Origin of the sequence: Enterococcus sp. DIV0724b (genome assembly GCF_050531475.1) — a bacterium.
In the GTDB taxonomy this organism is placed as follows: Bacteria; Bacillota; Bacilli; order Lactobacillales; family Enterococcaceae; genus Enterococcus_L; species Enterococcus_L haemoperoxidus.
Genome location: NZ_CP172890.1, coordinates 2595212 through 2652882, shown reverse-complemented (window position 1 = coordinate 2652882; position 57671 = coordinate 2595212). Strand labels below are relative to the sequence as shown.

The 57671-nt window shown below is 34.7% G+C and carries 46 protein-coding genes (1 of these 46 cut by a window edge); 40 read left to right on the top strand and 6 right to left on the bottom strand.

Annotation, left to right across the window (positions count from 1 at the left end):
• On the bottom strand, window positions 1-407 hold the 5' end (the start) of the coding sequence (locus IGJ02_RS12210; RefSeq protein ID WP_430602164.1) for an aminopeptidase. Its footprint begins 832 nt before the window's first position; the window shows 407 of its 1239 coding nt (coding positions 1-407); it begins with the start codon at window positions 405-407; the stop codon falls past the left edge of the window.
• A 255-nt stretch (window positions 408-662) separates the two neighbouring features.
• Here IGJ02_RS12210 and IGJ02_RS12205 point away from each other — a divergent pair, with 255 nt between their 5' ends.
• Complete coding sequence (locus IGJ02_RS12205) at window positions 663-1235, top strand: TetR/AcrR family transcriptional regulator (protein WP_010762918.1); 573 nt, start codon at window positions 663-665, stop codon at window positions 1233-1235.
• Window positions 1236-1318: 83 nt separating this feature from the next.
• Here IGJ02_RS12205 and IGJ02_RS12200 read toward each other — a convergent pair whose 3' ends face one another.
• Entirely contained in the window at window positions 1319-1762 is a 444-nt protein-coding gene (locus tag IGJ02_RS12200; RefSeq protein WP_010762919.1) for a flavodoxin, read from the bottom strand.
• 501 nt (window positions 1763-2263) lie between these two features.
• On the opposite strand from IGJ02_RS12200, the gene map reads away from it, so the two are divergent.
• The 23 genes from map (at window position 2264) to IGJ02_RS12085 (ending at window position 30139) form a co-directional block, all read left to right on the top strand.
• A complete protein-coding gene (map, locus tag IGJ02_RS12195; protein WP_430602163.1) occupies window positions 2264-3028 on the top strand; it encodes a type I methionyl aminopeptidase in 765 nt (254 codons plus the stop codon).
• Between the two features lie 19 nt (window positions 3029-3047).
• Window positions 3048-3962, top strand: a complete 915-nt coding sequence (locus IGJ02_RS12190) for a YihY/virulence factor BrkB family protein (RefSeq protein WP_010762921.1) — start codon at window positions 3048-3050, stop codon at window positions 3960-3962.
• Window positions 3963-4093: 131 nt separating this feature from the next.
• On the top strand, window positions 4094-5230 hold the full coding sequence (locus IGJ02_RS12185) for a glycosyltransferase family 4 protein (RefSeq protein ID WP_430602162.1): 1137 nt from the start codon (window positions 4094-4096) through the stop codon (window positions 5228-5230).
• A gap of 307 nt (window positions 5231-5537) precedes the next feature.
• Complete coding sequence (locus IGJ02_RS12180; protein WP_430602161.1) at window positions 5538-6320, top strand: glycosyltransferase family 2 protein; 783 nt, start codon at window positions 5538-5540, stop codon at window positions 6318-6320.
• Window positions 6320-7153 (top strand): glycosyltransferase, encoded by an 834-nt coding sequence (locus IGJ02_RS12175; protein ID WP_430602160.1) that lies wholly within the window; start codon window positions 6320-6322, stop codon window positions 7151-7153. The genes IGJ02_RS12180 and IGJ02_RS12175 overlap by 1 nt, the downstream gene beginning before the upstream one ends.
• Entirely contained in the window at window positions 7154-7870 is a 717-nt protein-coding gene (locus IGJ02_RS12170; RefSeq protein WP_430602159.1) for a glycosyltransferase family 2 protein, read from the top strand. It begins immediately after the preceding gene.
• A gap of 119 nt (window positions 7871-7989) precedes the next feature.
• Window positions 7990-8859, top strand: coding sequence for a glucose-1-phosphate thymidylyltransferase RfbA (gene rfbA / locus IGJ02_RS12165; RefSeq protein WP_430602158.1), 870 nt, complete (start codon window positions 7990-7992; stop codon window positions 8857-8859).
• Window positions 8860-8872: 13 nt separating this feature from the next.
• A complete protein-coding gene (rfbC, locus tag IGJ02_RS12160) occupies window positions 8873-9445 on the top strand; it encodes a dTDP-4-dehydrorhamnose 3,5-epimerase (protein ID WP_430602157.1) in 573 nt (190 codons plus the stop codon).
• Between the two features lie 21 nt (window positions 9446-9466).
• Window positions 9467-10495 (top strand): dTDP-glucose 4,6-dehydratase, encoded by a 1029-nt coding sequence (gene rfbB, locus IGJ02_RS12155; RefSeq protein WP_430602156.1) that lies wholly within the window; start codon window positions 9467-9469, stop codon window positions 10493-10495.
• Between the two features lie 77 nt (window positions 10496-10572).
• Entirely contained in the window at window positions 10573-11406 is an 834-nt protein-coding gene (gene rfbD / locus IGJ02_RS12150) for a dTDP-4-dehydrorhamnose reductase (RefSeq protein ID WP_430602155.1), read from the top strand.
• A gap of 581 nt (window positions 11407-11987) precedes the next feature.
• The gene (locus IGJ02_RS12145; protein WP_430602154.1) at window positions 11988-13157 is read left to right on the top strand and encodes a nucleotide sugar dehydrogenase; all 1170 of its coding nucleotides are present in this window, start codon (window positions 11988-11990) and stop codon (window positions 13155-13157) included.
• Between the two features lie 299 nt (window positions 13158-13456).
• On the top strand, window positions 13457-14257 hold the full coding sequence (locus tag IGJ02_RS12140) for an ABC transporter permease (protein ID WP_430602153.1): 801 nt from the start codon (window positions 13457-13459) through the stop codon (window positions 14255-14257).
• Between the two features lies 1 nt (window position 14258).
• Window positions 14259-15491 (top strand): ABC transporter ATP-binding protein, encoded by a 1233-nt coding sequence (locus IGJ02_RS12135; RefSeq protein WP_430602152.1) that lies wholly within the window; start codon window positions 14259-14261, stop codon window positions 15489-15491.
• Between the two features lie 74 nt (window positions 15492-15565).
• Window positions 15566-18664 (top strand): rhamnan synthesis F family protein, encoded by a 3099-nt coding sequence (locus tag IGJ02_RS12130; protein WP_430602151.1) that lies wholly within the window; start codon window positions 15566-15568, stop codon window positions 18662-18664.
• Entirely contained in the window at window positions 18648-20000 is a 1353-nt protein-coding gene (locus IGJ02_RS12125; protein ID WP_430602150.1) for a DUF2142 domain-containing protein, read from the top strand. Before IGJ02_RS12130 ends, IGJ02_RS12125 begins: the two co-directional genes overlap by 17 nt.
• Window positions 20001-20002: 2 nt before the next feature.
• Window positions 20003-21256, top strand: coding sequence for a glycosyltransferase family 4 protein (locus IGJ02_RS12120; RefSeq protein ID WP_430604112.1), 1254 nt, complete (start codon window positions 20003-20005; stop codon window positions 21254-21256).
• A gap of 220 nt (window positions 21257-21476) precedes the next feature.
• Entirely contained in the window at window positions 21477-22271 is a 795-nt protein-coding gene (locus IGJ02_RS12115) for a glycosyltransferase family 2 protein (protein ID WP_430602149.1), read from the top strand.
• 22 nt (window positions 22272-22293) lie between these two features.
• Complete coding sequence (locus IGJ02_RS12110; protein ID WP_430602148.1) at window positions 22294-23022, top strand: glycosyltransferase family 2 protein; 729 nt, start codon at window positions 22294-22296, stop codon at window positions 23020-23022.
• On the top strand, window positions 23022-23372 hold the full coding sequence (locus IGJ02_RS12105; RefSeq protein ID WP_430602147.1) for a DUF2304 domain-containing protein: 351 nt from the start codon (window positions 23022-23024) through the stop codon (window positions 23370-23372). The genes IGJ02_RS12110 and IGJ02_RS12105 overlap by 1 nt, the downstream gene beginning before the upstream one ends.
• 3 nt (window positions 23373-23375) lie before the next feature.
• The gene (locus IGJ02_RS12100; protein ID WP_430602146.1) at window positions 23376-24476 is read left to right on the top strand and encodes a glycosyltransferase; all 1101 of its coding nucleotides are present in this window, start codon (window positions 23376-23378) and stop codon (window positions 24474-24476) included.
• Window positions 24469-25470 (top strand): glycosyltransferase family 2 protein, encoded by a 1002-nt coding sequence (locus IGJ02_RS12095; protein WP_430602145.1) that lies wholly within the window; start codon window positions 24469-24471, stop codon window positions 25468-25470. The genes IGJ02_RS12100 and IGJ02_RS12095 overlap by 8 nt, the downstream gene beginning before the upstream one ends.
• A 130-nt stretch (window positions 25471-25600) precedes the next feature.
• Window positions 25601-27040, top strand: coding sequence for a lipopolysaccharide biosynthesis protein (locus tag IGJ02_RS12090; protein ID WP_430602144.1), 1440 nt, complete (start codon window positions 25601-25603; stop codon window positions 27038-27040).
• Between the two features lie 285 nt (window positions 27041-27325).
• Window positions 27326-30139 carry a GBS Bsp-like repeat-containing protein gene (locus IGJ02_RS12085; protein ID WP_430602143.1) on the top strand — a complete coding sequence of 938 codons (2814 nt, stop codon included), beginning with the start codon at window positions 27326-27328 and terminating at the stop codon, window positions 30137-30139.
• A gap of 106 nt (window positions 30140-30245) precedes the next feature.
• Here the strand turns inward: IGJ02_RS12085 and IGJ02_RS12080 are convergent, their stop codons facing one another.
• The gene (locus IGJ02_RS12080; protein ID WP_430602142.1) at window positions 30246-31550 is read right to left on the bottom strand and encodes an ISL3 family transposase; all 1305 of its coding nucleotides are present in this window, start codon (window positions 31548-31550) and stop codon (window positions 30246-30248) included.
• A 195-nt stretch (window positions 31551-31745) separates the two neighbouring features.
• Here IGJ02_RS12080 and IGJ02_RS12075 point away from each other — a divergent pair, with 195 nt between their 5' ends.
• The 5 genes from IGJ02_RS12075 to glnA all read left to right on the top strand — a co-directional run bounded on the left by IGJ02_RS12075 (window position 31746) and on the right by glnA (window position 37000).
• A complete protein-coding gene (locus IGJ02_RS12075; protein WP_430602141.1) occupies window positions 31746-32486 on the top strand; it encodes a glycerophosphodiester phosphodiesterase in 741 nt (246 codons plus the stop codon).
• A 5-nt stretch (window positions 32487-32491) separates the two neighbouring features.
• Entirely contained in the window at window positions 32492-33403 is a 912-nt protein-coding gene (miaA, locus tag IGJ02_RS12070; protein WP_430602140.1) for a tRNA (adenosine(37)-N6)-dimethylallyltransferase MiaA, read from the top strand.
• A gap of 12 nt (window positions 33404-33415) precedes the next feature.
• Window positions 33416-34657 (top strand): GTPase HflX, encoded by a 1242-nt coding sequence (hflX, locus tag IGJ02_RS12065; protein ID WP_430602139.1) that lies wholly within the window; start codon window positions 33416-33418, stop codon window positions 34655-34657.
• Between the two features lie 576 nt (window positions 34658-35233).
• Window positions 35234-35617 (top strand): MerR family transcriptional regulator, encoded by a 384-nt coding sequence (locus IGJ02_RS12060; protein ID WP_010762956.1) that lies wholly within the window; start codon window positions 35234-35236, stop codon window positions 35615-35617.
• A gap of 42 nt (window positions 35618-35659) precedes the next feature.
• Window positions 35660-37000: a type I glutamate--ammonia ligase gene (glnA, locus tag IGJ02_RS12055; RefSeq protein WP_010762957.1), complete on the top strand. Its 1341-nt coding sequence runs from the start codon at window positions 35660-35662 to the stop codon at window positions 36998-37000.
• Here the strand turns inward: glnA and IGJ02_RS12050 are convergent.
• On the bottom strand, window positions 36997-38685 hold the full coding sequence (locus tag IGJ02_RS12050) for an IS1182 family transposase (RefSeq protein WP_430602138.1): 1689 nt from the start codon (window positions 38683-38685) through the stop codon (window positions 36997-36999). The two genes, glnA and IGJ02_RS12050, sit on opposite strands and share 4 nt — an antisense overlap.
• Before the next feature lie 230 nt (window positions 38686-38915).
• Between IGJ02_RS12050 and IGJ02_RS12045 the strand changes: the two genes are divergently transcribed.
• From IGJ02_RS12045 to glmS, 11 genes are all read left to right on the top strand, one after another.
• A complete protein-coding gene (locus IGJ02_RS12045; RefSeq protein ID WP_010762958.1) occupies window positions 38916-39224 on the top strand; it encodes an antibiotic biosynthesis monooxygenase family protein in 309 nt (102 codons plus the stop codon).
• A 138-nt stretch (window positions 39225-39362) separates the two neighbouring features.
• On the top strand, window positions 39363-40367 hold the full coding sequence (locus tag IGJ02_RS12040) for a DUF3114 domain-containing protein (protein WP_430602137.1): 1005 nt from the start codon (window positions 39363-39365) through the stop codon (window positions 40365-40367).
• 209 nt (window positions 40368-40576) lie between these two features.
• On the top strand, window positions 40577-44254 hold the full coding sequence (gene nifJ / locus IGJ02_RS12035; protein ID WP_430602136.1) for a pyruvate:ferredoxin (flavodoxin) oxidoreductase: 3678 nt from the start codon (window positions 40577-40579) through the stop codon (window positions 44252-44254).
• A gap of 158 nt (window positions 44255-44412) precedes the next feature.
• Entirely contained in the window at window positions 44413-45300 is an 888-nt protein-coding gene (gene cdaA, locus IGJ02_RS12030) for a diadenylate cyclase CdaA (protein WP_430604111.1), read from the top strand.
• Window positions 45297-46445 (top strand): CdaR family protein, encoded by a 1149-nt coding sequence (locus IGJ02_RS12025; protein WP_010762962.1) that lies wholly within the window; start codon window positions 45297-45299, stop codon window positions 46443-46445. Before cdaA ends, IGJ02_RS12025 begins: the two co-directional genes overlap by 4 nt.
• A 90-nt stretch (window positions 46446-46535) precedes the next feature.
• A complete protein-coding gene (gene glmM, locus IGJ02_RS12020) occupies window positions 46536-47891 on the top strand; it encodes a phosphoglucosamine mutase (protein WP_010762963.1) in 1356 nt (451 codons plus the stop codon).
• 229 nt (window positions 47892-48120) lie between these two features.
• The gene (locus tag IGJ02_RS12015; protein WP_010762964.1) at window positions 48121-48978 is read left to right on the top strand and encodes an SAM hydrolase/SAM-dependent halogenase family protein; all 858 of its coding nucleotides are present in this window, start codon (window positions 48121-48123) and stop codon (window positions 48976-48978) included.
• A gap of 11 nt (window positions 48979-48989) precedes the next feature.
• Window positions 48990-49541, top strand: coding sequence for an ECF-type riboflavin transporter substrate-binding protein (locus tag IGJ02_RS12010; protein ID WP_010762965.1), 552 nt, complete (start codon window positions 48990-48992; stop codon window positions 49539-49541).
• A gap of 133 nt (window positions 49542-49674) precedes the next feature.
• Window positions 49675-51384: an ABC transporter ATP-binding protein gene (locus IGJ02_RS12005; protein ID WP_430602135.1), complete on the top strand. Its 1710-nt coding sequence runs from the start codon at window positions 49675-49677 to the stop codon at window positions 51382-51384.
• Complete coding sequence (locus tag IGJ02_RS12000) at window positions 51381-52214, top strand: energy-coupling factor transporter transmembrane component T family protein (protein ID WP_430602134.1); 834 nt, start codon at window positions 51381-51383, stop codon at window positions 52212-52214. The genes IGJ02_RS12005 and IGJ02_RS12000 overlap by 4 nt, the downstream gene beginning before the upstream one ends.
• Before the next feature lie 533 nt (window positions 52215-52747).
• Window positions 52748-54559, top strand: a complete 1812-nt coding sequence (glmS, locus tag IGJ02_RS11995; protein WP_430604110.1) for a glutamine--fructose-6-phosphate transaminase (isomerizing) — start codon at window positions 52748-52750, stop codon at window positions 54557-54559.
• Window positions 54560-54614: 55 nt separating this feature from the next.
• On the opposite strand, the gene IGJ02_RS11990 is transcribed toward glmS, so the two are convergent.
• Together IGJ02_RS11990 and IGJ02_RS11985 are read right to left on the bottom strand one after the other, a co-directional pair.
• On the bottom strand, window positions 54615-56108 hold the full coding sequence (locus IGJ02_RS11990) for a HAMP domain-containing sensor histidine kinase (protein WP_010762969.1): 1494 nt from the start codon (window positions 56106-56108) through the stop codon (window positions 54615-54617).
• On the bottom strand, window positions 56098-56796 hold the full coding sequence (locus IGJ02_RS11985) for a response regulator transcription factor (RefSeq protein WP_430602133.1): 699 nt from the start codon (window positions 56794-56796) through the stop codon (window positions 56098-56100). The genes IGJ02_RS11990 and IGJ02_RS11985 overlap by 11 nt, the downstream gene beginning before the upstream one ends.
• Window positions 56797-57671: the final 875 nt, after the last annotated feature.

Genomic DNA, 57671 nt, shown 5'->3' with positions numbered 1-57671 from the left:
GCTTTTCTTAAGTTGACTAGAGCTTTACCAGAAGCAGATTGGAAAATAGCTACGCGATCGGTGTCTACACCTGCAAGTGCATCAGGATTAGCTGAAACAACACTGATGCGGCTAGCCCCTTTATTGACCCAGTCATCGGTTTGGTCTATTTTATATTGAGGAATATTTTCTAAATGTTGTTCATCTGCATGGAGTAAAAATTCACGTTGAACAATATCATCAGTCCATTGAACAATCACTTCACCAGCGCCTAATTTATATGCTTCTTGTGTAATCAAACGAGCCAAAGGTGCTTGATCAACACTGATTTGTAAAACAATGCTTTGACCTTTTTGAACATTGACACCTGTTTCAACAATCAGTCTAGCGTATTTTTTTAATGTTTCATTAAAATTTGGTAATGTCATAGAATAACCTCCTAGTTTTTCATTCATGTAACCGTTCATATCATAACACGTACAGTGTGCGAACTCAAACAAACGAGCAGGTTCAGTACCTTATTTAATTCTGAAAAAAAGCTCTTGAAAGTCCCGTATAATCAAATAAATAAAATACTATAATTCGAAGGACTAGTATTTTGCAGAATAAACAAATCGTGTTACAATAACTATAGTATTTATATGGAAGCGTTGTAAAGGATAGGTAGAGGGGATTGAAAGATTATGGCAAGAAAAAAAACAATTACTAAAGATCAGATTTTAAATGCTGCATACGAAGTAGTGGCCACTGAAGGCTTTTCGAAATTCACCGCACGAAACATTGCAACCAAAATGAAATGCTCAACACAACCTATTTACTTAGAATTTAAAAATATGGATGATTTAAAAGAAGAGTTATTTGAAAAGATTCATCAATATTTGGCGAAAGAAGTATTTCCTGTCACACATACAGGCAATACCATTGTGGATCTAGCGTTAAATTATATTCACTTTGCTAAAAATGAAAGTAAGTTATATCGCGCGTTATATTTAGAAGAATACGGCGGCGGAAAAAGAATGCAGGAATTTTCATACAGTTACTTTTCTAATTCGGTTAAACAAGATTCTGAATATGAAAAACTGAATGATACAGAAATCAACTCTCTTCATATGGGAACCTGGATTGTTGCAACGGGAATTGCAGCATTGATGACTTCTGGTATCATTCATCCAAGTGATCAACAAATCGAACGTTTGATGAGAGAAGCAATCGATCAGATATTAGAGCGGGATGAACCAATCGATATCGATAGTTAATGTCAATTAAAAGAGGAGGCGATAAGAAAACGTTTTTGGTTTTCTTATCGCCTCCATTTGTTTAAATTTTTTGGTTCTAATTACTATTTTGTAGCTTCTGCTAATTTCTTAGCAAAGGCTTCGAGATTTTGAATATCTTCTTCTTCAGCAGCTAGATCGACTTTTACACTATCTGCTCCTTTTGTAGCACCGATTTTTGTGAAAACAGCATCAAAGTCATCCACTGATTTACAGAATTCATCATAAAAAGTATCGCCAGAACCACAAACACCATACGTTTTTCCAGATAAATCGATTTCTTGTAATTCTTCATAAAAGTCTACGATTTCATCAGGCAATTCACCATCACCATATGTATATGTCGCAACAACACAGATGTCAGCATCTTCAAAATCTTCTGGATCAACTTGTGTGCACTCATTGATTTCAACTTCAATATTTAAATTTTCAAAAGTTTCAGCAACGATATCTGCGATTTCTTCTGTATTTCCAGTCATACTTGCATAAACGATTTTAGCCAAGGTCATTAGATTTCCTCCTTCAAATAATACAACCTTGATTATATCAGAAGAATGAAGGTTGTGTAAATTACAAAATGGCGAGTAGATTCTAAGAAGTTGCTTCTATAACGCTGTTTATAAGAGGTAAGTGGCTGTTAAAAAAGTGAAATCTATTTTTAACAACTACTTTTCAGTGAAATTTTCATAAATTATGATAAAATACTCTTATATAAAGATTATCTAGCTTTCTGGGTTAGTCCCAATGAAAGATAAAATAGGCTCATTAAAAAGTATCGCAAACCGAGTAACTTATTTATCTATGAGACTAAACGAGCCAGCTGTGCTTTTATATTATTTAGCTTCAAGAGCTAGCCACTGATCCCGTTGATTCCTAAGAGTTAAAGTTCTAAGGAGTGAAGGATTCGTGAAAAAAGATAAAAATAATTGTGGTAAAGAGCACCGCATTTATTTTTCTGTCAAGGCTGACCAAGCTCTTTCAGCTTTTAAATTTTAGGAGGACGATATTAAATGATTACACTAAAATCACCAAGAGAAATTGAAATGATGGATGAATCTGGAGAATTACTGGCTGATGTTCATCGTCATTTACGAACGTTTATCAAACCAGGTGTTACGAGCTGGGATATTGAAGTATTCGTTAGAGACTTTATTGAAAGCCACGGTGGAATTGCCGCACAAATTGGGTTTGAAGATTATAAATATGCAACATGCTGCAGTATCAATGATGAAATTTGTCATGGCTTTCCTCGTAAAAAATCATTAAAAGATGGCGATTTGATCAAAGTAGATATGTGTATCGATTTAAAAGGTGCGGTATCTGATTCTTGCTGGGCTTATGTAGTAGGTAAATCAACGCCTGAATTGGACCATTTAATGGAAGTTACGAAAAAAGCATTATATCTAGGAATCGAACAAGCACAAGTCGGTAATCGTATTGGCGACATTGGACATGCGATCCAAACATATGTTGAAAGTGAAAATTTATCTGTCGTAAGGGACTTTGTAGGGCATGGCATTGGTCCAACTATTCATGAAAGTCCGGTTATTCCTCATTATGGTGAGCCTGGCAAAGGGTTACGTTTAAAAGAAGGAATGGTTATTACGATCGAACCTATGGTCAATACAGGAACTTGGCGTATGAAAATGGATCCAAATGGCTGGACAGCATATACTTTAGACGGCGGCATCAGCTGCCAGTTTGAACATACATTGGCTATTACGAAAGAAGGACCAAAGATCTTGACTTCTCAAGGAGAAGAATTGACCTATTAATCAATTAGAGGAGAATTTTATGAAACTGGTGGACAAGGTAAAGAACAATGAAAAGTTAATGCGTTTCATTGAAACAACACAACATCGTATGATTGATTCAGAGATTGGAAATACGTCGGTCGTTGTGGCGTACTATTTACTTTTGTCCCTGTTTCCTCTATTGATTGCGGTGGGAAATCTCCTGCCGTATTTACATATTGATCCAAACGAAGTGCTACCATATATTGCTGAAGCAATTCCAAAGGCCATTTTTGATGACTTAAAACCCGCAATCCAATCCCTGTTGACACAACGTTCTGGCGGCTTGCTTTCGATCTCTGCATTGGCAGCTTTATGGAGTGCTAGTCAAAGTATCAACGCACTGCAGACAGCAATGAATAAAGCCTTTGGTGTTGAGCAACGTAAAAACTTTATTATTGTCCGCATAATGTCTTTGCTTGTTATTCTATTGTTCATGATAGCAATCGTCGGTGTTGTCGGTGTTTTAGGTTTAGGCAAAACGATTTTAGATTTATTACAACCAATATTCCATTTTTCAACTGATTTTATTGATACCTTTCAAGCGTTGAAGTGGCCGGTCACGTCATTGGTCTTACTTGTTATTATGTGTTTGATTTATCGTGTCGTTCCTAATGCGAAGCTGAATTTTCGTTCGATTATCCCAGGTGCTGTGTTCGCGACTGTGGGCTGGATGTTATTGTCACAAGCATTTGGTTTGTATATTAAATACTTCAGCTCAAAAATCGCCAGCTATCAAATTATAGGAAGTTTTATTATATTGATGTTGTGGCTGAATTTTGCGGCAACGATCATTATTTTAGGTGGTATCATCAATGCCGTGGTCAAAGAATATATATCGAATGAAAAAATTCAGCACCGCTATGGTTTGATTAACCGACTAGTGGATAAAATAAAAGAAAAATTAAAGAAATAGATCGAATACTTTTGATTCAATAACCGAGTCTTAGGTTTAGTTTTCATATCTAGTGGAAACACCTGTTCCAACTTGTAAATGTGGAATGATTCGGTATAATATACGATGTACATTAAGAAAGTAGGTTCATCATGTCGATGTTTATTTATGAAATTGTTATCCGTCTATTTCTGACGTTTATTTTATCGTTGATTACAACGCCAATCGTTAAATTGCTGGCGTTTAGAATAGGAGCATATGATGCTCCAGGTGAAAGAAGGATAAATACTAAAAATATGCCAACGGCTGGCGGGTTAGGGATTTATTTTGTTTTTTCATTTTCTTGCTTGGTTATGTTTCAGTCGATTATACCGTTCAATTATATCTGGCCGATCATTTTAGGGGCAGGAATCGTTGTTGCAACGGGGTTGATAGATGATATTTATGAATTGTCTCCGAAGAAAAAAACGCTGGGGATTTTGCTTGGTGCATTAGTCATCTATTTTGTGGCTGAGATTCGAATTGACGCTGTCACATTACCTTTATTAGGGCACATAGATTTGCGTTGGTTTAGTTTACCTTTGACGTTGTTTTGGATATTTGCCATTACAAATGCGGTTAATTTGATTGATGGTTTAGATGGACTCGCTTCAGGGGTTTCGATTATTAGTTTAACAACAATCGGAGTTATCGGTTACTTTTTTCTTCATGCTAAAACTGTCTATATTCCTATTGTGATTTTTGTTTTGGTTGCAAGTATTGCAGGATTTTTTCCGTATAATTTTTATCCAGCTAAAGTTTTTCTAGGAGATACGGGCGCTTTATTTTTAGGGTTTATGATTGCAGTTATGTCTTTGCAAGGGTTAAAAAATGCAACGTTTATCACGGTAATCACCCCCATGATTATTTTAGGTGTACCAATCACAGATACTGTTTATGCGATTATTCGCCGCTTAATGAATAAGCGACCGATTTCATCAGCAGATAAAATGCACTTACATCATCGTTTGTTGTCACTTGGTTTTACTCATAAAGGTGCTGTGATGACAATTTATGGTTTAGCATTGGTCTTTTCGTTCGTAGCGTTGCTATTTAGCTATGCAAGTAATGTTGCGTCGATTTTATTGATTGTTTTTAGCGCGATTGGGTTAGAGTTATTTATAGAAATGATTGGACTGGTGGGTGAAAACCATCAACCGCTGATGTATATCTTACGTATATTTGGAAATCGCGAATTTCGACAACAGCAACTAGAAAAAAGATTAGGGAAACATTCTAAGAAAAAGTAAAAAATTGATAGGCATCTTTGCTGAGATTTTAAGCTGTGGTATAATTTGTTGATTGAGTGATATGTTGGAGGCTATGACGACAGTGTTTAGCTTCGAGAAAAGTAAGAAGAAATTCACGAAAATTGCTTTCTAATTTTTGTGAATTTCAGCTTAGTTCCAAGAGATTGTTACTTTTTTACCGCACATTGCTAAATTTTAATGAAATAATGAGTATAGTTACATAAAAAACAGAAGCAGTTTCTATTTCGACTTATAGAAAGATGGGTTGAGTTAGAAAATTATTGGCTTATAAACGAGGTGCAAAAATATGGATGATCGAATAACGATTTCCATTGTTACTCACAATAGCCGTCATATTTTTGATGTGCTTGATAATTTAAAAAAAGAATTAGGTTTGGAATCAAGCTATGATGTACATATATTTGACAATGCTTCTGACCAAAGTTATATAGATAAACTTCAAAGCTATGGCACCTTTATTTCCTTACATAAGGCTGAGTCAAACAAAGGTTTTGGATATGGACATAACGAAGTACTAAAAAAAGTTACTACCCGTTATGCCGTCATATTTAATCCTGACGTTTTACTTAAAAAGCATGCATTAGATGAGATGATTCAACGTATGAAAGAAAACGATCAATTAGCAGCCGTTTGTCCTAAGGTATTGAATTCAGACGGAACGACCCAATATTTGGTTCGTCAAAAATTAGATGTATTTGATTATATGTTACGCTTTGTTCCTTTTCAGGCAATCAAAAAGTTGTTTGATAAACGTTTGAGCTATTATGAATGCCGAGACTTACCAGATGATCAAACATCATATATCAAAATGGGATCGGGCTGTTTTATGATTATCGATGTTGATAAATTTAAGCAAGTTGGCGGTTTTGATGAGCGATTCTTCATGTATTTTGAAGATAATGATCTTTGCTTAGAATTTGGACAAGCTGGCTATAAAATTTTATACACACCTTTTGAAACGGTCATTCATTTATATGAAAAAGGGGCACATAAGAACAAGGAACTATTTAAAATATTTTTACAATCAATGTTCAAATTTTTTAATAAATGGGGTTGGAGGTTTTTCTAGTGGAAAATAAGATGGTGATCACTATCGTTTTATATCAAACTGAATTCTCGAAAACACCAAGTTATGACTATCTAAAAAAAATGCTAATAGAAAAAAAAACGGTTTATCTATTTGTTTATGATAATAGTGAAAATGCCCAAGAAGATGAAGTGTTTTATCTAGAAAATGTGTGTTATATCCATGATGAAAAGAACCCTGGATTGGCTAAGGCGTATAACGCTGGGGCTGAATATCTTAAGAAAATCGAGGGAGATTTGCTATTGCTCTTAGATCAAGATACCCAGCTGGATAAGATGTATTTGGACACTGTTTTGGACTTAAAACTAGAAGAAAAAATTGGCGCATATGTTCCGATTATTAGTTCACACGGCAGACAAATATCACCATTGTATTCTGATGAATACGTTGGCCGAAAATCTAAATTTCCTGAAGTCGGAATTTATTCTGATCGGATCATGAGTATTAATTCTGGAACAATTTTACCAAAGACTACATTAACCAACATTGGCTCTTTTAATGATGATTTTCCTTTAGATTTTTTAGATCATTGGCTTTTTTGGAAAATCCATGAATTAAATAAAAATATTAATGTTCTAGATCATCACCTAATACACGATTTATCCGTATTGGACTACAAAACAGTCAGCAGTAGACGATACGAATCGATTATTCGAAGCGAAACGTTGTTTTATCAAAAATACGATCAAGATAAATTTTATAGTCACAGAAAACATCTGCTGTTAAGAACGGTCAAACAATTTTTACGAGTCAAAGATCGTAAGATTTGGCGGCGGACATTTTCAGAGTATCGATCGCTAATGAAAGGAAAATGAATGATCTCAGTTTGTATTGCTACATATAATGGAGAAAAATTTATAGAAGAGCAACTTGATAGTATTTTGCCGCAATTAGCTGTTTCTGACGAGTTGATTATATCAGACGACGGATCTAAAGATACGACATTAGCTATAATCAAACGTTATGCTGAGCAAGATCGGCGAATAAGATTTTTTCAAGGTCCCGGTAAAGGTGTGATTGCTAATTTTGAATTTGCTATCAATCAAAGTCAAGGCGATTTTATTTTTTTAGCAGATCAAGATGACGTTTGGTTGCCGGAGAAAGTTCAAACGACGCTAAAGTTTTTTCAAAATCATCCTGAGAAGTATTTGGTGATTAGTGATTTAGTCATCGTGGATGAACATTTGAAAGAGATTGAACCGTCTTATTTTGAGTATCGAAATGTTAAACTGGGTCTTTTTCATAATATCGTGAAAAATAAATATATCGGTGCTGGAATGGCCTTTCGTTCAGTTTTGAAGAATGATATATTACCGATACCAGCCCAAATTCCCATGCACGACATGTGGTTTGGACTGATTGCTGAGACTAAGAATAAGAGTGGGCTGATTCCGCAAAAGCTTACGCTGTATCGTAGGCACGCTAGTAATGCAAGTGAAATTGATACAAAGGCTAGTCGCTTTCAACAGTTAAAGTGGCGAATAGCGCTAATTAGAGCTCTCATACGACGAAAAATACTGAAAGTAAAATGAGAGATATTTTACAGTTTTGTAAAATAACCTTAAAAAGCATGACAAGTTTCTGTGATAGTGCGATAATGTTAAATGGCGTAAGCAATTAAACGAAATAAATAATTTAAAGGAGTTTTCCAATGAAAGGAATAATTTTAGCAGGCGGTAGTGGGACTAGATTGTACCCCTTAACAAAAGCCACATCAAAACAATTAATGCCAATTTATGACAAACCAATGATCTATTATCCAATGTCTACATTAATGTTAGCAGGAATCAAAGATATTATGATTATCTCTACACCAGATGATACACCACGATTTGAAAGTTTGTTTGGTGACGGAAAAGATCTTGGAATCCATATTGAATATGCTGTTCAAGAAAGTCCAGATGGATTGGCGCAAGCATTTATCATTGGTGAAGAGTTTATCGGTGATGATAGCGTGTGTCTTGTTTTAGGAGATAATATTTATTATGGTGGCGGTTTGTCAGGTTTATTGCAGCGTGCAGCGGCTAAAGATCAAGGTGCAACAGTTTTTGGTTATCATGTGAATGATCCTGAACGCTTTGGCGTAGTTGAGTTTGACGAACAAATGCAGGCTCTTTCAATTGAAGAAAAACCAGAAAAACCAAAATCAAACTACGCTGTGACAGGGTTGTATTTCTATGACAATGAGGTTGTTGAAATTGCTAAAAATATTAAACCGTCTGATCGTGGAGAACTGGAAATAACGGATGTCAACAAAGTTTACTTAGAAAAAAATAAATTATCAGTTGAAGTAATGGGAAGAGGATTTGCGTGGTTAGATACTGGCACCCATGAATCATTGTTAGAAGCATCAACTTTTATTGAGACTATTGAAAAACGTCAAAACTTAAAGGTTGCTTGTTTAGAAGAGATCGCCTACCGCATGAAGTATATCACAAGAGATCAATTGATTGCTCTAGCACAACCATTGAAGAAAAATGGCTATGGACAATATTTATTGCGTTTAGCAGAAACAGAGTAGGAGCGAATAGAAAATGAAAGTGTTAAATACAAAACTACAAGATGTAAAAATCATAGAGATGGACGTGTTTGGCGATCATCGTGGTTTTTTTACTGAAAGTTATTCTAAAGAAAAATTTGCTGAGCATGGGTTAGATTTTGATTTTGTACAAGATAATCATTCTCTTTCAAGCGAAGCAGGTGTATTGCGGGGCCTTCATTTTCAAAAAGGCGAGTTTGCGCAAACTAAACTTATTCGCGTTGTAACGGGGGCTGTATTAGATGTGATTGTGGATATTCGCAAAGGCAGTCCAACCTACGGACAATGGGAAGGGTATATTTTATCTGAACACAACCATCGTCAATTGTTAGTTCCCAAAGGATATGCACACGGTTTTGTTACACTAACGCCAAATGTTAATTTTATGTATAAATGCGATAATTACTATAACGCTCCTTCTGATGGCGGGATTGCGTTTGATGATCCTGACTTAGCGATTGCTTGGCCGATTGATATTCAAAAAGCTATCACATCTGAGAAGGATAAAAATCATCCAACACTAAAGGAATTTGAATCAAAAAATCCATTTGTTTATGGTGAAATTTAAAAATTAGGAGAGATCTTAAAGATGAAAAATATCATTGTTACTGGTGGAGCTGGATTCATCGGGTCAAATTTTGTTCATTATGTAGTGAACAACCATCCAGAAGTTCATGTTACAGTTTTAGATAAATTGACCTATGCAGGAAATAAAAAAAATCTTGAGGGATTGCCAGCTGATCGTGTTGAATTGGTTGTTGGTGATATCGCTGATGCTGAGTTAGTAGATCGTTTGGTTAAAAATACAGATGCGGTCGTTCATTACGCAGCGGAATCTCACAATGATAACTCGTTGAATGATCCGTTTCCTTTTGTTCAAACAAATATCATTGGAACCTATACACTAATCGAAGCATGTCGTAAAAACGATGTACGCTATCATCATGTTTCAACAGACGAAGTTTATGGTGATTTACCTTTACGTGAAGATTTACCAGGACATGGCGAAGGGGTAGGAGAAAAGTTTACTGCAGACACTCCTTATAATCCATCAAGTCCATACTCTTCAACAAAAGCTGGCTCTGATTTATTAGTAAAAGCTTGGGGTCGTTCATTTGGTTTGAAAGCGACAATTTCTAATTGTTCTAACAACTATGGACCTTATCAACATATCGAAAAGTTTATTCCTAGACAAATCACAAATATATTAAGTGGTATTACTCCTAAGTTATATGGTGCTGGTAAAAATGTTCGTGACTGGATTCATACAAATGATCATTCATCAGCTGTATGGGCTATTCTAACAAAAGGACGCCTAGGAGAAACATATTTGATTGGCGCTGATGGTGAAGAAGACAATAAAGAAGTAATGGAATTGATCTTAGAATTGATGGGTCAACCTAAAGATGCATACGAACATGTCAATGATCGTCCAGGACATGATTTACGTTACGCAATCGATTCTACAAAATTACGTGAAGAGCTTGGCTGGACACCCGAATTTACTGATTTCCGTGATGGATTAGCGGACACGATTAAATGGTATTCAGATAATGAAGAATGGTGGAAAGCTGATAAAGAAGCCGTAGAAGCAAATTATGCTAAAAACGGTCAGTAGTCGCTATAATGGACAGTCATATTAATAATAACTTGTAAGGTAGGAATTTTCCTACCTTTTTCAAAAGGAGAGAGACGATGATTTTATTAACAGGCGGGAATGGTCAGCTAGGAACAGAGCTACGTCATTTATTAGATGAACGAAAAGTAGAGTATGTTTCAACTGATTCTAGTGAAATGAATATCATTGATGCAGAACAAACAATGAAAATTATAAAAGAGTTGAAACCAACTGTTATTTATCATTGTGCTGCTTATACTGCAGTGGATAAAGCTGAAGATGAAGGCAAAGAACTAGACGAAAAAATCAATGTAGAAGGTACAAAAAATGTAGCAGAAGCAGCAAAAGCTGTTGGAGCAACACTTGTTTATATCAGTACTGACTACGTTTTCGACGGGACCAAAAAAGATGGTGTCTATAAGGTAGATGACCAGCCAAACCCTCAAAATGAATATGGACGTACGAAACTATTGGGCGAAAAAATTGTAGAAGAAACATTAGATAATTACTACATTGTTCGTACTTCTTGGGTTTTTGGACAATATGGACATAACTTTGTCTTTACAATGCAAAAATTAGCAGAAACACGCGATCAATTAACTGTTGTGAATGATCAATTTGGACGACCAACATGGACACGCACACTTGCAGAGTTTATGGCATTTGTTATTGATAATAAAGCATCTTATGGCACATATCATTTATCAAATGACAATAGCTGCAGCTGGTACGAATTTGCTAAAGAAATTTTAAAAGATAAAGAGGTTGAAGTACTTCCTGTAGATTCTAGTAAATTTCCTCAAAAGGCAAAACGTCCACAGTATTCAGTAATGGATTTGAGTAAAGCGAAAGAATTAGGTTTTGATATTCCCACATGGCAAGATGCTTTGGCAAGAATGTTAAACAAATAAAAGAATTATTTTAGTGATTGTTACTAATTTTTATATTAGTAGCAATCACTAATGTAGTTTATAAATTTAAACATATTTTTTGTGTGAATGTCAGTAGGAACGATTCACAGATGGTAAATGGCTCAAGGTATACAAATTAGATAGCTAAAATCTTAAGAGTAACTAAGATAGACAAAGCAATCTGGGTTTAATTTCTATCAATTGCAATACAATTGCTTGGATAAACAATAAAGCTCTCAATCTAACTGTGTTCAACATATGCTAGTGGAAATAGCTAGCAACCATAGTAATTCAGATTTGTTTAACAGGTGAGTTAGTTGAAAAAATATGATGTTCTATTATCACACTCCTATTTCAAGTTTAGTTTGGGCTAAAAAGGGGCAGAAGCAGAGGCACCTGGTTGCGTTTATAGAATGGAACCAAAGGATAAGTGGCACTAGGAGTGACAGATGAATTATTTAAATCTCAATGATTTAGTGAAAAGCGCTTAAAAGTTCAGAAAAATTTTTAATAGAGAAACCAATTTTCATTGTTGGAAATAGTTTACTACGAAAAATTTATACAAGAAAAGAGGGAATACGATGAAAAAAATTTCTGTTTTTGGATTAGGATATGTAGGATTAGCAAATGCGTTACTATTGAGCCAGCAAGAAAAAGTTAAGGCATACGATATCGTAACGGATAAAGTTGAAGGATTAAAAAAAGGTATATCACCTTTAGAAGATGATGAAATTAAACGTTTCTTGGATCGAACAGATTTGAATCTAGAGTTTACCAATGATTTTGAGGATGCTGTATTATTTGCAGATTATATGATTATTTCTACACCGACCGATTATGATGAACAGAAAAATTACTTCAACACGTCAACAGTAGAAAATGTTATTGAACGTGCATTGTCGATTAGAAAAGATGCTGTATTCATTATCAAATCTACAGTCCCAGTTGGCTATACAGATTCCTTGAGAGAGAAGTATCAAACAGAGAATATTATTTTCTCACCAGAGTTTTTGAGAGAAGGTCAAGCTTTGTATGATAACCTTTATCCTTCAAGAATCGTTGTGGGAGAATGTTCCGATAGAGGACGAGAAATTGCAGATATCTTTTTAAATAATACTGTAGATAAGACATCTCCTATTTTATTGACTCATGCGACAGAAGCTGAAGCGATAAAATTATTTTCTAATACTTACTTAGCTCTGCGCGTTGCTTATTTTAATGAGTTAGATACGTACGCTGAGTCAAGAGGATTGGATTCTAAGCAGATAATTGAAGGTGTTGGGTTAGATCCAAGAATTGGGTCTCATTACAATAATCCTTCTTTTGGTTATGGAGGCTATTGTTTACCAAAAGATACTAAACAATTGCGAGCTAATTATGACAAAGTACCGAATGATATAATTAGTGCAATCGTAGAGGCAAATAAAACAAGAAAAGATTTTATTGCCGAACAAATTTTGGCTAAACACCCTAAAACCGTTGGCATTTACAGACTAACAATGAAAGCTGATTCAGATAACTTTAGATACTCATCTATCCAAGGGATTATGAAGCGTTTGAAAGCAAAAGGAGTTACTGTGGTGGTATTTGAACCGACATTAACAGAAGAAACGTTTTATAATTCAGAAGTCGTAAAAGATTTACAATCATTTAAAGAATTATCAGATGTGATTGTCACAAATCGCATGGAAGATGATTTAGCTGATGTAAGTGAAAAAGTCTATACTCGGGATATATTCAAAAGAGATTGATAAAAATTCCAATGAACACAATCAAAAGAAAGTGCCTTTTGGTTGTGTTGACAATAGTTAGAGAATTGAGAAAGTTATTTAAATAGTAGCTTAGACTATAAAAATTTAGTATAATAAATAGATTGTTGATTTTTTCTTGATGGCTGGAACGTTCAAATTAAATGAAGTAATCGTTAACTATTAAACATACAAATACGTGTTTAGATGTTCAATTAGTACTTTTTTAGGGATGATGACAAGACTACTAAAGCTATTAGTATTATCATTTAAAAAAGTGACAACTGAGGGAGAATTTATTAATGTTTGAAAAAAAGAATAGAATATTATTAAAAGAATTAGTCAAAACTGATTTTAAATTAAGATATCAAGGCAGTGTTATTGGGTATTTGTGGTCAGTGTTAAAACCAATAATGTTGTTTGCCGTAATGTATATTGTGTTTATTTATTTTCTGCGATTTGGTGACGATGTTCCACATTTTGCGGTAGCATTATTATTGGGCCAAGTATTATGGGGATTTTTCAATGAAACCACTAACTTAGGGATGGTATCGATTGTTAATAGAGGTGATTTACTGAGAAAGCTTAATTTCCCAACATATATCATTGTCGTTTCTGTTTCTATTAACGCTTTTATCAATTTGATGATCAGTCTAGTAATAGTATTTATTTTTGGGTTGATCAATCAAGTTGATCTATCTGTATTTGGATTTTTAGCGCCGCTTCTTTTCATTGAATTATATGCCTTCTCTTTAGGTATTGCATTTATCTTAGCTACGATATATGTAAGGTTTAGAGACATTGGTCCAATTTGGGAAGTTCTTTTACAAATAGGCTTATATATGACTCCGATTATTTATCCAGTAACATTGATTATCGAAAGAGCAGATATTAGGATTGCTAAGATATTGTTACTTAATCCTATGGCTCAGATGATCCAAGATATGCGGTATTGGTTCACAAGCCCTGTCAACGTAACTGTGTGGCAGTTGATTGATAATAAATTTATCATGCTCATTCCATACGTTATACCTTTCATCGTATTAATTGTTGGGTTTTTGGTTTTTAATAAAAATTCTAAGAAATTTGCGGAGATTCTTTAATATGAAAAATGACATTGCAGTAAAAGTAGATGGTATTAGCAAAAGCTTTAGACTTCCAACAGAAAACACAACTAGTCTAAAGCGTACGATTGTTAATTATTTTCAAGGTATCAAAGGATATAGAGAACAAAAAGTCCTCAGAGATATTTCATTTGAAGTTGAAAAAGGAGACTTTTTTGGGATTGTTGGACGAAATGGGAGTGGTAAATCTACATTATTGAAAATCATTTCTCAAATCTATGTACCTGAACAAGGAACAGTTGATATTAACGGAAAACTAGTTTCATTTATTGAATTAGGAGTAGGTTTTAATTCAGAGTTGTCTGGAAAAGAAAATGTCTACTTAAATGGAGCATTACTAGGTTTTTCAACTGCTGAAATTGATGACATGTATGATGATATTGTAGAATTCGCTGAACTATCAGATTTTATGAATCAAAAATTAAAAAATTATTCAAGTGGAATGCAAGTTCGGCTAGCCTTTTCTGTAGCCATTCAATCAAAAAGCGATATTTTGGTGCTAGATGAAGTTTTAGCAGTGGGAGACGAAGCATTTCAGCGTAAATGTAACGACTATTTTATGCAAGCAAGAGAAGATAAAAAGACGATTATCTTAGTGACACATTCGATGGATGCGGTTCGAAAATATTGCAATAAAGCTATGATGATTGATAAGGGCGAGGTAAAAATCATTGGAACGCCAGAAGATGTGGCAAATCAATATTCATTATCTAACGTTTTGGATACTGGTGCAGCAACTGTAATTGAAGGTGCTGACAACGAAGAACAAGAAACTGAAAAAAAAGAAGAAAAAACAATGATCGAAAATTTAGAGGTAGAATTACTTTCAGATACAATTATTGACAATGATAATTCTTTGGTTGAGTTTATGGTTTCTTATGATGTTGTTGAAAATATGAAAACATATGTCGCGTTTTCGATGATCGATATCGATAAGAATGTTTGGATATATAACGATAATTCTTATGATGCAATGACATCTGGTAAAGGTAAGAAAAAATTCCGCTACAAATGTAATTTAAATAGTATTAACGGCTGTACTATAAAACTAAATGTTTCTATTCGTAATGATGGGGATGAGCCGTGTGCTTTTGCAGATAAAGAGAACTCACCAGTGATCATTGTTGCTAAAAAAGACAACATGAGTAAAAGTGAGCTGATTTCCAGTAGTGGAATATTAAAAAGAAATGGTTCTTGGATGCAAGAAAATTAGACGCTTAATGTTGATGCGTCTTTAGAACCTTATTTTGAACGTATTATAAAAATTAGGTAAAGGTGAAGTGGACATTGAAAGATTTAGTATCTATTATTATAACCTGCTATAATCATGAAAAGTATATTGCACAGTGCCTAGAAAGTGTTTTTTCTCAGACGTACAGCAATATCGAATTATTAATTATAAACGACGGTTCAACGGACGATTCTAGTAACATTATTGCGAATATGTTGCCAAGCTCGCCCTATAAAAAAACAGAGTTTGTCTCTCAAGACAATGCGGGTATTTGTATTGTTAGAAATCAAGGATTAAAATGGGCAAATGGAGAATTTGTTTTATTTGTTGACAGTGACAATTACCTTGATAATGACTATGTTGAAAAATTGATTTTTACTGCGCAAAACAATCAATCAGATATCATTTACACAGACTTATTTGATGTAGATGCAAATAATGTGTTTATGGAAGCAAAAGAATTCGATTTAGAGTCCTATTTAACATCGAATTATATTGATAATTGTTCTTTAATTCGAATGTCGAAAATTAAAGATAGCAGGTATGATTTAGAGCTTAATCGTAAAAAACTAGTTGATTATGATTTTATCATGAACTTAATTTTAATGAATGGCGCGATACCCAAAAAATGCCATGATACGAAATTAAATTATAGAGTGCTAAATGATTCAATTTCCAGAAAAGATAATCATTTATCTGAAACTTTTTATTTCGAAGTTTACTTGTATATATTGAGTAAATATGTTCAAAAATTTCCTTTAGAGATTATGGAAGCAGTCAAAAATAATATTTTGATCTTAGCGAGTAGAATAACTGATCTTATAAAGCATATGGAAGGTGTTACTAAACATGTTCATAATCAAGAACATGATTTAACTCAACTCGCTGAGCAAATCGAAACATTAAAAGAAGAAATCAGTGTAAGGATAAAAACAGAAGAAGAAGCGACTATTGAAAATACAAGATTGATAAATGAAAATGCCAAAGTAGTCACTGAAAATATTGAGTTATCAAGCGATAATCAGCATTTAAACAATATGATATCAATACTAGAAGTAGAAAAAAATCAAATCTTGAATTCTAGATCCTTTCGAATTGGAAATCTCGTAGTCAAACCACTTAGCATAGGGGGGAGGATTATCAAAAATCCTCGATTAATTGGTAAAGGACTTCGTAAAATCAATCGAATGATATCTAGAAAGCTCAAACAGTTTCCAAGTGTAAGAACAGTTTATCTAAAAATTGTAAGAGATACTCAGAGAAAGAAAAATAATTATGATCAACCTAGTAGGGTCTTAATTTTTGTGATTTATGAAGATCAAGAAAAACTTCAAGAGTACAAGCTGTTTTTCTTGAAAGCACTCGCAAAATTTGTGGATAATGTTTTAATTGTTGTCAATGGTAGTTTACCAGATGAAGATATTTTAGAGCTTTCAGAAATAGGACATGTGGAATTAAGAAGCAATCAGGGATATGATACTGCTGCGTTTAGGTATGGTATAAACTATTTTGGAAAAGAACAATTGAGCAAATATGATGAACTACTATTAGTTAATGATACGAATGTTGGACCAATTGGGGATATATTATCTGCTTTTTCTAAAATGGCAAAAAGAAAATTAGATTTTTGGGGAATTTCATATGGAGAAGAACAAAATGATTTCACTCAATACAACAAATATGGCTTTATTCCTATTCACTTACAATCTTATTTCCTAATTATTGAGAAAACATTATTAACGTACCAAGGATTTTATGACTATTGGACAGATTTAGATGATACCGATTCAAGGAATAAAGCAATAGGTAAGCACGAAACAGTCTTTACGAAGCATTTTGAAGAGCTAGGATTTAAACATGGGGCGCTTAATGAAAATAATGAGGATAGCCCAATGTATATTCATCCTTTAAAAATGGTAAAAGAAGGTGTACCATTAATAAAATATACGGCTTTCTCGAACTATAACAATGATAAGTTTGCATGGCAAGGGTTACTTAGAGAGACAGAAATCCCTGAATTGATAGAATATATAAGAACTGAAACAGATTACCCGATAGAAATTATCGAGCAAATCATGGAAGATGTGAAGACCAAAAAAGTAAAAGAACATATATTGATTATTGATGGTGTAGAGAATGCTATTCCTCAATTAACTAAATATCGAGTGCAGAATAAAATGGAACAATTAGAATCGCTTGGTTATGATGTTTGGAGTATAAATCTATCTTCTTTTCAAATGGGGTATGCGGAACACGCAAGTCATATAATCATTTATCGTGCGCCGTTGGACTATAAGTTGGTGGAGCTGATTCAATTGGCTCGAAAATACAATAAAGTAATTTTATATGATATAGATGATTTAGTGATTGATACAAAATACACCAATCAATTGACCTACGTTAAGAATCTACCAGCGTCTGAAAAACAAAACTACGATAATGGTGTGATTAGTTATGGAGAAATGCTGAAGCTGTGTGATGGGGTAGTTACATCAACTCAAAAAATGCAAAGTGAACTTTTCAACTATAAAGATTTAGTTTTACTAAACAGAAATTTAGCGAATATGGAATTAGTTCAACTGAGTAAAGATGCAATGAAAAATTATGATAATTTAGATGGAAAAGTGAAAATAGGCTATTTTTCTGGATCGATTACACATAATGAAAACTTTGATTTGGTGAAGGATGCTATCATAAAATTACTAGAAAAATATGATAATCTAGAACTTCATTTGGTTGGGCATTTAGATCTTCCAACTGAAATGAAACCTTTTACTAACAGAATAAAAACTCATCCATATGTGTCATGGCAAAAGTTGCCTAATTTAATTAGTGAAGTCGATATCAATATAGCGCCTTTAGTAAATTCTATTTTTAATGAAGCAAAATCTGAAATAAAGTGGCTTGAAGCGGCACTTGTGAAAGTACCGACAGTTGCTAGTGATATTGGTGCATTTAAAGAAATGATTATTGATAATGAAACAGGGATCCTTGTTTCTGATGATGAGTGGTATGTTAAGTTGGAATCGCTGATTCAATCCAAAGATATGAGGAAAGAAATCGCTGGAAAAGCGTATAAATACGTTTTGGAGCATTGCACAACCAATCATAAAATAGATGAGTTAGTAGGGTATATTAATGAAAAAAAAATTTGAAAAACCAGAAAAAATATTTTTACTATGGGCTTCTGTATTTATTAGTTTAAGTATTTTTTTGATGCCAATAGCTAGAGTTCCAGATGAGGCGAGCCATGCTAGAATGGCTTGGGGAATTTTATATGAGAAGACTGATAAGAGCTTTCAATGGCAAAAAATCGATAGTACTAAAGGAGAAATTGATATAGAAGAATATTATCAATTATTCACTAATAAATTAGATTTTAGCAATGAGAAAGTTAAGCTTTCCCTGCCACCAAAAAGAATAATGCAATTACCGCAGTTATTAGGTATGTCGTTAGGAAAGATCATTTATCCTTCAGTAGGAATTATGATTACCTTAGGGCGCATATTCAACGCTATATTTTATATTTTGATGATGTATTTTATTATAAAATATCTAAAGTATGGAAAAACAGCATTAATGTTTATATCTCTTTTACCGATAATGATTCAACAGAGTTCATCTCTTTCGTATGATGTTATGAATTTTGTTGCAGTAACAGGTTTCTTCGCAATTTTAAGTAATTTATCAGTAGAAAAATTACTTACGAAAAAATATATAATTTTTTTGATGCTTGCTACATTAGGATTATATATAACTAAGATCAATAATCTATTCTTAGTAGCTTTATTGTTGACTTTAAGCTTGAGACTCCCAGACAGATTTGGTAAGACGAATGTCTGGATTGAAAACTGTGAAAGATTGATTGAAAAATATAAATATATTCTAATAGTTTTTGTTTTAGGATTTTTAATGACGTTTTCAGTTTTTTACTTCAAAGATAAAGGCGGAATAACAAATTTTGCACAAGTAATGCTGAATACCGTTTTAGATAATAACTTAAATCCTCATTTAAATACGTATTTAACAACCGGGATGTTTGGTTATTTAGGAATATTTGATTTTCAAATTCCTATGTGGTTGATCTTTATTGATATTGCTGTGTTAACAATTCTATTAATGAAGAATGAACCATATAAATTAAATAAAAGTTTCGGGGTATTGTCTGGTGGAATGTTACCTTTTCAAGCAATTGTTATTATAGGTGGTATGTATTTCGCTTGGACGCCTCTTGTATTGGGAGACGATGCATTGATATCTCAAGGAGCGCAAGGAAGATACTTTACACCGTTTTTAATATATCTTGTACCACTTTTTATTAGTTGTAAAGAAAAGATGACTGTTGTTTTTAATGAAAAGAGTCTAAGCAAGCTTGCTGTAACTACGATTATCATGAATTTTGTTATGATGATTTACCTAATCCTTTTAACATATTGGTTCCCATTACAAGAAGCTGAATGGTTGATAAATTTAAGAAAATTGATAGGATGATGATTATGAAAACAATTCTCTTTGTTTCACCAACAGGTACATTAGACAACGGAGCGGAAGTATCAATTTTTAATTTAATGAAATTCTTGGCTTTTGAAGGATACAAAGTAATAAACATCGCCCCAACACAGCAAAAAGTTACTGAAAATGATTATTCTAAAAGGTTTACAGAATGTGGTATTGACTGTATTTTGATAAATAGTCAACGCTGGTGGTGGGAAGATGCGCCAGGACATTTATTCGGTACCGAGGCTCAGAGAGCTAACTCATATAGAGAAACGATCAAACAAATCACTGATGTAATTGAAGAGAATAAAGTGGACATTGTTATCAGTAACACTGTAAATATTTTTCAAGGAGCAGTAGCTGCTGCATTAAAAGTAACACCTCATTTTTGGTTAATCCATGAATTTCCAGAAAATGAATTTGCTTATTATATCAATAAGCTAGATTTTATTGATGATTATTCAACTGAAATTTTTGCGGTCAATGGCCAATTAAGTGAAAAAATAGCAGAGTTATTTCCTAATAGAAAAATAAAATCTTTTTCTCCGTATACGGAAATTGATACAATAGAGCCAAAAGCTGGAAAGAAACAAAGAATTGTATCAATAGGACGGATATCTGAACGAAAGAACCAACTTGAATTGATTCAAGCATTTGAAAATTTGAATCGCTCCGATATAGAACTCGTTTTTATAGGTGGATGGGATGAAGAGTACAAAAAAGAATGCACGGATCATATTAAAAAAAATCGAGTAAAAAATATTTCATTTTTAGGAAATATGGAGAATCCTTGGGAGAACTTAACAGATCAAGATTTATGTGTATTTCCTTCTGCAATGGAAACATTCGGTTTAGTTTATGTTGAAGCCTTATTAAATGGTATTCCTGTAATACTATCAGACAATCCGGGGCACTCTTCTGCATACGAAATGTTTAAATTTGGACAACTTTATAAAACAGGTAATGTTGAGGAATTAACATCGTTGATTGAGACAACATTAGACAACTTTACACAGGTCCGAAAGGATGCTTTCAAATTTATATCAGAGGCTAAAAATATTTATGAGTTATCAGTTGTTTATAAAGAAATTATTAAAGAAATAGACACTAATGATCATAAACAAGAAAATTCAGTTCGACATATCAGTAACCTACTTACTTTAGATGAAAAGAAAAGCAAATTAGCACGTTTAGAATTTAAAGTCAGGCAAAAGTTACAAAGAATTATTTATAAAGTATTTCGTAAATAAGAAGAAATTGTTTTATTATTTTTGAAGCCTTCAGCATTTAGCTGTTAATAGTCTAGCAAAAGAAGTGTTTCCTAAGTAAACTTGAATATAATATTTTTAAATAGTACAATACAATTAAGTTATCAGTAGTGGAATCACTCTGTATTCTAAAGTGATAACTTAATTTTTTTCTGTGTATTATTAATTTTTAAAAGCTAATAGTGATAAGGGAAGGAATAATATGGAAAAGTTAAAACATACCTTTATGATATGTGCTTATGGAGAATCTCCTTATCTTAGAGCGTGTATTGAATCTTGTGTTAATCAAACTTTGGTAAAAGCTGGAAAATCACACGTACAGTTGTACACAAGTACACCAAATGATTTTATCGAAAATTTATGTAAAGCTTTTAATATTCCTATGTTTACTCTCCAAGGTGGAGGTATTGGTAAAGATTGGAATAATGCTTTATCATTTGTAGAAACAACCTATGCAACAATTGCACATCAAGACGATGTATACATACCTGACTACGGAAACCTTGTGGTCCAAACGTTTGAAAAACATAAAAAGTGTAATATTGTTTTTACCGATTATAGTGAGATAGACAACAAAGGGGATTTAAGAAAAAGAAATATTAATTTATATATAAAAACCGCTGGTCTACACATGTTATCTATATTACCGTTTAAATGGTATCAAAGACGAATTTATGCTTTTGGTAATTTTATTTCTTGTCCAGCTGTTTCGTACAATATGGAAAGGCTGAAAGACTTTAAATTCGATGAGTCACTGAAGATGACATTAGACTGGGATGCCTGGGAAAGAATTATGAAAAAAGAAGGCAACGTTAAGTACATTCCAAAAAGACTAATGTTTCACCGAATACATGAAGATTCTGAAACAACAAATAACACAATTGATAAAACAAGGGAAGTTGAAGAGCAATTATTGTTTGAACGTTATTGGGGAAAAAATATTTCAAAGCTCATAATGAAATTCTATACTTTTAACCAAAAATCAAATAATACTTAATTTATTTTTTAGGGACGGTAAAATGAAAACTAATAAAATTTTATTGATTATTCCAGCTTATAATGAAGCTGATGGAATTGTAGAGGTAATAAAAAAAGTAGAAGAATATAGACGGTCGTGCTCTTACCATCTTGATTATGTGGTAATTAATGATGGTTCCACCGACAATGAAGAAGAGGTTTTACAGGCTAACAACATCAATCATATCGAGCTTGTTTATAATTTAGGCATTGGTGGAGCTGTTCAAACGGGCTACAAATATGCTTTAAATGAAGGGTACGATATTGCTGTACAATTTGATGGTGATGGGCAACATGATATTTATTCTTTATCTAAATTAATCGATCCAATCATTTTAAATCAAGCTGATTTTACTGTAGGTTCAAGATTTGTTTTAGATAGTGATTCAGAATTTAAATCATCTGGTGCTAGACAACTGGGCATTAAAATTTTATCCAATTTGATTCGTGTGTTGACAGGTGTAAATATTAAAGATGTAACTAGCGGATACCGAGCTGGTAATAGAAAAATAATCCAGCAATTTGTGGATAGATACCCAAGCCAATATCCTGAACCTGAGAGTTATATGTATTTGATAGCGAATAAGTTTAAGATCAAAGAAGTCGGAGTTAAGATGTTTGAGCGAGAAACAGGGAAATCGAGTATTAGCATCGTAAATTCAATTAGCTATATGATTAATGTTTCATTATCGATATTAATTGCTTCATTAATAGATAAGGAGGAATATTAATGCCTTTTCAATTACAAATTTTAGCGGTTTTGATAGCGATTATTTTTTTTGTTTCTACTGTTCATTTGACACGAAAAGGTCATGCTGAAGTTCGTCAGATGAACAAATGGCTGTTGTTAGGTATTGTTATGATAGTGGGTGCGTTATTCCCTCCAATAGGAAATGCAGTAGCTAAATTGTTAGGTATCACTACTTTAACATCGTTAGCTCTTTTCTTATTAACAGGAATTCTCCTGTTTTTCTCTTTGGTTACGCAAATCACGTTGATTAATACAGAAAAACAGTTAAGAATACTAACACAAGAATTATCTCTTTTAAAGAAGAAGATGAATGAAACAGAAGAGGATTAGTTTATGAATGGAATTTATTTGTCTCAAGATCTGACTCATGCATATGGGATCTTGGAAAAAATCAATAAGCAAATTAACGAATTTGAAAAAAATGATTTCCATATGACTAGACATATAAATGGGAAAAGGAATATAGTCCATTTATTAAGAAATCTAGTCCCATTTTTTTCAGAACAATACTTTAATACCAAAAATATAAACTGGGAAAATTTTGACTTTGTTTATATTCGCAAAGGTGCTGTTTTAGATAAAAGTGTAGTTAAATTAGTAAGAAGAGCGAAAGTACTTAACCCTAGTATAATAATAATTCTTGAAGTTCCGACATATCCTTATCTCAATGAATTTAATGGTTTAGTAAAACTTGATATCATGATGAAAGAGCGAATATGGACACGAGAATTGTCGAAATACGTTGATAGAATAGTTACTTATTCAGATGATCGGGAAATTTTTGGAATTGAATGTATCAATATTTCTAATGCATATGAATTTACAACGATGAAGTTTGATAGTAAAAAAGTAGATCAATCCATCAACTTGTTGGGTGTGGCGACGCTTTGTTTTTATCATGGATATGACCGATTGATTGAAGGGTTGAAAAATTATTATGATGATGACAAAAAGAAAACAGAAGTCAGTTTTACCCTTATAGGAGATGGACCTGTTTTAAAGAAATATCAAAAAATGGTCACAGATTACCAACTTGATCATGTAATCCATTTAAAAGGAAGAAAAAAACTTTCTGAGCTTGCAGATTACTATCAAGCGTCTGATATTGGTGTTGATTCTTTAGCAAGACATCGTTCAGGTGTTTCGTACAATAGTAGTTTAAAAGGGAAAGAATATCTTGCTAAAGGGTTGCCGATTATTTCCGGTGTTGCAACAGATTTAGATGAGCGGAAGTTACCTTTTTATTATAGAGTTCCTAGTGACGATACACCGATAGAAATTTCTGATATTGTCCATTGGTATGAGCAACTTTTGAATGATAAATCCAAAAATCAACTTTCTCAGGAAATTTACCTTTATGGGGAAAATAATTTTACGTTTGATAAAACATTTTGTCCAGTAATTGAGTACTTGAAAGGAGTTAGGCATGAGTGAATTAGTGAGTATTATTGTTCCTATTTACAATGTTGAAAAATATTTATTAGAATGCTTAGAGAGCCTTGTAAATCAAACATACAAAAACATTGAAATTTTATTGATTGATGATGGATCAACTGATCAATCTAGAGAAATCGCTCAAGAATTTTGTGAGGCTCATCCAGAGTTTAAAACTCAATTGATTGTGAAGGAAAATGGGGGTCAATCTAGTGCAAGAAATGTTGGTATTCAACATGCCAAGGGTACATACTTTATTTTTGTGGATAGTGATGATTTGATTTCTTCGACTCATGTAGAGATCTTATATAAAGCAGTGAATGAAATGAATGTAAAGCTTGCTATGTGTAAATTCACTAAAAATATTAAAGAATTATCTAACAATCTTTCAGTGAATAAGACATCTTTAAAAGGTGATTTTTTAACACTAGTAGAAAAACTATATGCATCAGATTATCATGCTGTATCAGCTTCTGGCAAAATTTATCATCGTACGCTAATTGAAGAAGTCAAGTTTCATGAAGGAATCATATATGAGGACGGTATTTTCTTCTATGAAATAATAGATAAGATCGATGAAATAATTTTAGTAGATTCTGTGTGCTATTATTATAGAACCACAGAAAATTCAACATTGATTTCTAAAATCAATAAGAAAAATTTTGATATTCTCAAAAAGAATGAACTTACACTTTCATTTTTCAAGAAAAGTCATCCAGAAGCACTGACACATTTTTATCAGAAAGCTATGAATGTAAATGATTTTATGGCTGTAAAGTGTATGGAAGATAAAACAATTTTATCAAAAGACTTGCTAAAAAAATTGTACTCACAAAATAAACAATATTCAAAAGGTTTTTTCCCACGAAATATCATCTATTTATCTTGGACAATGTATTATTTTTTTATTTTTATTATAAGTAAAGCTTATAAAACGAATCAGCCTGACAAGGATGTTTTCTTCAAAAAGTTGGTCAAGAGGGTTGTACGTTGATCATTTCTGAAGCACAGGAAATAGGGATACTATTTTGTGAGTTTCTTTAGATGGAAGGAAATGTTCTAATCAAAAAACTACGATAGGTTATTAATTCAAGAAGTGAAATATAGAAGGAAAGGGTTTTTAAATGAATAGTACTTTTCGCATAGGTATGATATTTACAGCGATTGGACAATATAGTGTTATATTGATTCAATTATTGATAAATATCATTCTTTCAAGATTAATTCCAGTAGAGGAATTTGGGATAGTTGCAAATGCTCAAGTTTATTTGCTTTTTTTTCAACTGATAGTAACTGCTGGAATAGGACCAGCTATTATCCAAAAAAAGGAATTGAATGAGAGAGATTATGGTATCTTATTTAATTACACAATCCTTTTTTCAATTCTTCTAAGTATAATTTTTGGTTTTTCAGGTAATCTAATTGCACTTGCATACCATAATGATATGTATAAACCTTTATTTTGGTCAATGTCGGTTGTTGTCCTTTGTGAAGGAATAAATACGGTTCCTAGAGCTATTTTAAATAAAAGCCTGCGTTTTCGAGCGTTGAATTTACGCTTGTTTTTTTCAAGTTTTATTGGAGCAATATTTGGTATCACTGCCGCATTTGCCGGATGGGGTATATATGCTTTAGTTATTTGTAGCGCTGTACCGGCAATTGTTTCGCTAATATTAAATTTTTCAGCAGTAAAAATTCAATATACAAAAAGTTTAAACCCTCAACCTTTTTTATCTATTCAATCTTTTACAAGAAATCAGTTATTCTTCACTATTTTTAATTACCTTTCAAGAAATTCAGATAATTTGTTAGTGGGAAAATTTTTAGGTCCTGTTCCTATCGCTAACTATCAAAAAAGTTATCAGTTACTTACAATGCCTACAACTGTGTTCTTGGGTGTGATAACGCCAGTATTGCAACCGATACTTTCCCAACACCAAGATAACGTAAAGTTAATTAGAGAAACTTTTTTCAAAATTATTCGCGTTTTAAGTTTAATTGCTTTTCCTTTAACAATTTTTATGATGCTAAATGCACAAGAAATAATCTTTTTCCTTTTTGGTTCGAGATGGTATGGAGCTGTGGTTCCTTTTTCTATATTGTCGTTTAGTCTATGGGCTCAGATGTTGAATGCAGTGACTAGCAGTATATTTATGGCTCGAGACCACTCTAACAAACTATTAGTAAATGGAATTATTTCTATTCTAATAATGATTCCTAGTATAATAATGGGAGTAAGTTTTGGAACGATTATCTACGTTTCAATTTTTGTATGTATTGCCAATCTTATTAATTTTATTGTGTCTTATTGGTTATTAATGACTAAAGTTTTAGATGGCAGACTGCAAGATGCATTGAAACAACTTATTATTCCAGCTCTTATGAGTATATTAGTAGCAATAATAATGTTTATTACAAATCCTTTCCTTAGTTTTTCTAATCTATTTTTTACCTTGTTGGTAAGAGGAATTGTTTGGCTTGTTGTAGTATTTATTTGTATGTACTTTTTTGGTGAAATTAAGGTAATCAAAAGTTTGTTCAAGGAAAACAACAATAAAAATTAATAAAATATTATCTGACTGAATTATAAAAAGTAATTAGATAAAATGATTTTCATGAGTGAAACAGAATATTATTATGTTTCACTCATGATAAGTAGTTTGTTTTTTTTAAATTGATATCTATGATGGGATAAAACTTGTCTAAAAGAGATAGAAATACTACATTATAAATGGCTGTCAAGCTGATAACGAAAAGATTTTTTTTATATCATTGCTTTATAAATTTGAATATTGTAAAATTAGAAAACTCATTAAATTCACTATAAAAAAGTTTGGAGATTGATTTATATGAAGAAAATTTTTTCTTTAGGAACTGTTTTTTTATGTTTATCCACATATGCATATCCACCTATGCAAGCATTAGCGGAAGTTACATCAAGTCAAGAAGTAACTATCCAAGATACATCCAGTACATATGGAAGTACAGAGAATACACAGAGTGAAAGTTCAACAATTAGTAGCTCTAGCGAGGAAAAGACTGAAGTATCTAGTAGTACTACAAATAGCACTATAGAAGAGACTAGTCCTCTAGCAGAAGAAAATCTGGAGTATTACGAACCACGTCCGTCAGATCGTTCCGACCTAGCTTCAAAAGGAAGAAGTAAAAGAGAAACTAGAGAAGCAATAGATGTAGTGATGGCAGGTGAAACAAATCGTCCAACAGTCAGTTTTATTGATGTGTCCTCACATAACGGTACAATTACTGTCGCTCAATACCAAATGATGAAAAACTATGGGGTAAAAGGTGTTATCGTAAAACTGACAGAAGGAACAACCTATCTTAATCCTGAGGCAGAGTCACAAATAAGAAATGCTCAAAGTGCAGGCTTAAAAGTTTCCGTGTATCATTATGGTCATTACACTTCAGCTACAGGCGCACAAGCAGAAGCAGCATATTTTGCTAGTAAGGCTAATGCACTAGGCCTATCTAAAGAAACAGTGATGGTATCTGATATTGAAGAACCAGCTATGCGAATTGATTCTCTAAATGCAAACACGATGGCTTTCAAAAATAAATTGAATAGTTCTGGATACAGTAAGGTTGCATACTATTTGTCAAGAAGTTGGTTGGATGTTGCAGGAGGTATTTTTGATACTGGACTATTTGGTAAGAATAATACTTGGGTAGCGCAGTATCCATATTCACCTACAGCTTCTCAAAATTGGAATAGTGACTTTTCTTCATGGCAATGGTCTTCAAATTTTTATTTCCCAGGAATTGCTCATGCATTTGATATAAATACGGATTATACAGGATTGTTTACCGGAGATGCAGCATGGGATGAAAGTATTCCGGTTACAGGAAAAACCTCAATTGTAGATACAACAGGCTCTGAGACTGTGTATAATGCTACAGGAAACATAGAAACGGGTGGACAAACTCCAAAGTCTGTCCAATTTGCTACTTGGTCAGATAAAAATGGCCAAGATGATCTTCAGTGGTATTTTGGTAAACAGAATAATGATGGAACATACAGCGCAAGCATCGATATAAGGAATCATAAAGATGCAGGTAATTATAATGTGCATACGTATATCCAACTTCCAAATGGAAAAATGAAATTTGTAACAAGTAATAGATTTGTAATTTCTAATCCAACCTTAAGTGCAGAGGTAGGGGAATATAACGTAAACAAAGGTACGTTTGATGTAACCGTAACTGGAGTAAGCCAATCAGGAATAACTCGGGTATCTGTTCCAGTATGGAGTAAAGCCGATCAATCAGATATAAAATGGTATGATGCAGTAAAACAATCAGATGGAACCTATAAAGCAACAGTAGATATAAAAAACCATAATCATAATACAGGAACGTATAAAGTTCATGTTTATATGTATTCGAATAATGGACTTACAACTAGCATTGCAGCTAATACAGTAAATGTAACGTTGCCAGAAGTGAATGGAACAGCTGAAATCAAAGATTCAAATGGAAAAGAAACGATCTATACTGTGACTGCAGATATTTCAATGGGAATCTATGACATCAATACACCTGTTCATTTTTTAACATGGTCGGATAAAAATGGCCAAGATGATCTTCAATGGTATTCTGGTAAGAGAAGTAGCAACGGAACTTATAGTGCAAGTATCGATATAAAAAAACACAAAGATGCAGGTAGTTACAATATGCACACGTATATTCAACTTCCAAATGGAACAATGAAATTTATAACAAGTAACAAATTTACAGTTTCTACCCCAAAATTGAGTGCAGAAGTAGGGGCATATAATACAAAAAAAGGCACCTTTGATATAACCGTAACTGGAGTAAGCCAATCAGGAATAACTCGGGTATCTGTTCCAGTATGGAGTAAAGCCGATCAATCAGATATAAAATGGTATGATGCAGTAAAACAATTAGATGGAACCTATAAAGCAACAGTAGATATAAAAAACCATAATCATAATACAGGAACGTATAAAGTTCATGTTTATATGTATTCGAATAATGGACTTACAACTAGCATTGCAGCTAACACAGTAAATGTAACATTGCCAGAAGTGAATGGAACAGCTGAAATTAAAGATTCAAATGGAAAAGAAACGATCTATACTGTGACTGCAGATATTTCAATGGGAATCTATGACATCAATACACCTGTTCATTTTTTAACATGGTCGGATAAAAATGGCCAAGATGATCTTCAATGGTATTCTGGTAAGAGAAGTAGCAACGGAACTTATAGTGCAAGTATCGATATAAAAAAACACAAAGATGCAGGTAGTTACAATATGCACACGTATATTCAACTTCCAAATGGAACAATGAAATTTATAACAAGTAACAAATTTACAGTTTCTACCCCAAAATTGAGTGCAGAAGTAGGGGCATATAATACAAAAAAAGGCACCTTTGATATAACAGTAACTGGAATAAGCCGATCAGGAATAACTCGGGTATCTGTTCCAGTATGGAGTAAAGCCGATCAATCAGATATAAAATGGTATGATGCAGTAAAACAATCAGATGGAACCTATAAAGCAACAGTAGATATAAAAAACCATAATCATAATACAGGAACGTATAAAGTTCATGTTTATATGTATTCGAATAATGGACTTACAACTAGCATTGCAGCTAGCTCAGTGGCAATTTGAAACATCTACTAAAGAAAACATTAATAAAGTTTCCTTGTTAATTTGTGATGAGGAAGAAAATCCAAAGAATTAAATCATTTAGTATGAGTCCTAGAGGTCTTTTCCTCTAGGTCTTTTTATTTGGTTGAAAAAGAACAGTACCAAAGCATAAAATAATCCTCAATTTAAAATTATAGAAGTTACGGAAGCCGTAGGCATTTCTCTTTAATACTTTGATATGGTTATTCAAGCATTCTAACGGTCCGTTGGAATAAGGCAAATCTAACGCATTTTTAATGCCCGTTTGAACTTTTTTAAAGGTAGTAATGGTTGTTTGATAATAAGCTGGAAGCCTAGAATAATCTTGTTCTAATAACGCATGAAACCGTGTGTAATCTCTTGTTTGTATGGCATAGAGAAAATCCTGATAACAGGTATAGCCAGCTTTTAATTCTTCATCATAGGCAAGTAACCGATCCACGAGTTCGGTTTCTGTTAAATAAGCACGGAAGGAAGGACGCCATTGGCGTTTTTCAAAATTGAGCTTCGATTGATTCTTTTGAAGTAGTTTCCAGTATTTCTTCAAGTGACGGTATTTTTTGGCTTCTACAGATCCTTGATGGAGAAAGGTATTCATTCGTTGAATACGGTGTTTTAAGAACGTTCGCCCGATGTGTTGCACAATATGAAAGCGATCAAGAACAATCTGAGCCTTGGGAAATAGTTTCTTAATTAAAGAAAAATAAGGCGCATACATATCGCAAACAATGTATTTTACACCTTCACGAACAGATAAAGAAAATCGTGAGAAATAGCGTTCTAAAAAAGGAAACTGGCGGTTTTCAACGACATCGAGTAATTGCTTTGTTTGTCCATCCATCATAATGAAACTCATAGAGGCAGCGACTTGTTTCACTGATTTAAATTCATCAAAACAAAGAACTTCTGGCAAGATGAGTCGATTGATTTTTTTTGGTTCGTAAAACTGTTTCAATACGCGATAAACAGAGGAAACAGAGACCTTCTTTTGACGGGCAATTTCGCTCATAGACGAAGTGTTTCGTAGACGCTCGGCAATCGAAAGCTTGACTTTCTTCGAGATCGAGCAACACTTTTCGATAAGACTTGTTTCAGCGACAAAAGTTCTATCACAAGAATGGCAGAAGAAATGACGTTTCTTCAAGCGTAAGTATGTCTGAACCTCAGAGACATCATTCAGTAAAATCAGACACGTTGTAAAGCTCCAAAGAATAATCGATCCGTTTTCTTTGGCACCACAATGATGACAGGAGTGAGCGAAATAATCCAATGTACCAGAAAATACGTGGCAGATTCGTCCTTTGATTCGTTCCTTTTTTAAAGAATTTTCATTAAAAGTAATATTTAAGTCTAGAATATCTAAGGTATTTTTGATAAGATTTGTATAGGACATCTTGATTTCCTCCTTTTGATTGGTTTTAGTCGACTTAATTCTAAAGGATATCAGGGTGTCTTTTCTATTATTTTGCATTAAAAAAGATGTCGGTGATTGTTCACCAACATCAGAAAGTATAGAGCCATAAAATCCTTTTAATTGTTTGATACTCGTTGTTAGGAATGATACAATATCTTCAATTGGAGGTAACTTATGACAAAAATAATCGCCCACAGGGGCAGCAAAGGAACCCATCCAGAAAATACCTTAGCTGCATTTAAAGAAGCCATTCGTATTGGTTCTGATGGAATCGAGTTAGATGTTCAGCTATCAAGAGATAAACATCTAGTCGTGATTCATGATGAAATGATCGATCGTACCACCAATGGTCATGGACATGTTGGCACTCTGACATTAGCAGAGTTAAAACAATTAGATGCCGGTAGCTGGTTTGAAAAAAATCCGATCTCTCAAGAAATCCCAACTTTAGAAGAAGTGGTCATGTTACTTAAAAAAGAAAATTTTCAAGGTTTGTTGAATATTGAGATTAAAACAGATACAATCCATTATGAAGGAATTGAACAGCTTATCGTTCAGCTCATGAGGTCTCAGTGTTGGCCTTTTGAGTATATGTATTCAAGTTTTTATTTTAAAAGCTTGGAAAAAATCTGGGAAATAGAAAAAAATCAACCTATTGCTTCAGTATTTAATCTGTCGGAGGAAGATGAAAAACGAGCACTTCGGTCAGAATTTATTGAAGGGATCCACCCAAAAGTTGATTGGCTAGTAGAACATTTAAATGATTTAGCAGAGTTTCCAAAAGAAATTCGTCCTTGGACAGTGAATGAGGAAGAAAAAATGAAACTTTGCTTCAGTCATCGTTTGGCTGGAATTCATACAGACTATCCAGCTAAGGCATTACAAATGCGCGAGTCGATACAAAATAAAGGATGAAAAAATTGGAAAAAGTATTAGTAATCGTAGGACCAACAGGAGTTGGAAAGACCTCTTTAAGTATTGCGTTAGCTAAAAAGTTAAACGGAGAAATCATTAGCGGCGATTCGATGCAGGTCTATAAACATTTGGATATAGGTACAGCGAAAGTAAAGGAAGAAGAACGTGCTGGTATCGTGCATCATTTGATAGATTGCCGAGAATTATCTGAGACTTATTCTGTAGCAGATTTTCAAAAAGAAGGGCGTCAGGCAATCGCCTCGATTACAGCAAAAGGAAAATTACCGATTGTTGTTGGTGGAACAGGGTTGTACGTTCAAGCACTGCTTTATGATTTTGAGTTAGGCGCCAGAGATGAATCAACAGACATACGAGAGCGGTATGAACAATTTGCTGAAACACATGGAAACCAAAGCTTATGGGAGTTATTACAGAAAAAAGATAGCCAAGCAGCTGAAAGTATCCATTTTAATAACCGTAAAAAAGTAGTTCGGGCACTAGAAGTATTTGATAAAACAGGCTTTAGTATTTTGACCCCAAAAGAAAAACCAAAAAAATTGTACGATTATTTCTTGGTTGGTTTAGAAACGGACCGTACAAAACTTTATGGGCGTATCAACATGCGTGTCGATATAATGATGGCACAAGGTCTTTTAAAAGAAGCGAAACTACTTTATAACATGCAAACGCAACAGTCGATTCAAGGGATCGGCTACAAAGAGTTTTTTCCTTATTTTGAAGGTAAAGAATCTTTAGAGGAAGCAATTGAACAAGTAAAGCAAAATTCTAGAAGATATGCGAAAAGGCAGTTGACCTGGTTTAGAAATCGTATGGATGCTAGCTGGTGGGACTTAATACAAGCACCTGATACTATTTTAACTTTAGAAAAAGAAATAGAGAAATGGTTGGATTCTTAGGAAGGACAAAAAATGGATAAAATAGCAGAAAAGGTCATCTTAGTCGGGGTAGAAACAGAGGGGAATTACACTCGATTTGAAGGTTCTATGAAAGAACTAAAAAACTTAACGAAGACCGCACAAGGGGAAGTTGTTTTTTCTTTAACGCAAAAACGGCCTCGAATAGATTCGCAGACTGTGATCGGTAAGGGAAAAGCAGAAGAATTAGTTCAGTTAGTCGATGCGTATGAAGCGGATATCGTTATTTTTAACCATGAATTAACACCAAGACAAAATCAACTGATTGTTGAAGCTGTCGGTGTAAAAGTAATCGATCGAGTACAATTGATTTTAGATATTTTTGCGATGCGGGCACGTTCTAAAGAAGGGAAATTACAAGTTGAGCTAGCTCAGCTGAATTATTTGCTTCCCCGATTGGTCGGGCAGGGGAAACAGTTATCTCGTTTAGGTGGTGGGATCGGAACTAGGGGCCCTGGAGAAACGAAACTTGAATCAGACCGCCGACACATCCGTGATAAGATCATCGCAATCAAGCGTGAGCTAAAGGAAGTCTCAGCTCATCGTGAGCGAAGCAGACAAAAACGCCAATCATCAGATTTGTTTCAAATTGGTTTGCTCGGCTACACGAATGCCGGAAAATCAACTATTTTAAACTTGCTGACAACGGCGGGTACTTATTCAGAAGATCAATTATTTGCAACTCTGGATCCTTTAACTAAAAAATGGCAATTACCGCAAGGGATGATTGTAACGCTAACAGATACTGTAGGATTTATTCAAGATTTACCGACGCAGCTGATCGAAGCGTTCCAATCAACGTTGGAAGAAAGTCGAGGAATGGACTTGTTGTTACATGTGGTCGATGCAAGTGCCGAAGATCGCTTACAACATGAACAAACAGTTGTCGACTTAATGAATGATCTAGATTTAGAGCAGATTCCTGTTTTAACAGTTTACAATAAAAGTGATCAAATCGATGAAGCTGACTTTGTCCCTACGCTGTTTCCCAACATATTAGTTTCAGCTAAGAGTACACTAGGGAAAGAAGAACTCACAAAAGCGGTTAGAGAGAAGATGATGGAATTATTAGTTCCATATGAGTTTGATATACCTTCAAACCAAGGACAACAACTAAGTGAATTGAAACGTTATACGTTACTTTTATCGGAAACATTTGAAGAAGAGGAAAATGTATATCATGTTAAGGGATTTGCTAAGAATAACTCTAAATGGACACGTGAGTTAGAGAAATAAATATCAAAATAAATTGTTACAAGTAGATGTGATTAAGAGTATAATTGTATAGTATATAACTGAGTGGGAGAACCTTTATAGTGTTTTTTTACTCAGTTTTTTTATTTTGGTATAGTTATATTGTTGTCTATATTTGTTTCTAAACAAAAAATATTTATTGGTCTAAGATACAGTGCTGCTTTATTTTCTTCCATATTGATGTGTTCATCCGTTTTTTTAGTGATTATTTCATTTTGCTATGTATACTTTTTTAAACTGAATTTGAGCAAAAATATATTTTCTGTAAGTTTATCGTTAAAGATACCTTTTTTATTTAGCCACAAATTGTGTGGGATTTTCTCGATGTAGCAGCTTTTTTTGGGATTATTTATTTTTATGTTAGAAAACCTAACATAAATCATTGACAACAGAAAAAAGTATTGATATTCTATATCTAATCTATCTAGCTAAGCAGGCTAGCTTCTCGAAAAAAAGATATAATCTGTTTGTGAAAAACTCAAACAAACCTATTTACCTATTTTTCTATCGAAACTGAACAAGCTTGCTACACTTTTAATCGAAGAGAGGGGGGTGGATATGAGAGAAAAGGAACTGAGAAGGTCAATGTCAGTTTTTCCAATTGGTACAGTTATGAAACTGACTGATTTATCAGCACGGCAAATACGTTATTATGAAGAGCAAGATTTGATTCATCCTGAAAGAAGCGAAGGAAATCGACGTATGTATTCACTAAATGACATTGATGTATTGCTTGAAATCAAGGATTATTTATCTGATGGTCTAAACATGGCTGGAATCAAACGTGTTTATGAAATGAAGCTGGAAGAACAAATGCATGCCCAAGAAACAAACAAACCGCTGACCGATGAAGATGTTCGGAAGATTTTATATGATGAACTTATTTCTCAAGGCGGACTTACTCAACAAAATCCATTCCAATCCAGAGGCCCAAAATTGTAACAATTAGCTTTACACAAAAAATGAAGGACGTGAAGGAAGACGATGACGAAGAAACAAAACACAGTAGAAGATATCAAACGAATAGCCGATGAAGAAAATGTTCGATTTTTACGATTAATGTTTACAGACATTATGGGAACAATCAAAAATGTGGAAGTTCCAGTGAGCCAATTAGATAAAGTGTTAAGCAATAAAATGATGTTTGATGGGTCTTCTATTGAAGGTTTTGTGAGAATTGAAGAAAGTGATATGTATTTATATCCAGACGTATCCACATGGATGATTTTTCCGTGGGAAAGCACACATGGGAAAGTTGCTCGTCTGATTTGTGATATTTATAATCCTGATGGAACACCATTTGCAGGAGATCCTCGTGGTAATTTAAAACGAGCATTAGCAGATATGGAAACGTTAGGTTTTACTTCATTCAATCTTGGGCCTGAGCCGGAATTTTTCTTATTCAAATTAGATGAAGATGGTAAAATCACAACTGACTTAAATGACCGAGGTGGTTATTTTGATTTCGCACCAACCGATCTCGGTGAAAACTGCCGTAGAGATATCGTTCTTGAACTTGAAAGTCTTGGGTTTGAAGTTGAAGCTTCTCATCATGAAGTGGCGCCAGGTCAGCATGAGATTGACTTTAAATATGCTGATGTTATCGAAGCCTGTGATAATATCCAAACCTTTAAATTAGTCGTTAAAACAATTGCTAGAAAACATGGCTTACACGCAACATTTATGCCAAAACCATTGTATGGCATCAATGGATCAGGAATGCACTGTAACATGTCATTATTTAAAGGCGATGAAAATGTCTTCTACGATGAAAATGGTCCGATGCAACTAAGTCAAACGGCTTATCATTTTCTTGGTGGATTATTGAAACATGCTCGTGCTTATACAGCCGTTTGTAATCCAACGGTTAACTCATATAAACGTTTAGTACCAGGATATGAAGCGCCTGTATATGTTGCTTGGAGTGGTCGCAATCGTTCGCCGTTAGTTCGAGTTCCTGAATCGCGTGGCTTATCTACTCGTTTAGAGTTACGATCAGTTGATCCGTCAGCAAATCCATATTTAACAATGGCTACACTTTTACAAGCGGGATTAGATGGAATCAAAAATGAAATTGATCCACCACAAGCGGTTGACCGTAATATTTATGTGATGAATGAAGAAGAACGAAAAGAAGCGCAAATCCATGATTTACCTTCAACACTGCATAACGCTATTAAAGAATTACGTAAAGATGATGTAATGATCAATGCGTTAGGTGAGCATATTTATGTGAACTTTGTTGAAGCGAAACGTATGGAATGGGCAGCTTTCCGTCAAACTGTTTCTGAGTGGGAAAGAGAACAATATTTAGAGTTATACTAAGAGCTACGAGCTTGGGACGTAAGTCCCAAGAATCTTAAAATAGAAGAGCGAAAATCGTAAAAAATGATTTTCGGTCTTCTATTTTTTAGATTGTGTAGAGAATCATCCTTGTTTATTAGCTTAGTTAGCCTATATTTCCTTAAATTTACTGCCATTAACGCGAATCCAATTTCATTGTGTGTCTGCTGTTTTCCTCGAACAGAGAAACGAGTGAAGCCTAAACAAGCCTTCAAATGTCCGAAAGCAGGTTCGACGTCAATTTTTCGTTGGCGATAGATTTTACCTGTTTCTACTTCTGAAAGCAGCTGTTGAACCGTCGCTTTAAAATATTCCCAGTTCATGTTCTTTTGAATCTCACGATTCTTGTCACTCTTCGCTTTTGTACATTGTCTTCGAAGAGGACAATTCGAGCAGTCTTCACATTCATACCGTTTTAAATACCGTTTAAATCCATATTTATCTGTACGAATAGAATAATTTCGAAAAGTCATTTTCCGTCCGTTTGGACAAAGAAACGTTTCCTCTACTTCTTGGTACGGCCAGTTTGCTGGAAGGAACGGATTTTGTTTAAACTTTCTCTTCTGTTCTTTATGATACATGGCATAAGTGATGAGTGGTGTTCGCTCATGATCCTCTAAAACCGCTTGATAGTTTTCTTCTCCTCCGTAGCCGGCATCTGCGACAATATAGTTTGGCAGATCAAAGAAACGCTCTTTTAAGGTGATTAAAAAAGGGCGGAATGTTCGTGTATCTGTTGGATTTGAGAAAAGATCGTACCCTAAAATGTACTGACTGTTTGTGGCAATTTGAAGATTATAGCCAGCTTTCAACTGCCCATTCTTCATGTGATCTTCTTTCATGCGCATAAAAGTGGCATCTAGATCCGTTCTAGAGTAACTGTTTCGTTGCCCTAAAATCTGTCTATGTTTTTGATAAGCGAGTTTTCGCTCTTTAAAGTCCTTGAAAAGTTTCCTTAATTTTTTTGGAACTTTTCGTTTAGAACGAATTGATTTGCGAGTAATTCCATCCTCTGCTTGTTCGATTTTGACTGTAAACTTTTCTACAACCTGCGCTAGATTTTCTTCAATCTTGCCTAATTCAGTGACAGATAATTCCTTTGCGGACTCTCGCTCAATTTCAGGAATAATTTGATTTTTTAACAATTCATCGTAGAGAAAATTTGATTTTTCAGTAAGCTTTTTATCAAAGTTATCAATGGATTTTCTCCAAACAAAGGTGTATTTATTGGCATTGGCTTCAATCTTTGTACCATCGATAAAAATGGCTTCTTCATCGATTAATTGTTCCTTGACTAATTGGCTACGAAACTGGACGAAGCACTCCCGAAGGAGTGCATTCACTAAAGGATTCACTCGAAAACGATTGATGGTTCGATAACTAGGTTGATAACTTTGAGTAAGCCACATCATGCGAATACTGTCTTTCGTTAGCGCTTCAATCTTACGACCAGAAAATACAGATTGCGTGTAAGCACATAAAATCATCTTCATCATCATTTTTGGATGATAAGAAGAAGGCCCCATTTGATGGTGAAAAGGAAGAAAGCGTTCCTCTGGAATACTTTCGACTAATTGATTAATGGCAAAAGCAATATCATTTTTTTCTAACTGAAAACTAAAATCTAGAGGAAGAACGACTTGATTTGTGGTATAATTTTTAAACATAAGAACACCTCGCTAGTTTATTTGTTTAGTCACTTTTATTTTAGCAAAGGTGTTCTTATTTTTGTACAAAAAAATAATCCAGATGCCAATCAATTTGACTGATATCTGGATTTTTCGTTAGGACTTACGTCCCAAGCTCATTTTTTATATTGTTCGGTTAACACTGAAGAAGTATGTTATAATTATAATTGAGAATCATTATCAATTGAACTTGAAAAGGAGAGGGAATCATGATCGTTCAAACTGTTGCGTTTACTATAAAAAAAGAAGGAAAAGAAATTTTCGAAGCTAAAACAAGTAAAGATGTCGCTTCAATGGTAGGATTTTCAGGTTGTGTATCAAGTGAATGTTGGTATACAGAAGATAAGGATAACTGTGAATTTATGTTGGTTTCTAAATGGCAGAGTAAAAAAGATTTTCAAAACTGGCTAAAACGTCCAGAGCACTTACAAGAACATCGAGAGGCACATAAAAATAAAGACAGCAAACCGTCTATCGTTATAGAAAAAATTAGAAAAAGCTACGAAGTTTTTGCTTAAAAATAGCAATTAGAATCTGGAGTAATTTATTTACTTTGGATTTTTTTTAACTTTATACCACGCCTTCATTCAAATAAGTGTAAAATTAATAAAAAAGCGGGTATAGTAGAAGTTAAACAAACATTAAGGAGAATAGAAATGAACAAATTAAATTTTTCTCCAGCTAACTTTGAAAAGCTTCAGCAACAGGGGTGGGACAAAGCCGCTCTAGTTACCTACATAAATAATATAAATGGAAATAAACTGAATGCCAACCAAGAAATTTTTTTAGTTGGTTCTGAAATCTACACAGAAATGTTAAAAAATAGTCAGCTTTCAGATCAAGAAAAAGTTATACTAGTCATCGATCATCTGGGTGGTTACCTGAATGATTCAGGTGATTTACAGTTTGCGTCAACTGAATATAAATTTTATGATCAAATGCCGCCAGGGGCACCTTTTTTCGATTACTATTCAAAAGCTGTACAACGTGCTTATCCAAATGGTTTGATCATAGCACAAGCAGATAAAAAATTAACAAAAACAGCCCTCAAGAAAAAATATGAAAATGAAACGAAAATCCATCAATTTAGAAATCAATTAGATAAATGTATTATTGAATATGTGGAAGACTACAAAAAATGCTACAATTTAAAAAATGATGAAGTTGCAATCAAAACGATTCTTAAAGATAATTGGTTTTATGCAGATCCGCAATATCATAACCGTGCTCATATTGATATAGAGATTTCGGCTGGTGATCTTAAAAAAGGAAGTAGAACCCTTACTAATAAAGGGTTATTAAAAAAAATCAGAAAACGAGGGTTTTATCGAAAAATTTTATCGGGAGATTATCATAGTGAATTTATTTTAGATGAACAGGGTCAACTTTTAAGCCAATGGAAAGAACAAATCAAAGAAAGAGACTACTTAGAATGTGCAATTGCAAATGGTGAATCGTTCAACTATGGCGAGCGCCCTAGATTTGATCAATATCATACACACGATAAACTAGATGGAAATCCTCCTCGATACTTTGATACAAATAAGCGGACTCAACTTAAACAGAATTGGATTTCGCCAACCGATAATTGGTTTTATCAAGCGGTTAGACGCTTAGCAGAAAAGGGGGTTCGGTATAAAAAACGAACGAACAAAATCTAAATCAAAAGCCATTAAAGTTGGGAGTATAGGTTCCTGACTTTTTTATTTTTCACAAAAATTCTTTTTATTTTAAAGAAAGAAAGCAAAATAATCAATAAGTTTGTGAAATATTTTCACAAACTGTTTCAAAATTGAGCAGCTTCCGTTATAATGGAGAAGAATATGCGTGCAACTATTCTACTTTTAGATAGAAGGATGATGACTATATAATGCGAAAAATGAAGACGATGGATGGAAATACAGCAGCAGCATATATTTCATATGCGTTTACTGAATTAGCCGCTATTTACCCAATTACACCAAGCTCAACGATGGCTGAACTTGTCGATCAGTGGTCGGCAGAAGGCAAGCAAAATATTTTTGGACAACCTGTTAAAATTGTTGAAATGCAATCAGAAGCAGGTGCGGCAGGCGTAGTCCACGGATCGTTGAAAACTGGTGCATTAACAACTACATACACTGCTTCACAAGGATTATTACTGATGATACCGAACATGTATAAGATTGCTGGAGAGTTGCTTCCGTCAGTCTTTCATGTTGCTAGTCGTGCTGTAACAACAAATGCGCTGAACATTTTCGGTGACCACGGAGATGTGATGGCTGCTCGTCAGACAGGGTTTGCTATGTTATGTGAAAGTAGCGTCCAGGAAGTCATGGATTTATCAGCGGTCGCTCATTTAGCATCGATTGAATCAAGTGTTCCATTTATCAACTTCTTTGATGGATTTCGGACTAGTCATGAAATCCAAAAAATCGAAGTATTGGACTATGATGAATTAGCACCATTACTGGATCAAGAAAAACTAAGCGATTTTCGTAGCAGAAGCATGAATCCAAATCATCCTTCCGTTAGTGGAACGAACCAAAATCCAGATATCCATTTCCAACAACGTGAAACGATCAATAGCTATTATGAACAAATTCCAGCTATAGTGAAAAAATACATGGATGAAATCAATGAGCTTAGAGGGACGAATTATGATTTGGTCACTTATTACGGAGCTGAAGATGCAGAAGAAGTGATTGTTTCAATGGGGTCAGCTGCCCAAGCAATCGAGCAAACGATCGATTACTTGACGAAGCAAGGCAGAAAAGTTGGCTTCTTAAATATTCATTTGTACCGTCCGTTTCCAATAGAGAACTTTTTAGAAAAAATGCCTAAAACTGTTAAGGCGATCGGAGTGATGGATCGTACGAAAGAACCAGGAGCCGGCGGTGAGCCGCTACTTTTAGATGTTCAAAGTGCGATGTATGAGTCGGATTTGCGTCCAATGATTATTGGCGGCCGTTATGGATTGGGATCAAAAGACGTCTTACCAAACCAAATCGTTGCGATTTATGATGAGTTACTAAAAGATAAAAAAGCAGCAAAATCGAGGTTCACGATCGGAATTGTAGATGATGTGACTTACACTTCACTTGATTGCGGGGAAGCTCTCGATTTGACCAATTCAAAAACCTATCAAGCAAAATTCTGGGGATTTGGCTCAGATGGTACAGTTGGTGCAAATAAGTCAGCAATCAAAATCATTGGGGACCATACGGATAAATATGCTCAGGGATTCTTTTATTATGATTCAAAAAAATCTGGTGGGTTGACAGTTTCTCATTTACGTTTTGGCGAGACACCGATTCGTTCGACTTATTTGATCGAGCATGCAGATTTTGTTGCATGTCATACTGCAGCTTACTTAAATACGTATGATTTAGTTAAGGGATTGAAAAAAGGGGGAACCTTTTTACTGAATACAGTTTGGAATGACGAACAATTGGAACGATTCTTACCCAATAAACTAAAGCGTTACTTAGCTGAAAACGAGATTAATTTTTATACGATCAATGCCGTTAAACTAGCTAGTGAAGTTGGATTAGGTGGTCGAATCAATACAGCGATGGAAACAGCTTTTTTCAAATTGGCGGAGATCATGCCATTTGATGAGGTACTACCAATCTTAAAAGAAGAAGCATTTAAAAGTTATGCAAGAAAATCGATGTCTGTTGTTGAAAAAAATGTTCAAGCAATTGAACGCACTGTTGAACTTCTGCATAAAGTTGAAGTGCCACTTGAGTGGAAAACAATTGAAGTAAAACCAAAAGTCCGTAAAGCAAACATTACTGATTATGTTCATGAGATCGTAGAACCAATCAATCGTCAAGAAGGAAATGATCTTGCAGTCAGTGCATTTATTAAAAATGATATGGCGGATGGGCGGATGCCGCTAGGTACGACTGCTGTCGAAAAACGTGGTATCGCTGTAGAAGTACCAGAATGGAATAGTGATCGTTGCACAATGTGTAATGAGTGTGCGTTTGTTTGTCCGCATGCTGCGATTCGTCCATTTTTGGCAGACGATGAAGAAATGGCAGAAGCACCAGAAGGCTATATCGTCAGAGAAATGCGCGGAGCCGATGGTCTAAAGTATCGTATTCAAGTTTCTGTAGAAGATTGTACAGGTTGCGGACTTTGTGTGGACGCATGCCCAGCCAAAGGCAAAGCTTTAGTTATGAAACCTTACGAAGAGCAAAAAGAACAAGCCATGAACTGGGCATTTTCTATGACGTTGAAACAAAAGGAAAATCCAGCCAAACCAAATACTGTTTTAGGAACGCAATTTAACAAACCACTATTAGAATTTTCAGGTGCTTGTGCTGGTTGCGGTGAAACACCCTATGTGAAATTATTGACGCAAATGTTTGGTGATCGAATGATGATCGCAAACGCTACAGGTTGTTCTTCTATTTGGGGTGGAGCAGCACCTGTTGCTCCTTATACAACAAATGATGAAGGACAAGGTCCTGCTTGGTCTAACTCATTATTAGAAGATAATGCAGAATTTGGGTATGGAATGCTTTTAGCTAGCCAAACACGTCGTGAGCATTTAGCGATGAAGATGAGTGAAGCGATGAATGTTGCTTCTCCAGCGTTAAAATTATTAATGGAAGATTGGATCAAGCATATGCACACGGGTGAAGGCACGCAACAACGTGCTGCCAAACTAAAAGCTGCATTACTAGATGAAAAAAAGGATCAACCTTTATTAGAAACAATCTATGCAGACAACGATTTGTTTGTGAAAAATAGTCAATGGATGATTGGTGGAGACGGTTGGGCTTACGATATTGGTTATGGGGGGATCGATCATGTTCTTGCCAGCGGTGCTGACGTTAATATGCTAGTTTTAGATAATGAAGTCTATTCTAATACTGGTGGACAAACCTCAAAAGCAACACCTGCCTCAGCCATTGCAAAATTCTCGGCAAGTGGTAAATACGTTTCTAAAAAAGATTTAGGCATGATGGCAATGACTTATGGCAACGTTTATGTAGCTCAAATTGCGTCGGGTGCTAATCAAATGCAGACGATCAAAGCTTTTGAAGAAGCTGAACGTTTCCCAGGGCCATCTATTATTATCGCGTATACGCCTTGTATTACGCATGGGTTAGTGGGTGGAATGAGTAAAACTTTGGAAGAAGCAAAAGAAGCAGTTAATTCCGGTTATTGGTCATTGTATCGCTATAATCCAGAACTAAGGGAGTCAGGAAAAAATCCAATGACTTTAGATTACAAAAAACCAAATTTTGAAGCGATGCAGGAGTTTATGCGTAAACAAGTTCGTTTCTCTTCATTAGAAGCTACACAGCCTGAATTTGCAGGTAAACTTTTTGAAAAAACGGTTGATGATGCGAAAAATCGTTTTTATAATTATGCAAGGATGGCTGGTCAAGAAGAAAAAATCCGAGCAAAATTAGAAAAAGCAACAGAAGAAGTAGTGGGTGAAAAAGCACCTCGTGTAAAAAAAGAGCGAGTAGTCGATCCAGAAGCTGATGCAAGAAGAGCAGCTAGACGAGCTGAACGTGCAGCAAAACGTGGAAAGATAGAAGAATAAACAATTCTTTTGATTTGGAATGGAAGAAGGCAGAAACTTGATTCTACTTCTTTCATTCTTTTTATTTAAATTTTTCTATCGTTCATACTCATCCTGTAACCAAGGAAAAGATTATGGTATACTTATTAAGAAATCTTCAGAGAGAGGTGAGGTTTATGATGTCTTTTCAACTTAGTCAATTATTTGATTTAAATTATTGGCGGCAATTGATCTCATCTGATTTCTTGTCCCGTGATTATATTATTAATGTTATAGATATTTTGGTAGTATGGTACCTTGTCTACAAATTGATCATGCTCGTTAGGGGAACAAAAGCCGTCCAGCTGTTAAAAGGGGTCGCTGTTTTTATTGTGATCCGAATATTAAGTGAAATTATTGGTCTACATACATTATCTTGGCTGATGAACCAAGTAATTATGTATGGTGTAATTGCTGCTGTTGTGATTTTTCAACCAGAAGTTCGGCGAGGCTTAGAACATCTCGGTAGAAGCTCATTCTTCCGTACAACTAGGTCAGAGCAACAAGAAGATGAAAAAATGATTCTCTCCTTCGATAAAGCCATTCAGTATATGTCGAAACGGAAGATTGGTGCTTTGATCACAATAGAAAGAAATACTGGTTTAGATGAATACATTGAAACGGGTATTCCTTTAGATGCCAACATTACTGGAGAATTATTGATCAATATTTTTATTCCGAATACGCCACTACATGACGGTGCTGTAATCGTAAAACAAGGGAAAATTGCTGTAGCAAGTGCCTATCTGCCTTTATCAGAAAGTAACTTGATTCCCAAAGAATTCGGTACCCGACATAGAGCAGCTGTTGGTATTAGTGAAGTAAGTGATGCTGTGACGATCATTGTGTCAGAAGAAACAGGAGACGTCAGTCTGACGCTAAACAATGATTTGATTCCTAGATTGACACAGGAAGAGTACTTAAAAATTCTTAGAGCAGAATTAGTACCAAAAGAAGAAAACAAAGATAAAAAAAATCTTTTGCAACACTTTCTTGACGGTGTATCGAAAGGGGCGAAAAAGAAATGAAAAAGCCCTCCCAAAGCAATTGGTTTTCAGGATTATTAGCATTACTGTTTGCCTTGTTGCTATTTTTCAATGCTAATTCATCTGGGAATATATCGAATATGTCTGGTACAAACCAAGTTTATGATGAAATGCTTTATAATATACCGGTTCAAGTAGAGTATGATCAAGCCAAATATTTTGTTTCTGGTTATGAAGAAACCGTGAACGTCCATTTAAGCAGCGCAAATCGAATTCAATTGAATTTAGAATCAAATGAAGATACTAGAAATTTTCAAGTAGTTGCTGATTTAACTAAAACACCGCTTGGTACTTCGGAAATTCAATTAAGAGTTAAAGGATTAAGTACAGCTGTAACTGCTGAGATCGAACCAAAAACAATCACTGTAACAGTTGAGAAAAAAGTAACAAAATCATTTGACGTAGAGGCCCAATTGCCAGAATCAATCGAAGCTGAAGGCTATAAAGTAGAGAAAATTTCAGTAAGTCCTAAAACAGTGGAAATCACGACGGGAGAAGAGACGGCTAAAGCAATCTCTCGTGTCATTGCTCCACTATCAAATGTCAAACAATCTGTTGATACAATCAAACAAACGGTCAACGTCCAAGCAATTGATAGTAAAGGACAAGTGTTAAGTATTGAAAATCCGGCGCCTCAAGTAAAAGTTGTCGTTGACTTAACATTACCTTCAAAAGAAGTTGGACTGACAATCAGCCCAACAGGATCACCGCCTTCAGGTGTTGAGCATTTTACATTTAATCTTTCGGAGCAAAAAGTTGAAATTAGAGGGACAAAATCAGTTTTAGACGCAATCGATACAATAGAATTACCTGTTGATGTGACGAATATAAAGTCATCAACTAAACAAAAAATAAAGATTCCAACAAACTCAGAGTACATTGTTTCACCTGAGGAAGTAGAAGTGACAATCAATCCAGTCTTTGCTGGTTCCGATACAAGTTACTCTGAAACGACCGGACAAAGCACGACAACATCTTATTCAAGTCAAGTGTTGCCACCACCGTTACCGTCCAGTGAAAGACCGATAAGTTCTTCAAGTACAACAAGTTCGTCAAGTTCGACAAGTACTGAGAGTACTACCGAAGATAATCTAGAAAACGGGAGTAGTTCAGTTCCTGCAAGTTAAAGTAGATTGACCTAAGAAAATCAGTTATTCCTATGTGGGTTACTTAGTAGAATAACGGATGATATCTTAGTAAGTAGAAGGAGAGTTATGATGGGTAAATATTTTGGAACAGATGGTGTTAGAGGAATTGCAAATAAGGAACTAACACCAGAATTAGCATTTAAATTGGGCCGTTTCGGCGGATATGTATTAAGTCAACATGAAGATTCTACACGCCGACCAAGAGTTTTAGTAGGACGTGACACACGTATTTCAGGTCAGTTACTAGAGCAAGCCTTAATTTCAGGACTTTTGTCTGTAGGAATCGAAGTATTTCAATTAGGCGTTATTTCAACACCAGGAGTTGCTTACTTAACAAGATTACAAAAAGCATCGGCCGGTGTCATGATTTCAGCTTCTCATAATCCAGCAGAAGATAACGGCATTAAGTTCTTTGGTTCAGATGGATTTAAATTAGTAGATGATCAAGAACTTGAAATTGAAGCATTACTAGATGCACCAGAAGACAATTTACCTCGTCCTTCTGCTGAAGGCTTAGGTACGTTAGATGAATTTCCAGAAGGATTATTGAAATACTCTCAATTCTTAGTACAAACAATTCCGGGAGATTTATCTGGTTTGACTGTTTGTATTGATGCGGCAAATGGAGCAACAGCAACTTCTGTCAATCGTTTATTCGCAGATTTAGAAACAGATTTTTATACAATGGGGACAAGTCCTAATGGGCTGAACATCAATGATGGTGTTGGCTCTACTCATCCTGAAAAATTAGCTGAAATGGTTGTTGAAAAAGGTGCTGACGCAGGTCTTGCATTTGATGGTGACGGTGATCGAATCATTGCAGTTGATGAGTTAGGGAATATTGTTGATGGAGATAAGATCATGTTTATCTGTGCAAAATACCTTGCTGAAAAGAACCGTTTGAAAAAAGATACGATCGTTACAACCGTTATGAGTAATCTAGGTTTCAGAAAAGCGGTAGAAGCAGCTGGAATGAAAGACGTAATTACTCAAGTTGGTGACCGTTATGTTGTTGAAGAAATGCGTAAAAATGATTATAATTTTGGTGGGGAACAATCAGGACATATGATTTTCTTGGATTACAATACAACTGGTGATGGGATGCTTTCAGGTATTCAGTTATTGAATGTTATGAAACAAACAGGGAAAAAATTATCTGAGTTAGCTTCAGAGTTGACTGTTTATCCACAAAAATTAGTGAATATTCGGGTAACGGACAAACACGGGGCAATGGATGTTCCTGCAATCAAAGAAGTTGTTGAATTAATGGAAGCAGAAATGAATGGCGATGGCCGTATTTTAGTTCGTCCTTCTGGGACAGAGCCTTTATTACGTGTGATGGCTGAAGCTCCAACACAAGAAAAAGTGGATTACTATGTAGATAAAATTGCTGATGTCGTGAAATCTGAGATTGGTATAGGCTAATAAAAAATGATTGGAATGACCTGTATGCATGGAAACATGTATACGGGTTATTTTTCTGGTCGAAAAAACGAATAATGATTGGTATATCTTGATGATTGTTCGATAATATTATTGACAGAATAAACAGAAAAAGGTACTATGTTTGAGAATTGATAGGGAAATAAATCAGGATACAGCCTATTTTTTCACAAAAAATGATAGATAGAAATAGTCAGAGAGGAGCAATAAGATGGGAAACCATTTAGTTTTGCAAACAGATTTTGGACTTGGCGACGGGGCAGTAAGTGCGATGTATGGTGTCGCTCATATGGTAAGTGATGAGATCATCATTGGCGATTTGACCCATGAAATTCCTCCTTATGATATTTGGGCGGCGTCTTATCGTCTGTATCAAACAGTAAAATATTGGCCCAAAGGAACTGTTTTTGTTTCTGTTGTTGATCCTGGTGTAGGAAGTACAAGGCGAAGTATCGTAGCAAAAACCAAGTCTGGACATTATATCATTACGCCGGATAATGGATCTTTAACACATATTTCCCATTATCAAGGAATCAAAGAGATACGGTCGATCGATGAAGTAACAAGCCGCTTACCTCATTCAGAAGAAAGTCACACGTTTCATGGCAGGGATATTTATGCTTATAATGGGGCGCGTTTGGCTAGTGGTGAGATTTCGTTTGAAGAACTTGGCAGTATTGTTGGGATCGATTCCATCAAAGTATTGCCATTGATCGAAGCGAAGCATAATGAACATATTTTAGAAGGAAGTATCGATGTTTTAGATATTCGTTTTGGTTCTTTATGGACAAATATTCCCTTGGCATTTATGAAAGATGAAAAGATTATGCATGGGGATCAATTACAAGTAACAATTTATCATCAAGGGAAAAAAGTGTACCAAAATATTATGAAATTTGCTAAATCTTTCGCAGATGTGAATATTGGTGAACCTTTAGTTTATGTGAATTCATTGGTAAATATTGGGGTAGCAGTCAATCAGGATTCGTTTTCTAAACTGTATCATATTGGTACGGGAACAGACTGGACGATCCAGTTAAGAAAAGCACCGAAGATCATTTTTGAATAGGAGTGGGGAATATGAAAAAAGATTTTTCAGTAAAAACAATTGTAGCAATCGGCATTGGATCAGCGGTGTTTGTTATTTTAGGTCGATTTGTGGTGATTCCAACAGGATTTCCCAATACAAACTTAGAAACAGCTTATCCGTTTTTAGCACTAATTTCTGTTATTTTTGGACCTGTTGCAGGCGGTTTGATTGGCCTAATTGGTCATACGCTAAAAGATTTTACAACGTATGGCAGTGCATGGTGGAGTTGGATCATTTGTTCTGGTATTATAGGAGTGATCTATGGTTTTGCAGGGAGAAAAATCGATCTTCAACATGGCGAATTCAATAAAAAAGACATTATTTATTTTAATATTTATCAAGTGATTGGAAATGTTGTAGTTTGGGGTTTGATTGCACCGACATTAGATGTGTTGATTTACAGTGAACCAGCTAGTAAAGTATACACACAAGGCGTGATTGCTGTTGTATTAAACATTATTGCAGTAGGGATCATCGGAACATTGTTGATGGCAGCTTATGCTGCTACGCGAACTAAAAAAGGGAGTTTAACAAAAGATTGATTATGTAGTAAAATGAAATTAGTACAAATATAATTTCTGAAATAAAATTAAGGGCGAGAAAAAGCAAGCTTGATTTTCAAAGCGTACCAGCCTTTTCTTGTTCTTTTTTACATAGAATGAGGGAGCGTCATCGATGAAAAAACCACTGATAACTTTTGACAATTTTACTTTCCAATATCATAGTCAGGCGGAACCTACATTACACACTATTGATTTAACGATCTATGAAGGGGAGAAAGTCTTGATCGTAGGGCCGAGCGGTAGTGGTAAATCGACTTTTGCACAATGTATCAATGGATTGATTCCTTATAGCTATGAAGGGGAAATAACAGGAAATGTAACGATCCGTGATAAAGAATTAACAAAGACCAGTCTATTTGATTTATCTTTTGACGTTGGAACAGTTTTACAAGATACAGATGGTCAGTTTATCGGATTAACAGTGGGAGAAGATGTTGCGTTTGCTTTAGAAAATGATGAAGTATCGCAAAGTAAGATGAAAGAGGAAGTCGATCATTGGACTAAAATCGTTGAATTGAATGATTTTTTACAGCATCGACCACAAGATTTGTCTGGCGGACAAAAACAGAGAGTGTCGATGGCTGGTGTTTTGATAGATGAGGCACCGATTTTGGTATTTGATGAGCCACTAGCTAATCTTGATCCTAAAGCAGGCAAAGAAACGATTGGGTTGATTGAAGAAATCCATCAAAAGACGAAAACCACTATTTTGATTATTGAGCATCGCTTAGAAGATGTTTTATATCGTTCTGTGGATCGTGTGATCGTGTTTAATGATGGACGAGTTGTCGCAGATTTACCAGCAGATGAGCTACTAAAAACGAATATATTATCGGAACAAGGGATTCGAGAACCTCTTTATATCACAGCGATGAAATATGCTGGTGTGGATTTAGAAACGGTTGATCATTTAGCTGACATTGAAAAAGTTCAAGCACCAAACTTGAAAGTACAAATGGAAAAATGGATGAACAAACAATCTCAAGCGATAGCGCAAGAAACGTTACAACCATTATTGGAATTGGAAAATATTACGTACCAATATAACCGAAATGATCGATCTGTTCTAAAGGATGTTTCGGTTACATTCAATCGTGGAGAAATGCTGAGCATTGTTGGGAAAAATGGTGCCGGTAAATCCACTTTAAGTAAAGCTATTTGTGGATTTGTTACACCGCAATCAGGAAAAATGAGTTGGTTAGGACAAGATTTTACTCAGTTTTCTATTAAAGAACGAGCAGATAAGATTGGCTTTGTCATGCAAAATCCTAATCAAATGATTTCAAAGAAAATGATTTTTGACGAAGTTGCTTTGGGTTTGATCTTGAAAGGAACGCCAAAAGCAGAGATAAGCGAACGTGTTGAACATGTTTTAAAAATATGTGGTCTATATTCGTTTCGTCATTGGCCGATTTCAGCACTTAGTTTTGGTCAAAAGAAACGAGTCACGATTGCGGCAATTTTAGTTTTAGAACCTGAAATGATTATTTTAGATGAACCAACAGCAGGTCAAGATTTTAAGCATTATACTGAAATGATGACCTTTTTAGAAAAGCTAAATGACTTGGGTGTAACAATTGCTATGATTACTCATGATATGCATTTAATGTTGGAATATACAAATCGTGCAATTGTTTTGTATGATGGCAAAATTCTCGCAGATACAACACCAGTTAAAGTGTTGACGGATTCTCAATTAGTGGAACGTGCTTCATTGAAAGAAACAAGTTTATTTACTTTTGCGCAACATCTAGGTATGAAAGAGCCGTTTTTGTTTACAGAAAGCTTTATGGCTTATGATCAGGAGGTGCGTTTGAAATGAATGAACATCAAATGTTAGGCTATATTCCTGATAGTACAATGATTCATAAATTGAATGGAACGGCTAAATTGATTTTTTTGATTCTGTTGTCGGTTGCTTGTATGACAACGTATGATACCCGTTTCTTGATGGGGATGACGCTATTTTCATTGGTTTTATTTAAGCTATCACACATTAAGTGGCACCAAATTTCATTTGTTGTAAAATTTATTTTTGTGTTTTCGTTACTGAACATTATTGCGGTGTATCTATTTTCGCCCGAATATGGAGTAGATTTATACCATTCTAGAACCGTCATTTTAGAAGGGATAGGTCGTTTTACATTAACACAAGAGCAACTGTTTTATGAATTTAATTTAGTTTTAAAATATTTTTGTACGATACCGTTGGTGCTGATTTTTCTATTGACGACCAACCCAAGTGAGTTTGCGTCCAGTTTAAATCGGATCGGTGTTAGCTATAAAATCAGTTATGCTGTAGCATTGGCCATTCGGTATATTCCAGATATTCAAGAAGATTTTGTCAATATCTCTTTAGCACAGCAAGCACGTGGCTTTGAGATGTCTAAAAAAGGTAAACTAACACAACGATTGAAAGGAACAGCCCAAATTGTTTTTCCATTGATACTCTCTAGCTTAGATCGAATTGAAACAATCAGCACAGCGATGGAATTGCGTCGTTTTGGGGAAAAAAAGAAAAGAACATGGTATGCTGAACGACCTTTTCATACCTCTGATTTTATTGTTATTGGATTCGCTATTTTATTGACTGTTTTAAGTTTTGCTTTATTCAAAGTCAATGGCGGTAGATTTTATAATCCTTTTAATTAACACTATTTGAAGAGATTGTGGCGAGAATCGTTGCTTTTGCTCCAATGTTTTATTCGAATTCTATATGGTTGGGATATGACTCGCAGAGTTATGGCCCAATCATTTTTTTATCCTTTTTTTGACTAGACCAATTTAGAGTTTTTGATAAAAGTGTTGACACATATATAGGGTTCGTTGTATGATTAATCCAGTTTCTATTTGAAAAAATATAAAGGAGGTTGGTTAGACCAATATGGAATAGCGCCAGGCCTGAGTATTCAGGTGACGAGGAAAGAGCTTATCGAAAGATTCGGCGGATAGCTCTAGGGACTGCACTCTATAAGTTGGAAAGAAAAAATAATTGCAAAATTATAACAAAAATTCAACTATGCAGAATAGAAACCTATGATAAAGATTTGGGGAAATAGAATGTGCTTGGAATAAAAAATACGAAGTCTGTTAAATAAAAATGACGAAAACATATTTTTTATCGATCCGCTTCTTTTTTCTTGAGCAATGACCTAAGACAATTGAGAAAGTAGGAAATGAATAGTATGTGTGGAATCGTAGGAATTATTGGTAAAGAGAATGCAACAGATATTTTAGTCCAAGGATTAGAAAAATTGGAATATAGAGGATATGATTCTGCTGGAATTTTTGTAACTGGAAAAAATACAGAAGATCATTTAGTAAAATCGTTAGGAAGAATCGCTGATCTACAGCGTAAACTCAGCCCAGAAGTTCAAGGTACAGTGGGAATTGGCCATACACGTTGGGCAACTCATGGAAAACCAAGTGAAAGAAATGCCCATCCTCATACATCAAGCAATCACCAATTTATTTTGGTACACAATGGTGTGATCGAAAATTTTGAAGAAATAAAACAGGAATTTCTTCAAAATAAGCAACTGGAGGGCGAGACTGATACGGAAATCGCGGTTCATTTGATCGAGTATTTTGCAGAAGCTGGAATGACAACAAAAGAAGCGTTTAAAAAAGCTTTAACAGTGATTAAAGGCTCGTATGCATTTGCGTTGATCGACAAAATTAATCCAGATACAATTTATGTCGCTAAAAATAAAAGTCCATTATTGATTGGTTTAGGTGATGGGTTTAATGTTATTTGTAGTGATGCGATGGCGATGCTTGCGGAAACAAATCATTTTGTTGAAATTGCGGACGGTGAAATAGTGATCGTCAAAGCTGATAAGATAGAGATCGAAGATGAACAAGGCAATTTAGTTTATCGTGAGTCATATGAAGCTCAATTAGATTTAAGTGACATTGAAAAAGGGACATATCCGTATTATATGCTAAAAGAAATTGATGATCAGCCAACGGTTATGCGCCGAATTAGCCAGGAATATACGAATACACTTGGCGATGCTGTAATTGATGAAAAAATCATCGAAAAAATAACGGACAGTGATCGTATCTATATCGTTGCTTGTGGGACTAGCTATAATGCTGGTTGGGTTGGCAAAGCACTTCTTGAAAGGATGACTAATATACCAGTTGAAGTTCATCTTTCAAGTGAATTTGGCTATAATATGCCGTTATTATCTGAAAAACCATTTTTTATTTTCTTAAGTCAAAGTGGAGAAACAGCTGACAGTCGTCAGGTATTGGTGCAAACCAATGAACTTGGTTTGCCATCACTGACACTAACAAATGTAGCCGGATCTACTTTATCTAGAGAAGCCGACTATACATTACTTCTTCATGCAGGACCGGAAATTGCTGTTGCTTCAACAAAAGCTTATACTGCACAAATTGCTGTTTTAGCAGTTCTTGCCAAAGCAGTGGGAGATAATAAAGGAAATCAGTCATCGTTAGACTTTGACATCGCTCATGAATTAAGTGTGATTGCAGCGGTTATGGAAACGATCATTGATGAAAAAATGGTTATCAGCCAATTAGTAGAAGACTATCTATCAACGACGAGAAATGCTTTTTATATTGGACGAGGTGTGGATTACTACGTATCAATGGAAGCTTCATTGAAGTTAAAAGAAATTTCATACATTCAAGCTGAAGGTTTTGCAGCTGGGGAGTTAAAGCATGGTACGATTGCACTGATTGAAGAAGGAACACCCGTTTTTGGTGTAATTACGGATCAAAAAACAGCGGCACATACTCGTGGAAATTTAAAAGAAGTTGAAAGTCGCGGCGCTCATAATTTTGTAATTGCCTTAGCATCATTAGCTAAAGAGACCGATCAATTGATCATACCAGATGTGTATCCATTACTAAGTCCTTTAGTTAGTATTATCCCGACACAATTGATTGCTTACTTTGCCACATTGCAAAGAGGCTATGATGTAGATAAACCACGTAATTTAGCCAAAAGTGTTACGGTAGAATAAAAACGAAAAGAAGTTGAAATACTAACTTTTAGAGTTAGAGTCCAACTTCTTTTTTCTAATTTATTGGTATTTTAACGTAAAATGTTGTTCCACTCTTTTTATCACTACTGACATCTAAAGCAAAAAGATGTCGTTCAGCGATTTCTTTAGCAATTGCTAAACCTAATCCTGTACCATCTATTTGATCATTCGAACGAGCTTGACGGAAACGTTGGAAGATTTCTTTTTGTTCTTTTGGAGAGATATAGGAGTCAGGATTATGAATACTGATGACCATGTTGTTTGTTTCTACTTTAGACTGAATAGATATAATGGCTTGATTTGGCGAAAATTTGAGTGCATTTTCGATCAAAATAACAAAAAGTTGGCGAATCCTGCCGTAATCACCATTGACAATAATAGGTCGACCTACTAAATCTTCCAATAGTAATTCTTGGTCTTTTTCTGATGATTTCAAACGCAAACTTCTTAAACTATCTGATAAAATATCGTTGATCGAAACTGGTTCCATTGTAATGCTAAACTCAGGATTTTCTAGTCTGGATAGTTCTAACAAATCATTGATTAACCGTTCTAAAACAATAGACTCTGCTAAAAGTTGCTGATAATACTGTTCAATTTTTTCTGGTTGATCGATCACCCCGTCATTTAGTGATTCAAGAGACCCACGAATGACGGTTACAGGTGTTCGTAATTCATGAGAAATTGTGGATAGAAAATTTTTCTGAGCCTGTTCGCGATTTTCCCGTTGAGACTTGGCTATAGCAAGACGGTTCTTTAAAATAGTTAATTTTTCTCCCAATTGTCCTATTTCATCATTGGTATCAACGTTTAGTGTATCATCATAGTTTTCGATAACAAGTTCTTCTGTGAAGTGACTCATTTTATTGATTGGTGCTATAAATTTTTTCGATAAAAGGATGGACAGTAAAAGTCCAATAATCCAAGCGATTATAATACTGATAAATAGCAATAAAAACCCTTGATTTTCCTCTTTATGAACACTAGAAATCGCTGAATGAAGTAAAACAACGGCTAGAACATCGCCACTGCTATTTTTAATTGGTGCACCTACTGTAACGGTTGGTTCTCCAATAAAGTTGCTGAAGGCATTGCTAGTAGTCGTTTTACCATTATAGACTTTCTTGATGACATCCTGTGCATTGTCGGGTAATTCCTCATATTCTTTGCTGTGCATGCCGTGACCTACAGTGATGGTATCAGCATTTTCATCAACGATCCAAATATCATCTATTCCGAATTGATCCATAAATTTAAGGAACGAAGAATACCCCATACCCATTTTCATTGAGGTGCGAGAACCCATCATACCATGCATAGAACTGCTATTGTCCGTTGTTTCTTCTTCCGTAAAATAATCATTTAAAGCTTCTGCGATAACTGTTGCACGCCGAGTCATTTCTTCGGTATGGATAGTAACCGTTTGTCTGGAAAATAATGTACTAAATGCGACACAGATCACCAATGAAAAAAGAAACAACGTAAGTGAAAAGTAAAGGATGAGTTTTCTAGTTAGTTTATTTTTCATTTTTACCCTCAAATTTATACCCTTGGCCCCAAACTGTGGTGATTTCCCAGTTTGAATGAGCGACTTCGTCTAATTTTGCCCGTAAACGTTTGATATGAGTATCCACAGTTCTCGCATCACCAAAATAATCGATGCCCCATAAACTGTCCAACAAATTATCTCTTGAAAATACTTTTTCTCGGTTATCTAAGAGTAACCACAGCAGTTCTAATTCCCTTTTTGTTAACATAATTTCTTGTTGTGCAATCGTGACTTTCTTTTCTTCTAAGTAAACGATCAAGTTATCATAAGTCAGTTGCTTCATTGTAAGCTGATTTTCATCTGTTCGTTCGATTCGTCTTAGAATTGCCCGAATTCGTGCCATCACTTCACTTGGGGAAAATGGTTTTACAATATAATCATCTGCTCCGATATCTAATCCCATGATGCGATGATAGTCTTCACCTTTGGCTGTGACCATGATGAGCGGCACATCTGATGTTTCTCGTATCTTTTTACAAACATCGAATCCATCGAGTTTTGGAAGCATGACGTCTAATAAAATCAATTCGATCGTATGGCTAAAAAATGCATCAAGGGCTGCTTGTCCATCGGAAGCAACGATTGGCGAAAATCCTTCTTTTATAACATATTCTTTTAAAACTTCTGTAATTTGTGAATGATCATCAACGATCAAAATAGTTTTCATGAAATATCCTCCTAGTTCATTCTTTTATTATAGACAATAATTATCTATTTTGGGAATTTATTTTCGACACATATTTGACACAATTATTCATTAAACTAAAGGAAAGTTAATGATATGTTATTGAGCTTCGCAGGCTAGCTCTTCGGAAAAAAGATTAAATCTGATTGTGGCAAAGAGCGCCACCCTCCTATTTTCCTATTTTTCTGTCAGAGCCGTACGAGCCTGATCAGCTTTTATATTATTGAGCTTCGCAGGCTAGCTCTTCGGAAAAAAGATAAAATCTGATTGTGGCAAAGAGCGCCACCCTCCTATTTTCCTATTTTTCTGTCAGAGCCGTACGAGCCTGATCAGCTTTTATATTATTGAGCTTCGCAGGCTAGCTCTTCGGAAAAAAGATAAAATCTGATTGTGGCAAAGAGCGCCACCCTCCTATTTTCCTATTTTTCTGTCAGAGCCGTACGAGCCTGATCAGCTTTTATATTATTGAGCTTCGCAGGCTAGCTCTTCGGAAAAAAGATAAAATCTGATTGTGGCAAAGAGCGCCACCTTTCTATTTTCCTATTTTTCTGTCAGGGCCGTACGAGCCTGATCAGCTTTTATATTATTGAGCTTCGCAGGCTAGCTCTTCGGAAAAAAGATAAAATCTGATTGTGGCAAAGAGCGCCACCCTCCTATTTTCCTATTTTTCTGTCAGAGCCGTACGAGCCTGATCAGCTTTTATATTATTGAGCTTCGCAGGCTAGCTCTTCGGAAAAAAGATAAAATCTGATTGTGGCAAAGAGCGCCACCTTTCTATTTTCTTATTTTTCTGTCAGAGCTGTACGAGCCTGATCAGCTTTTATATTATTGAGCTTCGCAGGCTAGCTCTTCGGAAA

Excerpts from the sequence above, each read along its gene's own strand:
- IGJ02_RS12205 (WP_010762918.1), top strand. The coding sequence starts at position 663 with ATGGCAAGAAAAAAAACAATTACTAAAGATCAGATTTTAAATGCTGCA.
- IGJ02_RS12200 (WP_010762919.1), bottom strand. The coding sequence starts at position 1,762 with ATGACCTTGGCTAAAATCGTTTATGCAAGTATGACTGGAAATACAGAA.
- map (WP_430602163.1), top strand. The coding sequence starts at position 2,264 with ATGATTACACTAAAATCACCAAGAGAAATTGAAATGATGGATGAATCT.
- IGJ02_RS12190 (WP_010762921.1), top strand. The coding sequence starts at position 3,048 with ATGAAACTGGTGGACAAGGTAAAGAACAATGAAAAGTTAATGCGTTTC.
- IGJ02_RS12185 (WP_430602162.1), top strand. The coding sequence starts at position 4,094 with ATGTCGATGTTTATTTATGAAATTGTTATCCGTCTATTTCTGACGTTT.
- IGJ02_RS12180 (WP_430602161.1), top strand. The coding sequence starts at position 5,538 with ATGGATGATCGAATAACGATTTCCATTGTTACTCACAATAGCCGTCAT.
- IGJ02_RS12170 (WP_430602159.1), top strand. The coding sequence starts at position 7,154 with ATGATCTCAGTTTGTATTGCTACATATAATGGAGAAAAATTTATAGAA.
- rfbA (WP_430602158.1), top strand. The coding sequence starts at position 7,990 with ATGAAAGGAATAATTTTAGCAGGCGGTAGTGGGACTAGATTGTACCCC.
- rfbC (WP_430602157.1), top strand. The coding sequence starts at position 8,873 with ATGAAAGTGTTAAATACAAAACTACAAGATGTAAAAATCATAGAGATG.
- rfbB (WP_430602156.1), top strand. The coding sequence starts at position 9,467 with ATGAAAAATATCATTGTTACTGGTGGAGCTGGATTCATCGGGTCAAAT.
- rfbD (WP_430602155.1), top strand. The coding sequence starts at position 10,573 with ATGATTTTATTAACAGGCGGGAATGGTCAGCTAGGAACAGAGCTACGT.
- IGJ02_RS12145 (WP_430602154.1), top strand. The coding sequence starts at position 11,988 with ATGAAAAAAATTTCTGTTTTTGGATTAGGATATGTAGGATTAGCAAAT.
- IGJ02_RS12140 (WP_430602153.1), top strand. The coding sequence starts at position 13,457 with ATGTTTGAAAAAAAGAATAGAATATTATTAAAAGAATTAGTCAAAACT.
- IGJ02_RS12135 (WP_430602152.1), top strand. The coding sequence starts at position 14,259 with ATGAAAAATGACATTGCAGTAAAAGTAGATGGTATTAGCAAAAGCTTT.
- IGJ02_RS12125 (WP_430602150.1), top strand. The coding sequence starts at position 18,648 with ATGAAAAAAAAATTTGAAAAACCAGAAAAAATATTTTTACTATGGGCT.
- IGJ02_RS12115 (WP_430602149.1), top strand. The coding sequence starts at position 21,477 with ATGGAAAAGTTAAAACATACCTTTATGATATGTGCTTATGGAGAATCT.
- IGJ02_RS12110 (WP_430602148.1), top strand. The coding sequence starts at position 22,294 with ATGAAAACTAATAAAATTTTATTGATTATTCCAGCTTATAATGAAGCT.
- IGJ02_RS12105 (WP_430602147.1), top strand. The coding sequence starts at position 23,022 with ATGCCTTTTCAATTACAAATTTTAGCGGTTTTGATAGCGATTATTTTT.
- IGJ02_RS12100 (WP_430602146.1), top strand. The coding sequence starts at position 23,376 with ATGAATGGAATTTATTTGTCTCAAGATCTGACTCATGCATATGGGATC.
- IGJ02_RS12095 (WP_430602145.1), top strand. The coding sequence starts at position 24,469 with ATGAGTGAATTAGTGAGTATTATTGTTCCTATTTACAATGTTGAAAAA.
- IGJ02_RS12090 (WP_430602144.1), top strand. The coding sequence starts at position 25,601 with ATGAATAGTACTTTTCGCATAGGTATGATATTTACAGCGATTGGACAA.
- IGJ02_RS12085 (WP_430602143.1), top strand. The coding sequence starts at position 27,326 with ATGAAGAAAATTTTTTCTTTAGGAACTGTTTTTTTATGTTTATCCACA.
- IGJ02_RS12080 (WP_430602142.1), bottom strand. The coding sequence starts at position 31,550 with ATGTCCTATACAAATCTTATCAAAAATACCTTAGATATTCTAGACTTA.
- IGJ02_RS12075 (WP_430602141.1), top strand. The coding sequence starts at position 31,746 with ATGACAAAAATAATCGCCCACAGGGGCAGCAAAGGAACCCATCCAGAA.
- hflX (WP_430602139.1), top strand. The coding sequence starts at position 33,416 with ATGGATAAAATAGCAGAAAAGGTCATCTTAGTCGGGGTAGAAACAGAG.
- IGJ02_RS12060 (WP_010762956.1), top strand. The coding sequence starts at position 35,234 with ATGAGAGAAAAGGAACTGAGAAGGTCAATGTCAGTTTTTCCAATTGGT.
- glnA (WP_010762957.1), top strand. The coding sequence starts at position 35,660 with ATGACGAAGAAACAAAACACAGTAGAAGATATCAAACGAATAGCCGAT.
- IGJ02_RS12050 (WP_430602138.1), bottom strand. The coding sequence starts at position 38,685 with ATGTTTAAAAATTATACCACAAATCAAGTCGTTCTTCCTCTAGATTTT.
- IGJ02_RS12045 (WP_010762958.1), top strand. The coding sequence starts at position 38,916 with ATGATCGTTCAAACTGTTGCGTTTACTATAAAAAAAGAAGGAAAAGAA.
- IGJ02_RS12040 (WP_430602137.1), top strand. The coding sequence starts at position 39,363 with ATGAACAAATTAAATTTTTCTCCAGCTAACTTTGAAAAGCTTCAGCAA.
- nifJ (WP_430602136.1), top strand. The coding sequence starts at position 40,577 with ATGCGAAAAATGAAGACGATGGATGGAAATACAGCAGCAGCATATATT.
- cdaA (WP_430604111.1), top strand. The coding sequence starts at position 44,413 with ATGTCTTTTCAACTTAGTCAATTATTTGATTTAAATTATTGGCGGCAA.
- IGJ02_RS12025 (WP_010762962.1), top strand. The coding sequence starts at position 45,297 with ATGAAAAAGCCCTCCCAAAGCAATTGGTTTTCAGGATTATTAGCATTA.
- glmM (WP_010762963.1), top strand. The coding sequence starts at position 46,536 with ATGGGTAAATATTTTGGAACAGATGGTGTTAGAGGAATTGCAAATAAG.
- IGJ02_RS12015 (WP_010762964.1), top strand. The coding sequence starts at position 48,121 with ATGGGAAACCATTTAGTTTTGCAAACAGATTTTGGACTTGGCGACGGG.
- IGJ02_RS12010 (WP_010762965.1), top strand. The coding sequence starts at position 48,990 with ATGAAAAAAGATTTTTCAGTAAAAACAATTGTAGCAATCGGCATTGGA.
- IGJ02_RS12005 (WP_430602135.1), top strand. The coding sequence starts at position 49,675 with ATGAAAAAACCACTGATAACTTTTGACAATTTTACTTTCCAATATCAT.
- IGJ02_RS12000 (WP_430602134.1), top strand. The coding sequence starts at position 51,381 with ATGAATGAACATCAAATGTTAGGCTATATTCCTGATAGTACAATGATT.
- glmS (WP_430604110.1), top strand. The coding sequence starts at position 52,748 with ATGTGTGGAATCGTAGGAATTATTGGTAAAGAGAATGCAACAGATATT.
- IGJ02_RS11990 (WP_010762969.1), bottom strand. The coding sequence starts at position 56,108 with ATGAAAAATAAACTAACTAGAAAACTCATCCTTTACTTTTCACTTACG.
- IGJ02_RS11985 (WP_430602133.1), bottom strand. The coding sequence starts at position 56,796 with ATGAAAACTATTTTGATCGTTGATGATCATTCACAAATTACAGAAGTT.